The sequence below is a fragment of the Cutibacterium nasicola genome (assembly GCF_051303185.1).
Taxonomy (GTDB): domain Bacteria; phylum Actinomycetota; class Actinomycetes; order Propionibacteriales; family Propionibacteriaceae; genus Cutibacterium.
Genome location: NZ_JBPPGE010000006.1, coordinates 115,344 through 173,014, shown reverse-complemented (window position 1 = coordinate 173,014; position 57,671 = coordinate 115,344). Strand labels below are relative to the sequence as shown.

Genomic DNA, 57,671 nt, shown 5'->3' with positions numbered 1-57,671 from the left:
GGCCCCGGTGGCGCTTCCGAAGAAGCCTTCGGGGATGGCGCTCGCCACGCGGAACACGGTCGCCACAGGGGCGTCGTCAGACCTTCTGGGTACACTCGCATGGTGGTGGCCCGTGTGAAACGGGCCACCCAGCCCGACATGTGAACCGGAAGGAGGAGCCGGGTGGGTTTCCTGGACAAGGTCGAGAAGTCGATCGAAGGCGCCGTCAGCGGTGTCTTCGCGCGCGCCTTCCGTGGTGAGGTCGAGCCGGTGGAGATCGCCGGTCGCTTGCAGCGCGAACTCGACTCCGAGGCTCAGATCCTGTCCCGTGACAAGTCGCTGGTTCCCAACGACTTCGTCGTCCAGCTGTCGAGCCGAGATTATGAACGTCTTGTTCCCTACACCAAGACCCTGAACGCCGAGATCATCCCGACCCTGCGCGATCACGCCAGTGAGCGTCACTACGTCTTCAACGGGCCCATCCACATCCGGTACGACCTGAACGACTCCCTGCCGGTCGGCAAGTTCACCGTCCTGACCGGGGAGAACCATGCCGAGGCCACGGCCGGCGGTAGCGCACCGCTGGTTCTGGAGGTCAATGGAGTGCGTCATCCCCTCACTCCTCCGGGGCTGACGATCGGTCGTGGTTCCGACGCTGACATCCGGATCAACGACCCGGGGATCTCTCGCCTCCATGCCCGAATCAATGTCTGGCCCCAGGGCGACGGAATTGGCCTATCCATCGAAGACCTCAACTCCACCAATGGCGTGACGGTCAACGGCGTCAAGGTCTCCAGCACGGAGATCAGCGACGGGTCACGCATCGAGATCGGCTCCACGCGGATGCTGGTTCACTCTCCGACGGGGATGTGATCGTGAGCGAATTCCTGGTCGCACTGTTGCGCATCGCATATCTGGCGGTGTTGTGGATCTTCATCCTGCTGGTCACCAACGTCATTCGTACCGACATCTATGGCCATCGAGTTCCTCGTAATGCCGAGGCAGCTGCCGTGGGTTCGGGACGACGCGGCAAGGCCCGCAAGGCTCGTCGGCGCGAGGTCTCCCCGGTACCGACGGGTCTGCAGGTCATCTCGGGAAGTCGGGCCGGCACTCATGTCCCGTTGGCCAACGCCGTCACCGTGGGACGCGGAAACGACTGCACCCTGCCCATTGACGACGACTACGCCTCCACTCGTCACGCCGAGTTCAGCCCCGGACTCGACGGTGCGTGGTTCGTCGAGGATCTGGCCTCGACAAATGGCACCCATGTCAACGGTGAGCGCATCGAGGATCCGACGCGCCTGTCGGTGGGGGACGAGGTGCGAATTGGCAGGACCGTCATGACCGTCACCGGCGGGTGGTGAGCCATGGCCTTCTCCCTCGATGTTCGATGCCACTCCGAAATTGGCCTGGTACGACGCAACAACCAGGACTCGGGGTACGTCTCCCCGAGAATGCTCGTCGTCGCCGACGGCATGGGTGGTGCCGCCGCAGGTGACCTCGCCTCCACCGTCGCCGTGCGTCACGTCGCTCGAGCTGACGAAAGGTTCTCCGGGAAGGACTCCCCGGGCCGCCCGCAGGGCGAGGAAATGCTCACCATTCTGGCTGGTGCAGTGGCTGACGCCAATGACGAACTGGCCGACCTCGTGGCGTGGGATTCCTCTCTGGAGGGCATGGGGACGACCTTCTGCGGAGCGATGTTCTCAGGCACCCAGCTCGGTGTGGTCCACATCGGTGACTCCCGCGGCTACCTACTGCGTCAGGGCCGCATGAAGCGGATGACACACGACCACTCGTGGGTGCAGTCCCTCATCGATGATGGTCGGATCACCCCCGAGGAGGCTGCGGTCCACCCGCATCGGTCCCTCCTTCTCAAGGTGCTCAATGGCCAGCCCCAGCACGTCCCGGACACCCAGATCGTGGATCTTCGGCTGGGAGACCGCATCCTCTTCTGCTCTGACGGACTGTGCGGTCTCGTTGACGACGAGAAAATCGCCGAGCACCTCGGCACCACCAGTCTCGACGATGTCGTCGACCTGCTGACGACGGATGCCCATGCCGCTGGCGGCACCGACAACATCACCGTCGTCGTTGCCGAGGTCGTTGAGGCTGATCCCACCCTGGACGCCTCCGAACCCCACATCATCGGGGCAGCGACAACCCGCAAGGTTCCCGAGCACGAGGTCACCGCTCCGCTCTCCGTCGAGAAACCGTCCTCCGCGACGAAGGACGACGGCGCGTCAACCGTGCTCTTCGACTCCGAGGCCGAGGAGTCCATGCGATATGCCCCCGTGGACTCCCGGACTCGCCACCATCGCTACTGGCTGTGGCCGGTTGTCATGCTCGCTCTCGCCGCTGTCGTGACCGGCGGGATCTTCGGCACTCGCGCCTACCTGAACACCCAGTACTACGTGGGCACCGACGGCAACGCGGTGGCGATCTACCAGGGATCGCCGGACTCCCTGGCGTGGATCCAGCTCTCCCACGTCGCCGAGACGACGGACATCAAGACCACTGATCTTCCCCGCTACTACCGCGATCGTGTCTCGGGCAACATCCGTGTCTCCTCAATGGAGTCCGCCCACGCCACGGTTGCCGAACTGCGTACCGGAGCTGAGCAATGCAGGGCTGTGCGTGACATGGCCGCGACCCCGCCCGCTGCCCCGACCAAACCCTCGACAGCACCGTCAACGAGCCCACGGCCTGCCAGTGGTTCTGGTACTCCTCGCCCGTCCACAGTGCCGACCCCTGCCGCCCCGTCGCCGACCTCCGAGATGCCCTCACCGAACGCCTCGGGGCATGAGGTGGACCTCCCCGCCGTCAGCTCGGGGGATTGCTGATGAGCATCGGACAGGAATTCGGTGACGGAACCGTCGTCGTCCAGAGCAAGAGGCGCTGGACGGAGCTGTTCATGCTCCTCATGGCCTGGGCCATCGGCTTCGCCGGCTGGGTGCTCACCGAGCTCAACATCAACCATGAGCTGCCCAAGACGTGGATGATGGTCGGCGGGTTCTGGCTGGGAATGGCTGTCATCACGCACGTCTTCGTGAGGATCGTCACTCCTTACGCCGACCCGGTGGTTCTGCCCATCGTCGTCACCCTCAATGGGCTCGGGCTCGCGATGATTCACCGCATCGACCTCATCCCCGACCCGCACTATCACCGGATGGAGACCCAGGCCCTGTGGACGGCCCTGGGCATCGTCCTCTTCGTGGCGACCCTGCTCATCCTGCGCGACCACCGCAAGTTGCAGAAGTACCCCTACGTGCTGTTCATCGTCGGACTGGGTTTTCTCATGCTGCCTCTGGTTCCCGGCCTGGGGATGGCCGTGCTGGGATCGCGGGTGTGGATCCACCTCGGCCCCTACAGCTTCCAGCCCGCCGAGGTCTCCAAGGTGGTGCTGGCCATCGCCTTCGCGGCCTACCTCATCGACAACCGCGACGTGCTCTCCCGTGCCGGCCACACGTTCCTGGGCATCACACTGCCCCGCGCCCGTGACCTCGGCCCGATCGCGGTGATGTGGGTGGCGACGATGCTCGTCATCGTCTACCAGAACGACCTGGGCACCGGAATGCTCTTCTACGGCATGTTCGTCGTGATGCTGTATATCACGACCGAGCGGGTCGGATGGGCGATCCTGGGAGCGATCAGCCTGGTCGGCGGCGCTGCACTGGCGTACGCCTTCTTCGGTCACGTGCGCATCCGCTTCGACTCCTGGCTGCACCCCTTCACTGACTACAGCCAGAATTACCAGATCATCCAGGCCCAATTCGGGTTGGCGTGGGGTGGTCTTGCCGGGCGTGGCTGGGGGCTTGGACGTCCCGGCATGGTGCCGCTGTCATGGAGCGACTTCATAGCCTCCTCGATCGGCGAGGAGCTCGGCGTCACCGGCCTCATGGCCGTCATCGTGATGTTCTTCATCCTCACTGCTCGCGGTATGCGCACGGCCCTCGGCTGCCGAGACGAGTTCGGCAAACTCATGGTCGCTGGACTGTCCTTCACCCTTGCCCTCCAGGTCTTCGCCATCATCGGTGGCGTCACCCGACTATTGCCACTTACTGGCCTGACGACGCCATTCATGAGCCAAGGCGGGTCGTCCCTGGTGGCCAACTGGGTCATCGTCGCACTCATCATGATCGTGTCGCACCGCAACCGAAGGCCGGCCGACGACTTCGTCGCCACCGTTCCCGTTGACCCTCAAGCCCAGACAGCCACCGCCGTCGTCTCGAATGGAGACACGCGATGAACAAGCAGATTCGCGGGGTCTCCCTGCTCGCCGGGCTGATGTTCCTCGCCCTCATGGTCAATCTCACCGGATCGGCCATCTTCCGGCAGGCCGGCCTCAACAATGATCCCCGCAACGTTCGCGTGCGAGACGCCGAGTTCTCCCAGAACCGTGGCGACATCCTCGTCGGTTCGATGCCCATCGCGACCACCACGTCCAGCGACGGCAAGTTCGCCTACCAGCGCGTCTATCCCTCCGGCCCGGAGTACGCCCCCATCACCGGGTACTACTCCTATTACTACGGACGTTCCATGCTGGAGCAGACCCAGAACGCCCAGCTGACCGGAACCTCTGATGCCCAGTGGCTTTCCCGAATCACAGGAACGTTGTCCGGTCACAAGCCTGAAGGCGGATCGATCACCACGACGATCGACGCCAAGGCCCAGGACGCCGCATGGAAGGGGCTCAAGGGCAAGAAGGGCGCCGTCGTTGCGCTCGACTACACCACCGGCGCGGTGCTGGCCATGGCGTCCTCCCCCTCCTATGACCCCAACGATCTGGCCTCCCATCGCCTCGACGACACCAGCCAGGCGTGGAAGGACCTCGTTGCCGACAAGTCGTCTCCGTTGTCCAACCGCGCCACCCGAGAGATCTACGCACCCGGGTCGATCTTCAAGCTCGTCACCGCCGCTGCCGCCTTGCAGAATGGTTACAGCGACACGTCGAAGATCGATGCCCCCGAGAAGTGGATCCTGCCCGGTTCCCGCACACCGTTGACGAATGACGAGTACTGCGGCGGCAAACAGATCACCATGACTCAGGCGTTGACGGTTTCCTGCAACACCGCCTTCGGAAAACTCGGCGTCACGCTGGGGCAGGACAAGATCCGTGACCAGGCCAAGGAGTTCGGATTCGGCGACACCGTCGACTCCGACATCTCGATGGTGGCCTCGAAGTTCCCCCAAGAGCTCAACGACGCCCAGCTCGCACAGAGCTCCATCGGGCAGTTCGACGTCGCCGCCTCCCCGTTGCAGATGGCCATGGTCACCGCCGGCATTGCCAACAGCGGAAAGCTCATGGCCCCCTATCTCACCGCGCAGGTTCGGGCATCGAATCTTCAGGTGGTTTCCGAACATCAACCTCGGCAGATGTCCCAACCGATGACGAAGGACTCGGCTGAACAGCTGAAGTCGATGATGGTCTCGGTGGTCAACAACGGCACCGGTAAGAGGGCACGCATCGACGGAGTCACCGTCGGCGGCAAGACCGGTACTGCGCAGACGATGAGGGGCAAGGCCCCCTACGCGTGGTTCGTGGGGTGGTCGGACAAGCCACACGTCGCAGTGGCGGTCTTCATCCAATCCTCGGACACCGCCATCGACGAGGTCTACGGAGGCCGACTCGCGGCGCCCATCGCCAGAGATGTCATCGAGGCGATGAGATGACAATCAGACAATCAACCAACACATTCCACCACGTCTCACCACGAAGGAGATCCCTCAATGGGCACTGAGAGTTGGCTCTCCGGGCGTTACGAACTGCAGAACCTCATCGGCCGTGGCGGCATGGCCGATGTCTGGAAGGCCCGCGACCACCGTCTCGGCCGCGACGTCGCCGTCAAGAGACTGCGCGCTGACCTCGCCAGCGACGACACCTTCCAGGCGAGGTTCCAGCGTGAGGCGCAGTCAGCAGCGCGCCTCAACCATCCGAACATCGTCGCCGTGTATGACACCGGTGAGACGAAGGATCCGACGACTGGCCTGCAGGTGCCCTACATCGTCATGGAGCTCATTGACGGTCACACCCTGCGCGACGTGCTGCGTGACGGCCGCAAGATCCTTCCCCGCCGTGCCCTGGAGTTCACCCAAGGTGTGCTCGATGCGCTGAGCTACTCCCACGCCGCCGGTATCGTCCACCGTGACATCAAGCCGGCCAACGTCATGCTCACCCGTGAGGGATACGTCAAGGTGATGGACTTCGGCATCGCCCGCGCAGTCGCCGACACCTCCGCCACCATGACCCAGACGGCCGCCGTCATCGGCACCGCCCAATACCTTTCCCCGGAGCAGGCTCGCGGCGAGACCGTGGACAACCGAGCCGACATCTATGCCACCGGCTGCCTGCTGTACGAGCTGTTGGTCGGACGCCCGCCGTTCATCGGCGACTCCCCCGTCTCGGTGGCCTACCAGCACGTTCGCGAGATCCCGGCCCCGCCGTCCTCGCTGGACTCCGAGATCACCTGTGAGATGGACGCCATCACCCTCAAGGCCTTGGCGAAGGACCCGACCGATCGCTACCAGACCGCCAAACAGATGCATGACGACATTGATCGTTTGCTGTCGGGACGCGAACCACTGGCAATGCAGACTCACGCGGATCCCGAGGCCGACACGCAGGAGCAGACCCACCTCATCCCGGCTGCCGCGGCGACTGCCGCCGCAACTCGTCCCGCTCCGGCTGCCGCTGCACAGCGAAATGGTGTCACTCCAGCTCGAGACGACGACCCCGAGGAGCCTGAAGAGCCCCAGCGCAAACGTTGGCGAATCGTCCTCGTGACGATCCTGGTCTTGGTGTTGGTCGCTCTGATCGGATTCGGGCTGTACAAAACGCTTGGCCCCTCCTCGGACCCCTCGCCGTCCCCGACGCCGTCGAGCACCGTCACGATGGTGGATGTCCCGGCGGTCACTGGTCTGAGCCAGCAGGGAGCTACCTCGACCCTGGAGAACGCCAGCCTCAAGGTCAAGGTCGAACACGTCCAGAAGGATGAGTCCACGGCCAACCAGGTCGTCTCCCAGAATCCTGCTGCCAACCAGAAGGTTCCCGAGGGCAGCGAGGTGACGATCACCGTCAATGACGGACCGAAGCAGCTGACCATCCCGCAGAACATCGTCGGAATGTCCAAGTCGGATGCCGTCAAAGCCCTCAAGGAGGCCGGATTCTCGGACAACCAGATCAAGGTCAACAACGATGACCCCAAAACTGAGCCGAATACCGCCAAGGCAGGCACGGTTGATTCCGTCAGCCCGAGTGCTGGAACGTCGCTGACCCCTGAACAGCAGGTGACCCTGACGATCGCGACCGGTAAGTCGATCGTCCCGAACCTCAAGGGTATGAGCGTCGAAGAGGCCAACGCCGCCGCCAGCTCGAGCGGATTCTCCATCTCCGTGGAGCGTCAGACGACGTCCTCGGCTGCTCCGAGAACGGTGTTCAGCCAGGACCCGGATTACGGGGCCGCTGCCAAGAGGTCGACTGCCATCAAGGTGCTCGTCGCCGTCGCACCGGAACCGACTCGCGAGGCCCCCACGAGCTCTGCCCCGAGCGAGGACCCGTCAACCTCGTCGATCGCTCCGGCACCGACATCGACGCCCAGCCCGTCATCTCACGGCTGAATCAGTGGTTCGTCGCACTCATCAGCGGGCTCATCTGGCTGGCGCGCGCGGGAGCTTCCGGATCCCCGCACTCCGCCAACCAGGTGGCGAGCATCTGGTGACCGTGCTGGGAGAGTACTGACTCGGGGTGGAACTGCACCCCTTCCACCGGCAGGCTGCGGTGACGCAGACCCATGACGACGCCGGTGTCCGTGCGTGCTGTCACCTCCAGCTCGGCCGGGATCTCGTCCACGGCCAGGGAGTGGTAACGGGTGACGACGAGCGGATCTGGCAGGCCAGCGAAAACCCCCTTGCCCTCGTGGTGTATCAGCGAGGTCTTGCCGTGCAGTTGCTCCTCGGCACGCCCGACGTGGCCTCCCCACGCAATGGCCATGGCCTGCATACCCAGACAGACCCCGAAGATCGGTCGATGGGCACCACGCAGGACGTCAACGCACACTCCGGCGTCCTCCGGATGCCCGGGGCCGGGTGAGAGCAGGATGCCGTCGAAGGGATCCCACCACTGCGCATCCTCGAAGAGAGGGTCATCGTTGCGAACCACGGTGGTTTCCGCCCCGATCTGTCCCAGGTAGGACACGAGATTCCACACGAAGGAGTCGTAGTTGTCGACGACGAGAACCCTGGCTGTCATGGGGTCATTGTGTCGCAGGCCGGAGTCGAGATGCCATCGTGTTCAGGTTGTGTCAGGCGGGTAGTCTCAACGCGGGGTGGCGTGGCCCATGGCGACGGTGCCAGCGTAGGCCGGCATCGTGACCGAACCGAGCCGCTCCACCGACCATCCGAGCTGGTAGGCGTTCACATATTCCTTGTAGATCCGCACCGCCTCGGATGTGTCAAGGGCTTGCTCCATGGCGCCGCGGTCCCCAATCGCCTCGATGACATAGGGCGGGGCGTAGGCAACCCCGTGCAGCACGACCGTGTTGCCGACGCATTTCACGGCAGTGGTCGAGATGACCCGCTGCCCCTGGATGGTCATGGCCTCGGTTCCACCGGCCCAGAGGGTGTTGACGACCATCTGGATGTCCTGCTGGTGGACAACGAGCATGTTGGCGTCGACCCCATCGGGATTCTCACTGAGGGGAGCGTCATCAAGGGTGACCCGCAGAGCTCTGCCGCTGACGGCTCCCAGACCTACCGACGGTGCCAACGCTGACGTCGAGGAGACAGCCGAAGAGGTGATGCCCGGGGCCTGGTCGGCCTTGGAGAGCTCGTCAACCTGAGCTCGCAAGCTGGCTGCCTCTTCCTGCAGGGCGGCATTGTGACTGGCCTGGTTACGGACGAGGGTGGCCATGTCGGTATCGCGTTCGGGGCGCAGGTCACGGCCACGCGAATTGACCGCGGCCGTCGTCATCATGAAACCCGCCACCGCCATGACGAGCACCGTGGCGAATCTGGCCAGGCGAGGATGGCGGGAATCCGATCGGATGTCCTGGATGAGGGGTCCGCCGACGGCGTCCTCCGCCATCTTCTCGGGCTCGGCGGCAGGAGCAGGGTCGGGATGCCCGGCGTCGTTGTCGTCGCTCATCGTCCCCTCCTCGCAGACCGACCTGTGTCGCCGGAATTGGCGATCGTCCTCTAGGCTAGTCACGTAAGACTTGTCCCATCACGCTCGGTGGGCGTGTCCTCGAAATTCAGGAGTTGTCACCGTGCCCGAATCCAAGGTCAGACCGCAAGCCAAGAAGAAGGCCCAGGCCAAGAACCGGGCCGAGGTCGAGGAGCGTCGGGCCGAGAAGAAGGCCGCGCCGGTTGACCGCTCCTGGGTGCCGAAGGTGTTCGTCCCCCTTTTCCTGCTCGGTGTGCTGTGGTTGATCGTCTACTACATCGCCGGCAACCAGATCCCCGGCATGAAGGATCTCGGCGACTGGAGCGTCCTCATCGGCATGTGCCTCATGGCTGCCGCTTTTGGCGTCGCCACCTTGTGGAAATGAGCTGACGCTAAACGGCGCAGGTGCTGGGCATCTGTGCCGTTTAGCATGTCCTGGAACACTTGCCCTTCTGATGCCACGAAGGCACGCGGGACCATTCCCGGCGGGCCTCACACCGTCAGTGCTCGGGCTTGAGCAGCGGGAAGAGGATCGTCTCGCGGATACCGGCATTGGTGAACAACATCACCAGACGGTCGACGCCGAGCCCAAGACCACCCATGGGCGGGCAGCCGAACTCCAGGGCCTCGAGGAAGTCCTCGTCAAGCTGCATGGCCTCCGGGTCGCCAGCAGCAGCTGCCAATGACTGCTTGGTGAGCACCTCACGCTGAATGACAGGGTCCACGAGTTCGGAGAATCCGGTGCCGCGCTCCATGCCGCCGATGATGAGGTCCCAGGCCTCGACCATGCGCGGGTCGTCACGGTGCGGGCGGGCCAGCGGCTGGGCGATGGCCGGGTAGTCGCAGACGAAGGTGGGGTTGATGAGCTCTGGCTCGACGAGTTCGCCGAAGAGCTCCATGACGACCTTTCCGGCCTCCCATGACGGATCGAGTTCGATCTCGTGCTCGACGGCGATGGCGTGTAATTCCTCCAACGGCGTGTCGAGGGTGACCTCGCGCCCCAGCTTCTCCGACAGCCCCGGGTAGACGCTCACCCAGCGCCATTCGCCGTCAAGGTCGACGGTCCCCTTGAGGGTCTCGATCTGGTGGATGTCGAGGGCGTCGGCCACCTCCATGATAATGTCCTTGATGACCTCGGCAATCGTGAACTGGTTGCCCCAACTCATGTAGGCCTCAAGCATGGAGAACTCGGCCGAGTGACTGGAGTCGATGCCCTCGTTGCGAAAGACGCGTCCTATCTCGTAGACGCGGTCGGTGCCGCCCACCATCGCGCGTTTGAGGTAGAGCTCAAGAGCGATGCGCAGGCTCATGTCGGTGTCAAAGGCATTGAGGTGGGTGTTGAACGGACGAGCCGTCGCACCACCGTGGACCAGCTGCAGGATCGGTGTCTCGATCTCCAGGAAGCCACGCTCGTCGAGGGCGTGGCGCACCGCGCGAGTAATAATGGCGCGGGTGCGCACCATCCGACGGGACTCGTCGCGCACGACCAGGTCCGCGTAACGACGACGTACCCGGGTCTCCTCCGAGAGTTCCTTGTGGAGGGTCGGCAGGGGACGCAGGGCCTTCGACGCCATCCGCCACTGCGAGGCCATGATGGACAGTTCGCCACGACGGGAGACGACGACGCGTCCACGCACCCAGACATGGTCGCCCAGGTCGACGTCGGACTTCCAGGCCGCCAGGGCTTCGTCGCCCACCTCAGCCTTGGAGAGCATCACCTGCAGACGCTCGCCGTTGGAGGTTTCGGTGAACCCGTCCTGCAGGCTGGCGAAGCAGAGCTTGCCGGTGTTGCGGACGAAGACGACGCGCCCGCCGATGGTGACCTCATCCGCCGTCTCCTCGCCCACAGCCAGGATCAACTCGCCCTTGTCATCGGTGTACTTCTGACGGATCTGGGCCAGGGTGTGGTCGCGCAGCAGATCGACCGGGTAGGCCTGACCTCCGTCGGCGATGATCCGGGCCCGCTTGTCAAGACGGACCTGCATCTGCTCGGAGACGTCAGGGGACTGGCTGGAAACGGTGTCAGAACTCACCGGGTAATCCTATCGAAAAGGAGGGGTAGGGACGATTCTGTCTATGCTGTCCACAGCACCCGCCTACTCCCGGGAAGGCCTGATGTTCTGTGTCCTCTACCGCAGCGACGGCGTCACACAATCGGACAACCATCGCAGTATCGCCCCGCCCACGACGATCCCACACAGGAACCCTCACGACCTGGCATTCTGGCGTGAGCCATGTCACCTACATCCCGGCGATACCATCGAGACATCTCAATTTTGAATGCATGAGCAACGGGCCTTTGACGTTGCCACCGCGATAGAATCGCGATTCAGACCTTGTCGTCGCCCCGAGACCAGACTCTTGATATTGCACAACTCAACCAACCTACCGAGGTTTAAACCCCATGCAACGAGCACATCAGACATCCACACATCCGAGGAACTGGTTTTCTGAAACAAACACGGCTCTCAGGAACAACCCTAGGATGAAAATTTCCGCTGCGTTATCAATATTGACAGTCATGTATATCGCAGCGCTTTCACCAAGCGGAAACCCCAAGATACCCGATGGACCAGGTGGGGCATGGAAACTCTTTCGTGTCTTCAATGGACACACAGGGATAGAACTCGCACACACATGTACCCTTTTTACGATAATTTGGTACATCACATGGATCCTGCTGAGACACACCAGCAAGTCAAGCCACCGGTGGTTGGTTGCCACATGGATTCTACTGCTCACCGTCTTTCCACCGATATGGGATGACACTTACAACTATGTCGAGCAGGGATGGGTAGTCCTTCATGGCGGAAATCCAACCACATTGCCAGCTGGCTCAATGCAAGGACCGTACACGGAATGGACCAATACATGGAAGGGAACCACTGTCGGATACCCTCCCTTGGCGCTGTACACCCAGGCGCTGGCCGTCGCCCTCTCCTTCAACCAGCCATGGCTGGCTCTGACGAACATGCGGATACTCGGGATTGTAGGATGGCTGTTCTTGGCATGGGCCACCCCACGCATTGCAGCGCGAACCAAGGCGTCACCTGAAGCCGCATTCTGGTTTGTCTGCGCCAATCCTTTTCTACTTGTATACGGAATCAATCATGGTCACAATGATTTATTGGCTCTAGGAATCTCGGCCGTCGGAATAGAATTGATCTATCAATACCGCGCTTCAAAACTCAAGGCCATCGCAGGATTCTTTGTTGTCATGTGTGGCGCGCTGATCAAACCTACAGCACTGATCGTGCTCGTCCTACCGGTCGCATCGTCGATTTATCGCAACCATGATCCGCGCGAGTTGGTCACTCAATTCCGTGCACTCATTTTTTCAGGAATTGCCTGCGCCGGTTCTGCCCTCTTGTGCATCGGGCTGTCTGCGATCTCCCCGCTAGGAGCGTATTGGATCAGACCCACGGGTGATCCCGCGCCGTATTCGTCGTCCCTCTATGCCATGACCGGAGCACTACTTCACGCATACGCCCCGACCACCGACTCCGCATGGAATATGGCAGGAAAGCCCCTGTGCGTTCTGGCACTGATAGCAATCATGATCACAGCTGTCTTCAAACGCATCCTGGACAGGCCAGAAGTCATTGTGATCATTACTCTCACAACCTTGGTCCTCGTCGGCCCGCCTGGGCGCCCCTGGTATCTGTTGCCGGTCATCATGGGCCTTGGCCTCATCGACTGGCCAACAAGGAAGAAGATTGCATTCCAATCAGTTTTTGTAATACCATTCACATTGTACTCTCCTATCCATTACAGCTATTTCGTCCTTAATTTCTACTCATGGATCACATCGGCCGCATGTATTTTTGTGACTATTGTCGCAGGTTGGTGGCGCAACACACCCGATAACAGTTACGGCTATCATCCGCGCCGCCCCGCGACCTCCTCCGAGTAATGGCAGTGAAGGTCAGCACGTGGCTTCATGCCCGATGTCGATGCGAATATCTCTCCTGAGCCATGTTAGGTTGACTTTGGCCAATACCCGCGTTCTCGCGCAGACAACTGTCACTCGCCTCATCCACATGCTTCGCGTGCATAATATGCGCACGGCAGATTCACCATCCACCAGTGATCGGAGGAGCAAAATGAAACTCAGAATTTATTATTACTGATGTCGAGTAATCCGTTGTGTCGATTCATATGTATCCCGGAGTCCACCCATATAAACTGGGCGAGCTGAAGTCAGAAATTACTCATCTGCCACGGCTCAGATATCAGGACCAGACCATGGTCAGCGAGGACATCAAGCCCACCCTCAAAACCTACCGCTGACCAACCCAACTCTCGGTCTCCTGGATGTCATCGTGCGGCTGCGTCACGGAATGCTGCTCTCGCGAGGGTTACCCCTCAGCCACCTTCAACCCGCCAGCGGCCAGGGCACTCCTTGCCGTCGAAGCCAACACAGGAAGCTTCCCGCTGACCTTCGTCCTCGTCCCCCACAACTTCGCATTGGGACGCCAGGCCACCGCGACCTCGTCCCACACCGGAGAGGTCGAGGAGTCATCGTCGATCCTGCGGCCCAGATCAGCGAGGTCACCGACGACGTCCTCGTTGCCCACCAAGGTCTCGAGGGACGCCGGCGTCGTCATCCCCTCGGCCTTGCCAGCCGGGACGAGACCGCGTCCCGTCAGCAATTCGGGCTGGTTGTCGAGGGCATCAGCGAAACTCAGTGCCTGCCGCGCAGTCCTGCATCCCTTGAGCACCACCCACGACGAGCCCTGATACGACGACACCCGGGAATCATGACCCTCGAGCGGAGGAATGGAGGCAACCTTCCAATGATGCTGCCCAGCCCCAACGGCGGTCTTGAGATGAGGAAGATCAGCGGGAGCACCAATGTGTCCCACGATCTTCCCGGATGAGAAATCACTGTGCACCGACTCCCACCCATGGGAGATGACGAGCTGCTGTGCGGCAACCATCCGCTGCAGCTCGTCGGTGAGCTTGCGCGCCCCGTCTGAATCGATGTCAACCCTCCACGTCGTGTCATTCACCGGGACGAACCATGGCGATCCCGCTGTGTCGGACATCGCAGCCAGCCACTCGGTCTCCTCAACTGGCAAATCCGACACCGCCTTTCCCGTGGACGCCAGAGTCGTGGCTGCGACGTGGAGCTCCTCCCAGGTCTTGGGCGGAGCCACATGGGCCTCCGACCAAGCGTCGGAATCGTAGAAGAGGACCAGCGGCGAGGTGTCCAGCGGCAGCCCGTACGTCCTCCCCTGGTAGGTGACCCGCGACATCGGGCCGCGTTCGTACTTGTCGCGATACTGCTCGGCGTACTGAGTGACATCTTCCAGCACCCCGTCATGGGCCAGTCTCGCCACCGACCTGCTCGGCACCTGGGCCATACAAGGCGCTTTGTCCTCCTCGACCGACGTCTCCAGAGCGGTGAGGTACTTGTCGGTCGTCGAGAAGATCGCATGCAGGTTGAGTGTCACACCGGGATGGCGACGCTGATACTCGTCACCAGCGCTCTCCAGGCTCGGCAGGTCAGGCGCCATGGACATCCGGTGCCACACCTCGACCGAATCGTCAGGACTGGGCTTGGCCAATGGAGTCAACGTCTGTGCGCACCCAACTGTGCCGACGAGAAGCAACCCTGCCACCAGGAGGGCCAGCGTGCGTCTCATCATCACCCCTCACATCACAGCAGATTCGGTGGCTCACAGCCTACCGACCGGTCGACTCGTCCGACGGGACAACACTGCCCATCTCCTCTAGGGTGTCGATCGTGCCGCTCGGCAGATCCTCTCACGCCGGTTGCACATGTCACTATCCGAGGAGCACTCGTGCTGACACAACTTGTGGCCCGGCATCTACGGCCCTATCGCCTGCAGGTGACCGTCATCGTCGTGGCGCAAGTCTGCGCCCAGATCGCCGCGCTGACCCTCCCGACGATCAACGCTGACATCATTAACAAGGGCGTCGTCCGCGTCGACACCGGCTACGTCACCTCGCATTCCCTCCTCATGCTGGCCGTCGCCCTGGGACAGACGATCTGCCAGGTCATCGCAGTCTTCCTGGCCGCCCAGGTCGCCATGGGAATGGGACGCGACATCCGCGACGCCGTCTTCACCCGCACCCTCGACTTTTCCGCCCGCGAGGTCAACCAGTTCGGGGCGCCGTCCCTCATCACCCGCACCACGAACGACGTCCAGCAGGTGCAGATGCTGGTCTTCATGACCCTGGCCATCCTCATCGGGGCGCCGATCATGATGGTCGTCGGTGTCGTCATGGCGATCCGGGCCGAGGTCCACCTGTCGTGGATCATCGCCGTAGCCGTCGTGCTGCTGGGCATCGGCGCGGGGCTCATCGTCTCCCGCATGGGTCCGCTGTTCAAGCGCCAGCAGAAACGCATCGACGACCTCAACCGCGTCGTCCGCGAGCAGATCACCGGCATCCGCGTGGTGCGAGCCTTCGCCCGGGAGCGCCATGAGGCGGTCCGCTTCGAGGCCACCAACTCCTCCCTGCGCGACATCCAGGTCAGCGTCGGACGAACCATGGCCGCGATGTTCCCGCTCGTCATGCTCATCATGAACCTGTCCCAGATTGCGGTGTTCTGGTTTGCAGCAGCACGGATTGACAGCGGGCAGACCGAAGTCGGCGTCCTGGCCTCATTCACCACATACCTCATGCAGATTCTCATCAGCGTCATGATGGCGGTCATGCTCGTCGTCATGTGGCCACGCGCCTCGGTGTGCGCCACCCGCATCGAGGAAGTACTGCACACCTCGTCGTCGCTCACCATCGACCCCGAACCCGTGACGACCCTGCCTGATGATCCAACCCTGTTGGAGCTGCGGGACGTCACATTCAGCTACCCCGGCGCCAGCGAGCCGGTTCTCCACGACATTTCCTTCACCGTGGACAGGGGCACGACCACGGCCATCATCGGATCGACCGGGTCGGGGAAGTCGACCCTGGTCAACCTCATCCCCAGACTCGTCGACGTGACGAGTGGCCACGTATGCATCAACGGGACCGACGTCCGCCGTTATGACCTTGAAACCTTGTGGGGTTGCATCGCAATGGTGCCGCAGCGTCCCTACCTCTTCAGCGGCACGGTGGCGTCAAACCTGCGTGACGGCCGCTCCGACGCCACCGACGAGGATCTCTGGAACGCGTTGCGCATCGCCCAGTCCGACGACTTCGTCTCCCGGATGGACGGAGAGTTGGACGCCACCATCTCCCAGGGCGGCACCAACGTTTCCGGCGGACAGCGACAGCGACTGTCCATCGCCCGAGCTCTGGTCAAAGCCCCCGAGATCTACGTGTTCGACGACTCCTTCAGCGCCCTCGACGTCGCCACCGATACCCGACTACGGGCCTCCCTGGAGGCCCATCAGGGCGATGCCGCAATGCTCATCGTCGCCCAGCGGGTCTCAACAATCCGCAATGCCGACCAGATCCTCGTCCTCGATGCCGGACGCATCGTCGGCAAGGGAACCCATGACGAGCTCATCGAGTCCTGCCCGACCTACGTCGAGATCGTCGACTCCCAGCTCTCCATCGAGGAGGCGGCATGAGCGGCAGGGTCGAGAAGGCTCCCACCCGCAATGACCATGCCGAGATCGCGCGAGCCTCGTCACGACGCGGCCCAGGCGGGGGCCGGGTCGCCGAGAAACCCATCTCCTTCGGCCCGTCCCTCAAGCGACTGCTCGGCCAGCTCAAGCCTCATCGCCTCGTCCTGACGATCGTCGTCATCATGGCTACGGTCTCGGTGACGTTCAACGTCATGGGTCCCAAGATCCTGGGGCGCGCCACCGACGTCATCTTCGGCGGGATCGTCGGAAAACAGCTGGGCGCACACGTCCCGCAAGCGCGCGGCATGCCGGCTGGTGAGTTCATCGACACACTCGGCAAGACCGGCCAGGGTGGGGATCGTGGAAAGATCATCACCCTGCTGCAGCAGTATCCCGACGTCGTCATCGGTTCCGGCATCGACTTCCACCGACTCGGCGTCATCATGGCCTGGGCGCTCGGCCTGTATGCCTGCGCCGCCCTGCTGATGTTCCTGCAGGGATTCCTGCTCAACACCGCCATCCAGCGTTCCATGCACGACCTGCGCCGTCAGGTCAGTTCCAAGTTGGAGAGGCTGCCGCTGTCCTACTTCGACGGTCAGCCCCACGGCGAGCTCATGAGCCGGATGACCAACGACATCGACAACGTCTCGCAGACCTTGCTGCAGACCCTCCAGCAGCTCCTCAACGCCCTGCTGACCGTCATCGGGGTGTTGATCATGATGTTCTGGATCTCCCCGTTGCTGGCAGTCGTCTCCCTGGTCATCATCCCGATTGCCGGAGTCATCGCGGGAGCCATTGGCAAGGAGGCCCAGGAACAGTTCGCCCAGATGTGGAAGGCCACCGGAGAGCTCAACTCCCACGTGGAAGAGGCGTATTCAGGCCACGCCCTGGTCAAGACCTTTGGCCGTACCCAAGCCGTCGCCCACGAATTCCACGAGCGCAACGAGGAGCTGCGTCAAGCCACCGCCAAGGCCCACTTCATCTCCGGGTTCATCCAGCCGGTGATGTTCCTGCTCGGCAACGCCAACTACGCCGTCATCGTGCTCATCGGCTGTCTGCGCGTGGCCAAGGGCCAGATGCCGCTGGGCAATGTTCAGGCCTTCGTCCAATACTCCCGAATGTTCACCCAGCCGATCACCCAAATTGCGTCCATGGCAAATCTGTTGCAATCCGGGGTCGCCTCCGCGGAGCGGGTGTTCCAGGTCCTCGATGCTGACGAATTGTCCACAGAGGCCGACGGTGGCCTTCCCGCCACCGAGGGACGAGTCGTCTTCGACCACGTGCGCTTCTCCTACAGCCCTGACAAACCCCTCATCACCGACCTCTCGCTGGTCGCCGAGCCGGGCCAGACGGTGGCGATCGTCGGTCCCACCGGTGCCGGCAAGACGACACTGGTCAACCTGCTCATGCGGTTCTACGAGATCGACGACGGGGCCATCACCCTCGACGGCGTCGACATCTCCACGGTCCCCCGCGGCGAACTGCGCTCCCGGATCGGCATGGTGCTGCAGGAGGCCTGGCTGTTCAGCGGGACGATCCACGACAACATCGCCTATGGTCGCCCGGAGGCATCCGAGGGAGAGGTCCTTGATGCCGCGCAAGCTGCGCACGTCGACCACTTCGTCCACACCCTTCCCGACGGCTATGACACCGTCATTGATGAAGACGGATCCAATGTGTCGGAGGGGCAAAAGCAGCTCATCACCATTGCGAGGGCGTTCCTTGCCGCCCCGGACTTGCTCATCCTTGACGAAGCGACGAGTTCGGTGGACACCCGAACCGAGATGCTCGTCCAAGAAGCCATGGGGCACCTGCGCAACGGGCGTACCAGCTTCGTCATCGCCCACCGCCTCTCCACGATCCGGGACGCCGACCTCATCCTCGTCATGGAGCACGGCGACATCGTCGAACAGGGAACCCACACTGAGTTGCTGGAGCGCAAAGGCCACTATCACGACCTCTACCAGGCGCAGTTCGACGCAGCCGCTGCCGAATGAGATGCCAACCCCGATCCCAGGAACGGGTCCTGCGGTGGATCAGGTGTCCACAGGGGGCACAGCGTCCGGCCGGCCCCAGCCGACCGTGGGTGGGCGGCTCGATGGCCTTCCCCCACGATCACCTTCCTGTGCCTGTTCTTCATCACCGCAGTCATCCATGCGGCCTCACACATGGCAAGCGGGGCGGGAAACGGTACATGCCTCCGGCCTCGCCACGCCGCTGTCGGCAGACGTTGGTGCACGATTTTTCATCCGTTTTGACGCAACACGACCCAGAATGCCCAAACCGGTACTGACGACTAGTAGGGTGCGCGCCATGGATGCCCAACTGATCGCCCGATGGCAATTCGGGATCACGACGGTCTACCACTTCTTCTTCGTCCCGATCACGATCGCGCTATCGATGCTCGTGGCCGTGATGCAGACGGTGTGGCTTAAGACCCGCAACGACCGTTACCTTCGTCTCACCAAGTTCTACGGCAAGCTCTTCCTCATCAACTTCGCCCTTGGCGTCGTCACCGGAATCGTGCAGGAGTTCCAGTTCGGCATGAACTGGTCGGAGTACTCGCGATTCGTCGGTGACATCTTCGGCGCTCCGCTGGCCCTCGAAGCCTTGGTGGCCTTCTTCATGGAGTCGACCTTCATCGGCTTGTGGATTTTCGGCTGGGAAAAGCTCCCCAAGGGAGTCCACCTGGCCTGCATCTACCTGACCGCCATCGGCACCATGATCTCTGCGGTGTTCATCCTGGCGGCCAACTCGTGGATGCAGAACCCCGTCGGGGCCAGCTACAACCCCACAACCCACCGGGCCGAGTTGACCGATTTCGGTGCTGTCCTCGCCAATCCGGTTTTCAAGTCGACCTTCCTTCATCAGATGTCAGCCTCCTACCTGGTCGCTGGAGCTCTCATCGCTGGAATCGCCTTCTGGCATCTGTCCAAGGTGGCCCGTGGACGTGCCACCTCCCAGATCTCTGACAGCGAAGAAGTCGAGACCGTACGTACCTGGCGTTGGGCCTCAAAGTTCGGCGCCTGGGTGCTCATCGTCGCCTGCGTCGGCATCGTGCTCAGCGGCGACTACCAGGGCAAGGTCATGACCGACACTCAGCCGATGAAGATGGCCGCCGCCGAAGGTGCCTTCGAAAACACCTCGGACTTCTCCGTCCTCACCATCGGCAACCGGGACGGCTCCGAAGAGGTGTGGGCCATCAAGATCCCCGGTATGCTCGGATTCCTCAGCACCGGCACGTGGGGCGAGGACATCAAGGGTGTCAACGAGCTCAAGAACTACCAGGTTCACGAGTACACCTACCACCGCAGGGACAATTCGCAGACCTCTCTGCAGGCCTCCTACCAGGACGTGCTGCGCCAGAAGATCGACGCCAATGGCATCAAGCTCGATCCGAACGTCCCGGTCTCCTACTGGACCTTCCGCATCATGATCACCCTTGGCATGATCGGTGGCCTCGTCGGCCTCATCATGCTCATCGCGATGCGCGGTGACCGCAACCCGAAGCCCCACGGCTGGCTGACCTTCGTCATGATCTGCCTGCCGCTGCTACCGCTGTTCGGTAACTCCTTCGGCTGGATCTTCTCCGAGATGGGACGGCAACCCTGGCTCGTCGCCGGCGTACTACCCACCACGGCGGGAGTCTCACCAGGTGTCAGCGCCAGTAGCGTGCTCTTCTCGACCATCGCCTACACCGTGGTGTACGGCATCCTGGCTGTCGTCGAGGTGAGCCTGTTCTGGAAGACCCTCAAGAAGGGTCTGCCCGAACTGCCAAGTCGTCAGCCTGCTGTCGAGGACGAGGACACCGCGGTGTCCTTCGCATACTGAGGAGGTCACCGATATGCTTCCTGTGCTTGAAACTGCTGCTCACTCGCCCCTGACGATCGTCTGGTTCATCCTCATCACCGTCCTGTGGGTTGGGTTCTTCTTCCTCGAAGGCTTCGACTTCGGTGTCGCCATGCTGCTTCCCTTCCTGGGACGCGATGACAAGGACCGTCGCCTCATGGTCAACACCATCGGCCCGACCTGGGACGGCAACGAGGTGTGGCTGCTCACCGCTGGTGGCGCCACCTTCGCGGCCTTCCCCGGCTGGTACGCCACGATGTTCTCCGGCCTCTACCTGCCGCTGCTGCTGGTGCTACTCGGCCTCATCATCCGTGGTGTTTCCTTCGAGTACCGCTCGAAGCACCCGTCCTCGAGGTGGCGCAACACCTTCGACTGGATGGCCACCATCGGATCCTTCCTGCCCACCTTGGTGCTCGGCGTCGGCTTCGCGAACTTCGTACGTGGCCTGGCCGTCGGCCCGCACCAGACTCCTGACGGTGGCGTCGCCCCGCTGGTGACGACCTCGTTCTGGGGCCTGTTCACCCCGTTCGCCCTCATCGGCGGCATCCTGTTCGTGGTGCTCTTCTGCGCCCACGGCGCCAACTTCATCGCCCTGAAGACGCTGGGTGACATGCATGACCGGGCTCGTAAGACCTCGGCCAAGCTGGGGTGGATCGCCACCGCCGTCGCCCTGGTATGGGCCCTGATGTTCAACATCATGTACGTCACCACGGATGGTCGCCAGGTACTCACCTGGATCCTCTGCCTGCTCGTCGTCGCGCTGCTGGCCGCTGGTTCTGCAGTCGTCGCGAAGGGGCGCGAGGGCCTGGCCTTCCTGTGCACCGGGCTGGGCATCGCCCTCATGATCGTTGCCTGCATGATCGCCATGTACGGCAACCTTGGGTACCGCCCGTCGGGGATCCCCTTCGACATGTGGATCGCCTCATCGACCCCCTACACCCTGAAGATCATGACGATCAGCGCCTGCGTCTTCGTGCCGATCGTGCTGGCCTACCAGATCTGGAGCTACTGGGTGTTCCGCAAGCGCCTCACCCGAGACGCCATCCCGGACGCCGCGGTGGCTGTCTGATCCGTGGCAGCTCCGCTGGACCCGCGCCTGGTTCGCCGGGCGCGGGCCACTCTCCCCTTCCTTGCGGGTCTGTGCGTGGTCGGTGTGGCTACGGCCCTGCTCATCCTCACGCAGGCCTGGTTGTTGTCCCGCGGCATCTCGTCGGTCTTCGCCACCCATCGCCTCGACGGCGTGGCAATCTGGTGCGGACTGCTTGCGGCGGTGTTCTGTGGTCGAGCTTGCCTCGCCTGGCTGCAAGAATCCCTGGCTCATCGAGCTTCAGCGTCAGTCAAGTCGCAATTGCGGCGCGACATCCTGCAAGCCAGGTTGTCGCGTCCCACCGACGCGACGATGCCATCGGGAACCCTCATCAGCCTGGTGACAACAGGTCTGGACGCCCTCGACGGCTACTACTCGAAGTACCTTCCGCAGCTTGTACTGGCCGTCATCGTTCCGGTGGTGTTGGCCACCGCCATCGGCTTCCAAGACATCACGAGCCTCATCATCGTCGTCGTGACGATCCCGCTCATCCCCGTTTTCATGGCCCTCATTGGCTGGCGCACTGAGGCGGCCGTAGCGAAACGGTTCAAGGTAGCCACCCGACTCGCCAACCACTTCGCTGATCTGGTCGCTGGGCTGCCGACTCTGCAGGTCTTCGGACGAGCCCACGCCCAGCTCGAGGGTCTGCGCCGCACCGAGGCGGCCAACCGCGGCGAGACGATGCGCACCCTGCGCATCAGTTTCCTGTCCTCCTTCGTCCTCGAGTTGCTGGCAACCCTGTCGGTGGCCTTGGTGGCCGTCACCGTCGGTTTCCGGGTGGCCGCCGGTGGCATGGACCTGCGCACGTCCCTCTTCATCCTCATCCTCGCCCCCGAGGTCTTTCTCCCAGTGCGGCAGGTGGGCGCCCTCTTCCACGACGCCGCCGACGGCATGGCCGCTGCCGAGGTGTCCTTCGGTCTCATCGAGTCGGGACGACCGATGGATTTTGGCAGCGACGTCGACATGCCCTCACCGAGGGATGTTCCGGTGGTCGTCAGTGGGTTGACTCACACCTACGAGGGCGCCGATCGCCCGGCGCCGGATGGGTTGTCCCTGCGGATTGATCCAGGGAACCTCGTCGCCCTGGCCGGACACTCCGGTGGTGGCAAGACGACCGCCCTGTCATGCCTGTTGGGATTCATCGACCCCGATTCCGGGTCGATCCTCGTCGGTGACCACGAGCTCGTCGGGGCCGACGAGTCCGTCTGGCAGGCGTGGCGTCGTCAGTTGGCCTATGTGCCCCAGGCTCCCGCGATGATGGCCGGGACGGTGGCGCAGAATGTGCAGCTGGGATACCCAGGGGCCCCCGACGCTGTGCTTCGCGATGCCCTGAATCGTTGTGGTGCCGTGTCCATCCCGCTGGACAAGCGGGTTGACGACGACGCCGAGGGTTTGTCGGCCGGCGAGCGACGTCGCGTCGCCCTGGCACGTGCCTTGGTCAGAGTCGAACAGGCCAGGGCCGGTTTGCTGGTCCTCGACGAGCCAACCGCAGGTCTCGATGCCACCACCGAGGCCACGGTCCTTGACGCGGTGCGAGCCTCGGGAGCGTCAGTGCTCGTCGTGACCCATCGTCGCAACATCATCGCGGCAGCTGACGTGGTCGTCGACCTGGAGGTGCTGGCATGAACGCGCGAACCACTCAGTTGCTCAAGACTCTGTTGCAGGATGTCCCGCGAGGTCGCTGGCTACTCGTCCTATCGACCCTGCTCGCCGCATGTGCATCCGGGGCGTCGGTGGCCCTCATGGGTGTGTCAGCGTGGTTGCTGTCTCGAGCCGCAGAGATGCCACCAGTGCTATACCTGGAGGCCGCAGCCGTCGGGGTGCGATTCTTCGGCATCTCCCGCGGTGTCTTCCGCTACGCCGAACGTCTGGTAGGCCACGACCTGGCTCTGCGGATGCAGGGGGCATTGCGGATGCGGGTCTACGACCGGCTTTCACGTACCACCCTGCTGGGACGTCGCCGGGGTGACCTGCTAGTGCGGGTTACTGCCGACGTCGACGCGGTGTTGGACATGGTCGTGCGGGTGATCGTTCCGGCGTGCGCGTCAAGTCTCGTCATCATTGGCACGACGGTCCTGCTGGCCCGGTTCTCATTGGCTTCGGCTGCGGTCCTACTGCTGTCGGCCCTACTGGCGGCCGTCGTCATGCCGGCGATCACCCAACGCCTGTCCCGGGCTGCCGACTCCTCCTTGGTGCCGCTGCGTGGTCAGTTGGCCGACCGCACTCGCGAGTTGGCCCATTGCGCCCCTGATCTGGTGGCTTACGGAGCTCAGGACGCGATCCTGGCCGATGTATTGGAGGTCGATTCCCGGTTGCGCACCGCCGAGCAACGAGCGGCATGGGGACGAGGTCTCGGCACCGCAGGTCAGATCCTGGCAGCCGGATTAGCAGTCGTCTCGGCCCTATGGATCGGTGGCAATGCGGTTGCCGACGGGCGTATCGGTGGGCGAATCCTGGCTGTGCTGGTGCTGACCCCACTGGCCCTCCACGAGGTGTTCGGAGCGTTCACGGGGGCCGCCCAGACTCATACCCGTGCCAAGGCAGCACTACTGCGGGTCGTCGAGGTGTTGGACGCCCCGCAAGTCGGGACAGGAGACTCCCCCACCGCCGGGGCATCTGAGGAGGAGCCCTCCCTCGTCATCGACGGATTGACGGTCGGGTGGCCGGGTGGCCACCCCGTGCTGTCCGATGTGAATCTGACGGTTGCTACCGGGGAATCGGTGGCCGTCGTCGGGCGGTCGGGTATCGGCAAGACGACCCTCGCCGCAACCATCATGGGACTCATCCCGCCGCTGGCCGGTTCCGTGACGACGACCGGACGGGTGCGATACCTGGCCCAGAACGCTCATGTCTTCGCGACCTCGATCAGCGAGAACGTGCGCATCGGGTGCAGGGACGCCACCGAGTCGGAGGTCGTCACGGCCTTGGGCCGAGCCGGATTGACCATCCCGCCGGAAAGGGTCGTGGCCGAAGACGGCGGAACCTTGTCCGGTGGCGAGGCACAAAGGCTCGCCTTGGCTAGGGTGCTCGTCAACCACGACACATCCGAAGACCCTTCGGCCCATGATGTCCTCATCCTCGACGAACCGAGTGAGCACCTCGACGTCGAGACGGCCACCGTCATCATGGATGACCTGTGGGCGTCCACCCCCAAAGCCGCCAAACTTGTCATCACCCACGATCCCGCTGTCATGGCCCGGTGTGACCGAGTGTGGCACATCAGGTGACGGCGCTGGTCCAGCCGTCCGCATCCTCGTCACAGGCCACGCCACCCCGCCAGCCAACCGTGCCCACCGAGGCGCCGCGTTATCCCCGACCCCTGCCGTGGAAATCCGGTGCACAAAACCCAGCATTACCACCTTAACTGGCATGAGACCCAATTCCCTACCGATTTACCACACACGTCGGTTGCCAAGTCCAAATGCCAGTGGCACGAGCGTCGCAGCAGCCGATGACTAGTCAGCAACGACAGATCAGCATCGGTTTTCTGCGACACGATCCGCCGTCAAGAAAACAACTCACAGGGTGACCCGACCCCACGGCTGCTCAATCGGCATCCGCGCCGAAATGTTGCCGAACTCTCCGAGTCGGAATCACGAGGGCAAGCACCCCGAGGACAACCGAGGAAATAATCCATCCCTGGCTCACGCATCCCGATGGACTAGACACTGACCAGTTCCACCAGGTTTCGCCGTCGTAGCTGCGACCCACTAGGAGGCCAACGAAGAAATACGCGATGGAAGGCAGTGAGGCCAGACTGCGCGGCATCCAGCGGGCCGCGACCATCGTGATGCCAAGGAGTATCGGAACATCGCGAACAACACTGGCATTTCCTGGCCCGCCGAGGAGCCCCAGCAGCATGATCGCTGACATCGCTACCCCCAAGCTGGCGTCAAGAATCCCCGTGCCACGCAAGGATCTGTCCTCGACAGTCAGATCAGCCCGAGCAAGACCGACAGCGTAGATAATCGCAAGTACCAGGCCGAACACGTTGTTCAACACCATCACCGCACTGATACTGCCGAAAATGGGAGGCACGGCCACCTCCCCCGGGTCAGTGAGAGTACACACCGTCGCGAGGACACCGGTCACGGCAAGCTGGAATCCCGCCATCCGATTGCGGAACCAGTACCTCACCGAGGACACCCACGCAGGTATTCCTGCATCTTCCGTATTGCACTGGCTTGAACCGCGGCGTCCTTGGTCCGCATTTGTGTGGCCCAAGCAGAATCATCTGCCGCTACCCCCGCCTGCGTAACCTCAACGCCAGCCGCATGCGCCACTTGCCGCAGCCACGCGTCAATACGACCGCTGTACTGGATGATCTCGATGGGCCGAGTCCCCTCGTCATCTGGGGTCGAGCAGAACGGGCTTCCCGTAGCTGCCGCGAGGCGGGTAACGACTTCCGACTCTCCCGTCATCCCTGAGGCAACACTGAGGTCGACGACGTTCGTGCGTCCTGGAAGGGCCTGCTCGGAATACACATCCGGGAGAGTTATTCCGGCACGCCTCCAGATTGGAAATACACGCTTGGCGCTTGCCTCGATCGTCGTCCGCTCAGATTCGTGCTCCGGGAGTAGACACAGGTCGATGCCCACGTCGTCTACCGCGTGGCACTTCACGGCAGTTTCACGCGCAAGGGTCGGAAAGGCGTTGAGACCTCTGACCTGGACGGCGCCGGCGACGAACCCCATGACGAGGGCCAACACTCCCAGGCACAGAACCAGCCAGCGTCCACGCCGTGCCACCCGGGCCGATGCAGCGATGACACCTCCGACCAGAAGACCAAGCTGAACAGCCAGGGTTCCTGTCACGACGACCGGATTCAGTGTCTGCGTGATGGTGCAGCAGCTCATCCACGTGCCAGTGAGGTGACGGAGCCAGTAAATCGACATCCCAGGCGGAAAGATCATCCACGCGACGGGTATCGCCAGAGCCAATGGCGCGGCCACGGCAACGGGCAGCCAGATCCCCAACGCGACCCCGACAATCGTCCAGGACCACACCGACAACAGGGTCACGCCGAGGATGGCCCACCCCAAAGGATGGGAGGCAAATCCATGCTTGACCATGAAGATCACCGTCAGCACGGTAGTTACTGCCGCCGAAGCTACTATGGGCCCCGCCAACACACGCCACCACGGCCTCACTCGGTTACCCGTAAGGGCAACAGCTTTAAGTCGTCTACCCTCCAAAGCACCCGCAAAAGCACATAGCCCATTGGCGACCATGACCCTGGCCGTGTCCTGAACCATCTGGGCAAGCCAGTACGGCTCGCTAGAAGCATTCTGGTCGACCATGATGAACACGAGCGCGACGAGAGGTGCCAGCCAGATCCCAGGCGCAGTTCGCAGTCGTGTCGTAAACCTCATTCGCCGGTCACCAGTCCCAGATAAGCCGCCTCAGCACGATGCTGCGAATCCTCCGGTGCGAGATCGAGGAACTCGTGAGGAGTCCCATCAAAGACAACGCGCCCCGAGAACAGGACAATCACCCTGTCGTACCCGTCAGCGAGATCATCAACCTGATGAGTTGAGACGACGGTGACCCGGTCATCTGGAATTCGCTCAAGAACCTCACGAAAACGCATTCGCTGAGCCGGGTCGAGCCCAGCAGTCGGCTCATCGAGCAGCAATACTTCTGGCTGTCCAACGAGGACCTGAGCCAAGCCCACCCGGCGCAACTGGCCACCCGAGATCTGGGAGGAGCGCTCGTCGGCCTTCTCCATCAGATCGACGTCTTCAATCACCCGCTCAGCCTTGACGGAAGCCTCACGAACGCTCAATCCCCTGAGCCACCCGCAGTACGTCACCTGCTCGCGCACTGTCAGTCCCGGCATGGGCCGGACGGCCTGGCCCATGAATCCCACGCGCCGACGCAACGTCCGAGACGAAGCCTCACCGGTTCCCAACGTGATCTTCCCTGACTGAGGCACCGTGACTCCCGAACACAGCGCAAACAGGGTGGACTTACCCGCCCCATTAGGACCAAGCAATGCCGTCCTACCCGGCGTGAACTCGGTATTCACACCATGCAAGACTTCATGATTTCTCCGGTAGGAGAAAGAGACGTCACCGATGATCATGGCCACTAATTGTCAGTACTTAATGCGGAAGTCGTTGACCGAGACCGAAGCTTTCCCCCCGATACCGCGGATGACCACATGGTAGTCACCCTTGACTTGACGTCCCCAGTACAGCGATCCCGTCTTTGAGCATGGCAGCGTCTTAGTACCCAACTTAGCATCAGGACGCCACGAATACTCATGCATGAGCTCATAGCTCACTGATTTGGCGTTGCACTTGGAATAGTGTGAAACGCTAGTTGAGACTCCATCAGAATCGCCGTCCCACCAGCTTCGAGTCTCAAATCCCACTCTCCCATTCGATATGTGGCTGTTGATACTGCCTTCGGCGAATGCCGGAACTGCCACAGATGCAGCTACAACGAGACCCGCAGCAACTGCCGCTACTCTGGAAGTTTGCTTCGAAAGAAGCATCATAATCTCCTTTGAGTACTTGGGTTTCACCGGTGTGAAACAACCCTAGCCAAACCTTACCACTCGTCCCCTACTCCTGTCACGGAGCGCCATGAGATTCGAAGAATCGACTGAGCTATGTTTTGGCTCTCTGCTCAATCCAGTGGAAGTAATTGACGGCTACACCATTACTGATCGTCCACGACGATGACGTAGAGCTGACGGGGCCCATGGACACCATCGACACGTGCCAACTCGATGTCGGAGGTTGCCGAGCCACCGGAGATGAAGGTCAACGGATGGCCCTCGTGGACCGCCGGCTTGACGATCTGGATGGCCTCGGGAACATCAGAAACCACCTGACTGGCCTTGATGACACACACGTGGCGGTCCGGGACGAGGGTGATGGCTCGACGCCCCTGGTCCTCGACATGAGTCAGGACGATCGAACCAGTGTCGGCGATGCCGGCTGCCGAGGCAGTGACGACGGCGTCGGTGCCGTTGAGCTCCTGCTTGGACAGCTGAGGATCGTCAACGCGAACGTCAAGACCGGCACCCTCGATCGCCTCGACCCAAGACTTGTCCAGCCCGACCGACACGACTGCGCTGTGCTCGGCCCCGGTGGCCTTGAGCCCCTCAACAACGGCCTTGGGAACATCAGCCCCCTTGACTCGCACCACGGTGGCCTTGTAGTCGATGACCTTCTCGACGAAGGTACCGACGACGTCATCCATCTCGATACCGGTGCCGTACTCCCAGTCGATCGGCACATCGGCGACCGGATCGGACGTGGTGATGTCCGAGCTGGCGCGACGAATCCGGGCAAGGATCTCGGTACGCGCCACCGGATCAGTGCTGATGGTGGTCATCGCTTTTCCTCCCTGTTCTTCTTCCACCAGGTGCGGAACGTGTCGGTCGGTGGCGCGTCGACGTCGCGGTACTTCAGCCACCGCTCAGCCACCGGCACCGGAACCGGTCCCATCTTCTTGCCACGCAGGACACGTCCCACACCGCGCGAGCCAACCTGGATCGCCTCGAAGTGCTTGTAGTCACTGAACGCCCACGACGCGGTCTTCATAAGACCCATCTCACCGGCGACCTCGTAGTCCTGCGGGATCCTGTCGGCCTTCTCGGACTCGACGGCCTTGTTGCGCAGCTCAAGGAGGATGTCGGTGAAGGGGATCTTCACCGGGCAGACCTCGTTGCAGGCGCCACACAGGGAACAGGCGTACGGCAGGCCCCGGTCAACCGGGTGCTCGACGCCACGCAGCTGCGGGTTGAGCACAGTACCAATCGGTCCGGGGTACACCGAGCCGTAGGCGTGACCGCCGGCACGCTCGTAGACCGGGCAGATGTTGATGCAGGAGGCACACCGGATGCACCGCAGCACCTCACGACCAAGCGTGTCGGCCAGGACGTCGGTACGACCGTTGTCGAGGAAGATGACGTGCTGCTCCTGCGGGCCATCACCCTCGGTCACGCCGCTCCACACCGAGTTGTACGGGTTCATCCGCTCACCGGTGGCCGAGCGCGGCAGCAGCTTGAGAAAGACTTCAAGATCGTCAAAGCTCGGCAGCACCTTCTCGATGCCGACGATGGACACCAAGGTGTCGGGCAGGGTCAGGCACATCCGGCCATTGCCCTCAGATTCGACGATCACCAGCGAACCGGTATCGGCGAGCACGAAGTTGCCACCCGAAACCGCCATTTCGGCGCGCAGGAACTTCTCGCGCAGATGCAGACGAGCAGCATTGGCCAACTCCGGCGGGTTCTCCGAGATGTCCTCGGGGGCGGGACGACCGTAGTTCTTCATCTCATGAAGGAAGATCTCGCGGACTTCGGCACGGTTGCGGTGGATGGCCGGCACCACGATGTGGGAGGGACGGTCGTGTCCGAGCTGCACGATGAGCTCGGCCAGGTCGGTCTCCCAAGCCGCGATGCCCTGCTCCTCGAGGTACTCGTTGAGGTCAGTCTCCTGGCTGGTGATCGACTTGATCTTGACGACCTCGTCAACCCCCTTGTCCTTGGCGATCTGCGCAACGATGCGGTTCGCCTCCTCACCATCGCGGGCCCAGTGAACGTGGACGCCGTTGGCAGTGAGGTTCTTCTCCGCCTCGACCAGATAGTGATCCAGGTGCCGGCCGACACGATTCTTGATGGCCTCGGCGGCATTACGCAGATCCTCCCAGTCCGGGGACTCGGAGACACGCATGGCACGCTTGTTGCGAATCGTCGTAGTGGCATTACGCATGTTCTTGCGCTGCACCGACAGGTTCAGCTCATTCTTGACGGCCTTCGAGAACTTCGGCATACCCATGTACGAACCAGGCTTGTCGGGGGCCGGAGTGAGCCGGGCGACGCCGTGGTTTCCATAGGTGACGCGACGCAATTCGGTACTCATGAGTCAGTCCTCCTCAGTATTGGCGAGGATTTCAGCGATGTGAATCGGTTTGACGCCCGAGTTCTGACGCGACAGCACACCACCAATATTCATGAGGCAGGAGTTGTCGCCGGCGACGACGTACTCAGCCCCCGTCTCACGAACGTGACGGGCCTTGTCGTTGGCCATTGCCGCGCTCATGTCGGGGTTCTTGATGCAGAACGTTCCGCCGAATCCGCAGCACTGCTCGGCCATCGGTAGGTCGACCAGGGTCATGCCGCGGACGTTCTTGAGCAACTCGTAGGGACGATCCCCCAGCTTGAGCAGACGCTTGCCGTGGCAGGACGGGTGGTACGTCACTCGGTGTGGGAAGTACGCCCCGACGTCGGTGACGCCGAGGATGTCGACGAGGAACTCCGGCAGGTCATAGGTGATCTGGCTGGTGTGCTCGACCTCCTTGAGCAGTCCGGAATCACCAGCGTACTCGGCGAGCATCGGGTGCTGATCACGGACGGCGGCGACACAGGATCCGGACGGAGCAACCACGTAGTCGTAGCCCCCGAAGGCCCGCACGTACTGTCGGACGGTGGGAACACCCTCGTCGAAGTATCCGGTGTTGGTCGTCATCTGGCCGCAGCACGTCTGCTCACGCGGGAACTCGACCTTGCAGCCCAGACGCTCCAGCAGAGTGGTGACGGCCACGCCGGTCTGGGGGAACATCACGTCATTGATGCACGTGATGAACAGCCCGACGGTCATGCCCGCCCCCGGCAAGCCGGGCGAGGCGGCCCTGGTACCAGGGCTCGTAGTGGTTGTCATGGTGACCTCCATTGATGAGGAACGGATGCCAGGCGGTGTCAACCGTCAGCAGAATCAGGGAACCATCCATCCGAGCACCGGGGTCGACATGAGGCCGACGAGGATGCACATCAGGATGAGCAGGATGATCGAGAACTTGAAGACCTTGCGGAGGATGATCGACTCGCCGCCAGCCAGGCCAATCGCGGTGGCCGCGATGGTCAGCGACTGCGGGGAGATCATCTTACCGACGACACCACCGGAGGCACCGGCGCCGACCAGCAGGTGCCGCATACCCTCGACACCGAGGTGAGATCCGGCACCGACCTGCTGACCGACGCTGCTCTGCAGGCCGGAGAACAGGATGTTGGCGGAGGTGTCAGATCCGGTGACGTAGGTACCGATCCAGCCAAGGATCGGGGCGAGGAACGGGTAGACCGCACCAGCGCCAGCAATGAACATACCAAGGGCCAGCGTCTGGCCGGAGTCACCCATGACATAGGCGAGGGCGACTACCAGACCGATGGTCAGCATCGAGAACTTCATCTTCTTGGCGTTGACCCACAGCTCCGTGAAGACGTCGGGGAGGGACACCTTGTAGATGAGGCCGACGAGAATGGCAACGATGGCCAGCAGGAAACCCGGCTGGGACAGCCACTGCCAGGTGTAGGACTGGTGGGCCGCGGCCTTGCCACCGGTGGTCATGAGGCCGGCCAGGCCAGGCCAGGCCATCTTGGTGTCGGCGGCCTTCAGGCCCTCCTTGACGGCCGGGATGGCAGCGATACCGAAGACCACGATGACGAGGATGTAGGGCACCAGGGCCATGAAGATACGGTTGCCGGTGAGGTCGGAGGTGTCGACCTCCTGAGCCTGCACGAGCTCGGTCTCAATGGCCGGGTCCATCGGGATGCCGATGCGCTCGGCGGCTTCACGGCCACCCTTCGGCTTCCAGACCTTGAGGAAGAGCAGGGAGAGGGCGACGGTGACGACGGCGGCGAAGATCTCGGTCAGGTTGTAGACCGGGGTACCACCGACGATGATCTTGGTGACGCCGAAGACGATGCCGACGAACAGACCGAACGGCCAGCACTCACGCACACCCTTGCGACCGTCCATGATGGCCAGCATGAGGAAGGGGACTACGAGGCAGAGGACGGCACAAATCCGAGCGGTCACCGGGGCGACCATCGAGACGTCCAGACCACCGGTCTTGGCAGCCATGAGCACCGGCAGACCGACAGCGCCGAAGGCCACCGGGACAGTGTTGGCGACCAAGGCGGTGACGGCACCGCGGAGCTTGCCGAAGCCAATGGCGATCAACATGGCAGCCGCGATGGCGACCGGGGCGCCAAATCCAGCGAGAGCCTCGAGCAGACCGCCGAAGCAGAAGGCGATGAGGATGCCGAGGACGCGCGGGTCGTCACTGATGAGGAAGAAAGTGCGACGCAGGTCGTCGAAACGCCCGGAGATGACCGTCACCTGGTACATCCAGATGGCGCCCAGCAGAATCCACGAGATCGGGAACAGACCGTAGAGGAATCCCTGGATGCTCGAGGAGAATGCCATGCCGATCGGCATGTGGAATGCGGTGACTGCCACGATGAGGGCGATGCCCCACGAGAAGAGGCCAGCCAGATGCGCTTTCCAGCGCAGCGCGCCAAGGGTGATGAGCATGGCCAGCACTGGCAGCACGGCGAGGAGGGCCGAGAGCCACTGTGCCCCCAGCGGGTTGGCCGATGGGGTGAAGGTCTGGAGAAGAACCATCGAAGAACTCCGTTGTTCAACCATTGCCTCCGGTCGGCGAACCGTTGGCAATATCGGGCCAATTTGGTCCGACCAATAGTACGGTAGGACCATTACTTACAAACGTCAAGAACTTCCTTTCATTTGATGAACGGACGGTCAGCCATCTGTGCAAAAAATAAGGTTTGCCTAAATTCAAGACCCATTCCAAGGTCCTCTTTGAGCACCCACTCCTCCTCACGACGTTGCTGGCCATACGATGCATGTTCGGTGACGATGAAGCGACTCACTGACGAGGATCCCAGCCATGACACAGACCCGCGACACGCAAGCCAACCAGCCAGGCGCACATCCCGGACACTGGGCGTCAGGATCGAACCCCGGCTCAGGCGCTGACACTGATACCAAGTCGGGCGGATTCTCCGTCGTCATGCATCACATCGATGACGAGATCCTCACCGGGACCTGGGTCAATGGTTCGCGCCTGCCCCCGGAGCGAGAACTCGCCGCCACCCTGGGCGTCAGTCGGGGAGCCGTCCGGGAGGCCATCCGCGCCTTGGAGGCCCAAGGAATCCTCACCTCGGGCACTGGCCGAGGCAACGGCACTCGCGTCGACGCGCATCCTTCCGACGCCATGGGCCGCATCCTGCGCCTGCAACTGGCCCTCGACGTCGTCTCATTCGCCGACCTCACCGAAACCCGAGTGGCCCTGGAGAAGGCAGCCTGCGCGGCTGCGGCGAAGGTCCGCGCCCCTGGACCGCTGGCACGAGCGACCAACCTCCTCGGTCAGATGCACGGGGCCCTGAAGCCGAACTCCTTCAATGCCCTCGACACCGCTTTTCACGTCGCCCTCGCCGAGGCCGGGGACAACCGCCTCATGAGCGATTTGACGGTGGCCATCCGCAAGGCCGTCCACCGCCCCATCTTGGAGGCCGAGCACTCCCTCGTCGGCTGGGAGACATGGCGTGACGGCCTGGTCTGCGACCACGAGGAGATGCTCACCGCGATCGAGAACGGCGACCCGGTTCGGGCGGCTGAAGCCACCGAGGCCCACATTCGCAACGCCTACGAAACCCTCCTGGGGGCCGACTGACTGAGCCGGAGCGCAACGACTTCGTCTGGAAGCGTGACTCAGCGCTGAGCCCCTCGTCGCACCACTGCAAGGCCGCAGGACGGCAACGACCCGGCTTCGACCACAGGTCAAGATGAACTCAATTTGGACTCTGCCCTCCCCCTGGCGCCCCACGAGGCAGGCTAGACACATGATCGTTGCATTCAGTCTTGTTCCCAGTGGTGGTCGCGCCTCCCGCGAGGACGGCGGCGTCGCCGACGCCGTGGCGGCTGCCGTGCGCATCGTCAGGGAGTCCGGCCTGCCGAACCGCACCAGCTCCATGTTCACCGAGATCGAGGGTTCCTGGGAGGAGGTGATGGACGTGGTGAAGCGTGCCACCGAGGCGGTCGGCCAGTACGGGACCCGAGTGTCACTGGTGCTCAAGGCCGACATCAGGCCAGGAAGAAGCGGCGAGATGACAGCCAAACTGGAGCGACTGGAGGCCGAGCTGGACAGGTCAGATTGCCCGCCCAGGTGACAGCACGGCGCCGCTGGGACGCGGCCGATCCTGCGGCATCCCGTCGCATGGCCGGTAGACGCCTCACCAAGGGTGGTCTGCGCTGATACTGCCGCCGCCTCGGGGCACGCCTGGCCTCGGGCCCAGAACGGGGGGGATTATCGCAAGCCTCCCTGCACACAATTGCATTGTGCTCCCCTGATCGTGCACACCCTCCCACCGAGGGTCTACTATCGACCGTAGTGGACCGAGCCAGGTGTCATTGACACCGCTTGATCCACTCACCGACGCGGCCGAGTTTGGGCCCCCACGACCACCGGTGGCCACCGCCCTGCTTGGCCCGGCCACCCCGTCACCACAAGGGAGAAGTCAGGCAATGAGCACGGACACCCCGGTCAATCCGCCGGACACGCAGGAAGGCCCCGAGGCCGCCATCGACCCCCACGGCTATGTCGTGAGGGACAAACAGGACCTCACCGAACGCCCTGACCTGGCACGCACCGCCGGTCGCGTCGCCCCGGTTCGTGCCCGCCGCCCCCTTTACCTCGACATGCTCCCCCCCTGCAACGCCGGGTGTCCCGCCGGAGAGAACATCCAGGAATGGCTGCGCCTCATCAAGGCCCACGAGGAGGAGAAGGCGTGGCGCCAGCTCACCGCCGACAATCCCTTCCCCGCCATTCACGGTCGTGTCTGCTACCACCCCTGCGAGGTGGCCTGCAACCGTGCCGACCTCGACGGCGCCGTCTCGATCCACTCCGTGGAGCGCTACCTGGGTGACCTCGCCATCGAGAAGGGCTGGAGCTTCAACCCGCCTCCGGAGAAGTCGGGCCACCGAGTGATGATCATCGGCGCCGGCCCCGCCGGCCTGTCGGCGGCCTACCACCTGGCCATGCTGGGCCACGAGGTCGAGATCCACGACGCCGGCGACAAGGTCGGCGGCATGATGCGTTACGGCATCCCCGAGTACCGGCTGCCGCGCGAGGTCCTCGATGCCGAGGTCAAGCGACTCACCGACCTAGGGGTGCGAATCGTCCTCAACCACCCGGTCAACGACCTCATGGAGGAGAAGGCCAAGGGCCGCTTCGACGCCATCTTCGTGGCCATCGGTGCCCACCTGTCCAAACGCGTCGACATCCCCACCGTCGACGCCTCCCGGATGGTCGACGCCGTCAGCTTCCTCCACAACGTCTCCTCCGGCGAGAAGCCCCTCATCGGGCGCCGCGTCGCCGTCTATGGCGGTGGCAACACCGCGATGGATGCAGCCCGCGTCGCCAAGCGACTCGGGGCCGAGGAGTCGATCGTGGTCTACCGGCGCACCGCCGAGCAGATGCCAGCCCACGACGAGGAGCGCGCCGAGGCCGAACGCGAGGGCGTGCAGATGAGCTGGCTGCGCACCATCACCGAGGTCGGCGACGACCTCACCGTCGAGATCATGGAACTCGACGAGGACGGCAAGCCCCACGGTACTGGCCGCTTCGAGAAGTTGGAGGCCGACACCGTCATCCTCGCCGTCGGCCAGGAGGCCGACACCGGCTTCCTCCACAAGCTGCCCGGACTGCGCTTCAAGAACGACGTCGTCGACGTCAATCCCTCCACCCTCATGACCGACGTGCCCGGCATCTTCGCAGGCGGCGACACCGTCCCCAGCGAGCGCACCGTCACCATCGGCGTGGGCCACGGCAAGCGCGCCGCCCGCCAGATCGACCTGTGGCTGCGCCGGGAGGAGGCCTACCCGGCGCCCAAGAACACCACGGTGGGCTTCAACGACCTCAATCTGTGGTACTTCGGCGACCATCTGCGTCGTAACCAGCCCGAACTCGACCCGACCCAGCGCGTCGGGTTCGACGAGGTCGTCGGTGGACTCACCGAGGAGCAGGCCCACTTCGAGGCCGGACGATGCCTGTCCTGCGGCAACTGTTTCGAGTGTGACGGCTGCTACGGTTCCTGCCCCGAGGACGCCATCATCAAGCTCGGCAAGGGCCACCGCTACGAGTTCGACTACGACAAGTGCACTGGATGCGCCACCTGCTTCGACCAGTGCCCGGTCCATGCCATCGAGATGATCCCCGAGCGCACCGATCCGGCCACCGTGCAGGGATCCGGCAACCCCACCCCTGGCTGGGCGGTGCGTCATGAACCCAATCCACAACGGTCAGCTTCGATGAAGTTCACCGTCAACTCCGAGAACTGAGAAGGAGGACTGACCATGGCAACGAACTCCGACTCCCGCGTCCGCACCATTGCGGACGGCAACACCGCCGCCGCCTCGGTCGCCTATCGCTGCAACGAGCTGTGCTCGATATACCCCATCACCCCGTCCTCCCCAATGGCCGAGACCGCCGACGAGTGGTCCGCCGCCGGACGAAAGAACATCTGGGGAGACACCCCCACCGTCATGGAGATGCAGTCCGAGGGTGGAGCCGCCGGCGCCATGCACGGCGCTCTGCAGGGTGGCGCCCTGAGTACCACCTTCACCGCCTCCCAAGGCCTGCTCCTCATGATCCCGAACATGTACAAGATCGCCGGTGAGCTCACCAGCACAGTCTTCCACGTGGCCGCCCGCTCACTGGCTGCCCAGGGCCTGTCGATCTTCGGCGATCACCAGGACGTCATGGCCTGCCGCCAGACCGGATTCGCCATGCTGTGCTCCTCGACAGTGCAGGAATGCCACGACCTGGCCCTCATCGCCCAGGCCGCGACGATGCACTCCCGGGTGCCCTTCATGCACTTCTTCGAGGGTTTCCGCACCTCCCACGAGCTCAACGTCCTCGAGATGCTGTCGGACGACGACATCCGTCACTTCATCACTGATGATCTCGTCCACGCTCATCGGGAGCGCGCCCTGTCCCCGGCACACCCGTTCATCCGCGGCACCGCGCAGAACCCCGACATCCACTTCCAGGCTCGTGAGGCCGCGAACAAGTACTACGAAAAGGTGCCGGGCATCGTCCAGTCCCTCATGGACGAGTTCGCCCACGTCGTCGGTCGGCAGTACCACCTTGTCGAGTACCTCGGTGACCCCGAGGCCACCGAGGTCATGGTCTGCATGGGTTCCGGTGCCCGCACCATCGAACACACCATCAACCACCTCAACGCCCAGGGACACAAGCTCGGCCTCGTCGAGCTGCACCTGTTCCGTCCCTTCCCGGCCGCCGAGATCGTCAAGGCCATCCCGGAGACGGCCCGCACCGTCGCCGTCCTGGACCGCACCAAGGAGCCCGGCTCCAATGGCGAGCCCCTCTTCCTCGACGTGCTGGCCGCCCTGTCCGAGGCCCACTCCCGTGGCACCCGCAACACCATGCCGATCGTTTCTGGTGGTCGCTACGGCATCTCCTCCAAGGAGTTCACCCCCGGCATGGTCGCTGGTATCGCCGCTGAACTCGAACTGGAACGTCCGCGTCCCCGCTTCACCATCGGCATTGAGGACGACGTCACCGGAACGTCCTTGCCGTGGGAACCACTCGATATTGAAGATCCCAAGACGATTCGCGCGGTGTTTTACGGCATGGGTTCTGACGGCACCGTCGGCGCCAACAAGAACACCATCAAGATCCTCGGCTCGGACCCCAACACCTACGCCCAGGGCTACTTCGTCTACGACTCCAAGAAGTCCGGATCGCGGACGACTTCCCACCTGCGCTTCGGACCCAAGCCGATCGAGGCCCCCTATCTGGTCAGCCAGGCAGGATTCATTGGCATCCATGCCTGGGGAATCCTAGAATCCATCGACGTTTTGACGATGGCTCGCGAGGGCACCACGGTACTGCTGAACTCCCCCTACGACGCCGACGAGGTGTGGGACAAGCTCCCCGACACCATGCAGCGTCACATCCTCGACAAGCACCTCGACGTGTGGACCATTGATGCCCTGTCCGTCGCCCGCAAGGTGGGTCTGCGCAACCGCACCAACACCATCCTGCAAACCTGTTTCTTCGCGATTTCGGGTGTGCTCCCCAAGGACGAGGCGATCACGAAGATCAAGGATTCCATCCAGAAGACCTACGGCAAGAAGTCCCAGAAGATCGTCGACATGAACCACGCCGCCGTCGACGCATCACTGGAGCATCTGCACCAGGTGAAGGTTCCCGACCAGTTCACCGCCAACCACAGCCTCATCCCGGCCGTGCGCGAGGACTCCCCCGAGTTCGTCAAGAATGTCACTGCCCGAATGATCGAGGGATTCGGTGACCTGTTGCCCGTGTCCGCCCTGCCTGACGACGGCACCTACCCCGCCGGCACCATCAAGTACGAACAGCGCACCTTGTCAGACGTCATCGCTACCTGGGAGCCCAACGCCTGCATCCAGTGCGGCAACTGCGCTTTCGTGTGCCCGCACGGTGTGATCCGCGCCAAGTACTACCCGCAGTCCCAGCTCGAGGGAGCCCCGGAGTCCTTCCAGTCCGCCGAGCTCAACGCCGCCGGCCTGCCGGAGTCCTGCTACACCCTGCAGATCGTCCCCGACCAGTGCACCGGCTGCAGCTTGTGCGTCGAGGCCTGCCCGGCCCACCCCGTGGGCGAGCCCGACCGCAAGGCCATCAACCTTGAGGAGCACCTCGACAAGACGGTCCAGCGCGAGAACGTGAAGTTCTTCGAGACCATCCCGGTCAACGACCGCTCCCGTGTCGACTTCGCCACGGTGCGAGGCACCCAGTTCCTGGAGCCACTCTTCGAGTTCTCCGGAGCCTGCTCGGGTTGTGGCGAGACCCCGTACGTCAAGCTCATCACCCAGCTGTTCGGTGACCGTGCCGAGGTCGCCAACGCCACTGGCTGCTCCTCCATCTACGGCGGTAACCTGCCGACAACCCCGTGGGGCGAGAACGCCCAGGGCCGTGGTCCGGCGTGGTCGAACTCCCTGTTCGAGGACAATGCCGAGTTCGGCCTGGGCATGCGGATGGCCGCCAACGTCCAGACCGACCTGGCCAAGCGTCGACTCCAGGAGGTCTCCGACCAGCTCGACCCGGAGTTCGTCGACGACCTGTTGCACGCCCCGCAGCTCACCGAGCATGACCTGCAGAGTCAGCAGGGTCGTGTGAAGCAGCTGCAGGCCAAGCTCGCCGTCATGGAGCAGACCCCGGCGGTGCGCGACCTCATGAGCGTCGCCGACCACCTGCTGCGTCGCTCGGTGTGGATCATCGGTGGTGACGGTTGGGCCTACGACATCGGTTCGGGCGGCGTCGACCACGTGCTCGCCTCCGGACGCGACGTCAACGTCCTGGTCCTCGACACTGAGGTGTACTCCAACACCGGTGGCCAGGCGTCGAAGTCGACCCCACTCGGTGCCGTCGCGAAGTTCGCTTCCGCCGGTAAGCCGACCGCCAAGAAGGACATGGCCATGCAGGCCATCGCCTACGGATCGGTGTACGTGGCTCGCGTGGCCCTGGGAGCCGACCCGCAGCAAACCCTGCGGGCCTTCCGCGAGGCCGAGGCCTACCCGGGCCCGAGCCTCATCATCGCCTACAGCCACTGCATTGCCCACGGCTACGACCTGCGCAACGGCCTCGACCAGCAGTACAAGGCCGTCCACTGTGGGCACTGGCCGCTGATGAGGTACAACCCGGTGTTGGCCGACGAGGGACGCAACCCGTTCCTGCTCGACTCCCCCAAGCCCGACAAGACGTGGCGGGAGTACACCAAGCTGGAGTTGCGTTACCGGATGCTCCAAAAGGCTCATCCGAAGGAGGCCGAACGTATGCTGGACCTGGGTCAGCGTCAGGTGGAGCGTCGCTACGCCGAGTACGCCGAGATGGCTTCCCGCAGCGCCGAGGACTTCGCCGTCGATGCCCGCATGTCCGAATTCGCCGCCTCATCCAAACGCGCCTGACAGCCACGAAGGAATGACGTGTCATGAGTGATCTACGCACCAGATACATGGGACTACCCTTGAGGTCGCCGCTGGTTGCCTCCGCCGGCCCCATCCAACAGAAGGTTGACGGGGTCAAGGCTCTCGCCGACGCCGGGGTCGGGGCCATCGTCATGTACTCCCTGTTCGAGGAACAGGTGAGGCACGAGGAGGCTCGACAGACTGAGATCGAACTCGAGTACGTCAACTCGTTCGCCGAGTCGCTGAGCTTCTTCCCGACCGTAGCCAGCAACGAGGGCGGCATCACCGAGCGCTACCTCGCCCACCTGGAGGCCAGCGTCAACGCCGTCGACATCCCTGTCATCGCCTCGCTGAACGGCGCGACGAACGGTGGCTGGGTCGACACCGCGAAGCGGATGGAGGATGCCGGCGCCGCGGGTATCGAGTGCAACATCTACATGGTGCCCGGTGACCTTGAGCAGTCGGCTGAGGAGGTCGAGGACCGTCACGTCGAGATCGTCCAGGCCGTCAAGGATGCTGTGACCGTCCCGGTCGCCGTCAAGCTCTCGCCGTTCTTCTCGGCCCTGGGTAACATGGCCACCCGTCTGGATGCCGCAGGGGCCGACGCCCTGGTGATGTTCAACCGCTTCCTACAACCTGACATCAACATCGAGAAGATGCAGGTCGAGCCTGGTGTGTGGCTTTCCTCGCCAGCGGATGCCCGTCTGCCGCTGACGTGGATCGCCGCCCTGTCGGGTCGTGTCAATGCCTCGCTGGCTGCGTCCTCGGGTGTCGAGACCGCCGACGATGTCGTCAAGTACCTGCTTGCCGGCGCTGACGTCGTCATGACCACCTCGGCCCTGGTGCGCCATGGTGCCGGATATACAGCCGAGCTGCAGAAGGGGCTGGAGTCTTACCTGCAGCGTAAGGAACTCGACCTCAACACGCTGCGCGGCACGCTCGCCATCCCAGACGATGCCTCAACCGCCGAGTACGAGCGCAACGGTTACGTCGCGGCCCTTGAGAAGGCCAAGACAACCTACGGATCCTGATCCTCGGATGTGCTGAGGGCCGGTGGCAACTGCCACCGGCCCTCGCTTCATGTCATCCCCACATCGATCGTCGGGGCACTCACCCACGCTGTGGTAATTCGGGTACCAACAGTGCGCGCTGCCAGTTCACGTGGCTGATCCAGCCATCGCCACCCGATTGCCACAGCGACATCGGTGGCTCCGGCGGAGGAACGCAAGAACAGACCAATGCCGGGGCCGGAGTGATCCCGATCCGCCGCAACCTCGCAGACCCCGCCCGCGCACCATGGTCGGATGCACCGGTGCCGGAATCGGTGACACGACGAGTCGGCCGGTCCTGACGACCAGCTGTGGTAATTGGGGTTCGCAAGGGCCACCGTGCGACATACGATGGCCCCTCGGCCACGAAGAACCACGATTTCCACGCGTTACCATCGGTGGGGTACCGCTTCCACTTGTCAGGAGGATGCCATGTCACGCTCGTCGCACTTCACCGATCCCTCGCCTTCAAAGCGCCACCCGCTGCGCACACTGAACCGCCTCGGCGTGGGCGGTCTTCTGGCCTACTCCGGTGTCGGTCACCTCACCTTCGTCCGCGAGGAATTCCAGGCTCAGGTACCCGAATGGGTACCCCTAGACGACGACGCGGTGGTCCTGCTGTCAGGTGCCGCCGAAATTGTCCTCGGAGCCGCCTTGCTCTCGGGGCGTCACAAGAAGTTCTGGGGACGCAGTGCTGCCGCCTTCTTCACCGCGATCTTCCCAGGCAACGTCGCCCAGTTCGTCGAGCACAAGGACGGATTCGGGCTCAACGACGACCGCAAACGCGCGATTCGTTTGCTCTTCCAGCCCATCCTGGTGGGCCTGGCCTTGGAAGGCACCCGGCAGGACTGATCGGCCACTACTACGGGCGCGGCGCTTCCCACGAGCAGCCGCCGCGCCCGGTAGGGTTAGTGTGCGCCCCAACCCAGGAGGAACGATGCCGCAACGCAAGGTCAGCGTGATCAACCACTACGCCTTCCCGCCGGGATCGGGCGGCATCACCCGTAACTTCGACATGTTTTCTCGGTTGCGCGGATGGCAACCTCATTTCTACGCCGCCAGCATCAACCACACCTCCGGCGAACACATGACGGTCGATGACCCGCGCTACACCCTCGTCCCGATCCCGGAGTACAAGGGCAACGGCGCCAAGCGTGTCCTCGGCTGGATCTCCTTCGCCGCCGGTGCCGGCGCCCGCGCCTTGGTGCGCCCGGCCGACGTCATCTTCGCCTCCTCCCCGCAGATCCTGGCACCGGCCGCTGGAATGGTCGTCGCCGCCCTGCGCCGCAAGCCCTTCGTCGTCGAGGTGCGCGACCTGTGGCCGGAGTCACTGGTCTCCGGCGGCGCGCTGAAGGAGGGATCAGCCCTTCACAAGGTGCTTCAGGGGCTGGAGAAGACCATCTACGCCCACGCCCGCCAGATCGTCGTCGTCACAAAGGGCTGGGAGGACCACTTCCGCGACCTTGGTATCAACCTTGACAAGGTCACCGTCGTCCCCAATGGCGCTGACCTGGCCGAGTACGAGGTCGAGGAGTCCCGCGAAGAGCTACGCAAGGAGTACGGCATCTCGGGATTCACCGCGGTGTTTTCGGGAACTCACGCCAACTACGTTGGACTGGACCTCATCGTTGATGCCGCACGCCGTCTACCCGACGTCAACTTCCTGCTCGTCGGTGCCGGAGCTCGTAAGCAGTGGGCCATCGACGAGGTCAAGAAGCTGGGCTTGACGAACGTCAAGTTCCATGACCAGGTGCCCAAGTCCGAACTGGTGCGCATCCTCTCGGCCTGTGACGTCGGTTTGCACACCGTCTCGCCGCAGTCGGTCTTCGACAAGGGCATGAGCCCCAACAAGCTGTACGACTACATGGCCGCCGGGCTGGCCGTCGTGTCGAACGCCAAGGTGCCGATCCGCGACGTCATCAGTGATGACGAGGTTGGCGCCTGCGTCGACCCGACCGAGCTCGTCTCCGGCATCGAGCGAGTGCGTGACGCCGACGAGGCCACCATGAAACGTTGGCACGAGCGGGCTCGCGAGCTCATGACGAACAAGTACTCCTTACAAGCATCGGTCGACAGGCTCGAAACGGTGCTGGGGAAGGCGCTGTACCGCTGAGGTTGAACGAGCGGCTGGGGTGGACAACCCCGGCCGCTCTTGGACGTTGTCGGAGACCGTCAGCCCAGCAGCGCCGCTGCAATGGCCGGGACGGCGACGATGAGGACAGCCAACGCGACACCCCAGAGGTCTCGCACCCGCCAGCGCGACTCGACGGCGTAGGTACGACGAGTCGCCGTCGCGAAGCCGCGAGAGTCCATCGCTCGACTGAGCACCTCCGACGACCTCATGGCGTACAGCACCATCGCGAACGTCATTGACGACAAGTACTTGACCCGGGAGGACAAGGAGCGCTTTGGCCCCATCCCGCGAAGGCGACGCACATCGGACTGGATGCGCCACTGGTCGCCCAGGTGCCCCATCCGGACCACACCTGCCACCGACGCCACCACCGGGCGCTGTGGAAGGTGGGTTTGCTGAGCCAGGGCGTCGCCGAAGCGAGTGGGATCGGCCGCGGCCGAGGCCAGCGCGCCAGGCAGGACGAAGACGAGGATCCTCAACCCCTGCCGAGTCGCCTCGCTCCAGACAGCTGAGGTGGTGAACCCGTTGTGGAGCAGCAGGGTCGTCCACACCAGCATCACCGCGGCGATGAGGACCGGAACCGTCCGTACCACCAAGGGTTTGACGCGATGCGAGCACATCGGAGCCATGACCACGGCCGGGATGAGGCTGATGACGCCGATGAGCGGGGACCTCACGAAGAGGGACCCGACGATGCCCGCAACAGCGATGAGGAGGACGACGAGCGGGTTGATCGTCGCCAGGAAGGCCGAGCTGTCCTGGGGCATCTCGTCAGGGGCTGGATCCGGAACGCGACACGAAGCGACGTCAACGACCTCGTCAGCCATCTCGATGACCTGAGGATCATGGGAGGAGACGACGACGGCAACCCCGGACTCTGCTGCAGCACGGATGGCCATCAACACGCTGGCACCGCTGTCGTCGTCGAGGCCGACTGTCGGCTCGTCGAGGAGGAGCAGATCGGGTTTCTGAGCGAGGGCCGCAGCAATGGCAAGGCGTCTCTTCTCGCCACCCGAGCACGTCATGGGGTGGGAGTCGAGGATCGGCGTGAGGCCGAAGGTCCTGACGAGGTCGCGCAGATCAGCATCCTCGGGGACCACCGGGGATGCGAAGAGCTCGTCGGCTGCCGTGCGGGCGACGAGGTAGTTCTCCGGGTTCTGCGGTACCCAGGCGGTGTGCCCGGGCTCGGGAAGGGTGAGCTCACCGGCGGCGGGGGCGTCGAGTCCGGCAAGCAGTCTCAGCAGGGTGGACTTGCCAACCCCACTGGGTCCTGACAAGACCGTGACGTGACCGCGCCGGGCCGAGATGTCGACCCCACGCAGCAGCACGTCGTCGGACTGGGGACGGTAAGCGTCGAGGGCGACGGCACGGGCCACCGTCTCACCGGGAGTGGCGGCATGCCACGGCAGGTCGGTGGGCTCACGCGAGTCGAGGTAGTCTTCGAAATCCCAGATCCGACTGAGGGTGCCGTGATCGGTCAACTCGACAACCTGGTCAAGGATCTCGCCCCACTGATCCGGGTGGTGGTCGACGATGAAAACCGTCCGGTCGTGGGCCATCCTGGCAACTTCGTCACGGATTGCCGCGGCGGACTCCTCGTCCAACATGGAGACGGGCTCGTCAAGCAGCAGCAGGCCAGGGTTGGTGGCAAGAATCCCCGCGATGGCTAGGCGCTGCATCTGACCGCCGGACATTTTCGTCGTCGAGTGGTCCGCGGGCATCGTGAACCGGGCTCGCCGTTGAGAATCCTTGACGATGGGCCAGATGTCCTGGCGTGGGACTCGGTGGTTCTCCGGCCCGAAGGCGGTATCTCGTCCGCACGTGGCAGCGACAACGGAATGAATCGGTTCCTGCTGCAGCAGACCAACGCTCACACCACCGGACCAAGTACTCACCCGACCCGTCAGGTCGTAGCTCTCCTCCTCCAGCAAACCGCCGACGGCGTGCAACAGAGTGGTTTTGCCAGCACCCGACGGTCCGGCAATGAGGACCCGCGACCCGGCTGCCAGATGAAGGTCGATGGGGCCCAGAATCGGATCGTCGCGGTCAGGGACGCCGATCGTCAACCCCTCGACATCCACCGGAACCGCGCGACGACCGGAAACCTTGCCGACCTGGTCGTCCCGGGTCAACACATCAGTCATGACAGTTTCCGGGTCGCCTTCGCACCCTTGGCGGTCTTGGGGCCACGCAAGTCGCGGGAGACCGCGAAAGGGTTGAGGGCACCGGCAGCCGCCAGGCCGCGGACGGTTCCCCACGCCAGCAGCCCGCCAAGCAGCGCTCCGGAAACGATCATCAACATGAAGTAGACGATGGTGTCGCCAACGCGGAACATCGGATAGTAGGCGATGCGTTCGTAGATGCCCTCAGCGAAACCGGTGAGAGCTCCGGCCACTATGGCGAGCCTCGGGCCAACCTTGCGATAGGCGACGACAAGCAGGCACAGTTCCATCGGCAGAGCCTGGATGACTCCGGAGATGATGGTGCCTGGACCCCATGGGCCTCCCAGAGCCGCCTCGATACATGCAGCAAGAATCTCTGCGAGAAGGGCAGCGCCCGGTTTGCGGACGACGAGGCCGGCGATGAGGGCGGGTAGGAACCAGATGCCGGTGAGAATGCCCTCGGCTGGCACATACACCGAGGACACCGGCTTGAGGAGGCTGTAGAGAGCGCCGTAACCGAGGAAGATGACGCCGAAGGCCACCGCGATCATCACTGGGGTGACGATGTCAATGGTGCGATACCGCATGGCAGGTTTGTCGCTGGTCATGGAAGTCCTTCCGTTCATTCGGAAGGGGGCGCACATGCGCGAAGAGCCCGACTCCCTACGCCGGTCCTAACCGGTTCAGGTTCGAGGGTCTGGGCGGTGCCCACTCTCAGCATCCGATGATGCTCCCCTGTCGTCGCCCCCGATCATAGCCACGGGGACGACAAGACCACCACTGCCTGCGATACATGGGGGGTGGACCATCGTGGCCACCGGTCGCACTCCCCCTCAGGAGTCTTCGCTGCCTCACCGCCCTCAGACGATTGTGGCAATCGTGATGCAGATACTCCCCCACGCCATTCCAGGCGGCTCTCCACGACATCGCAAACCACTTCACCACACGCGCCGCGCTCCGGGGCGACCAGGTCAGTCTGCCTACCGAGAACGGTTGGTGTGCTTGGTGGGGACGGCCGTCATGGGATCCTCCGGCCACGGATGTTTGGAGTAGCGTACGCGGTTCTCAGCCCTCACCCCGGGATACACGTTCGCCCAGAAACTCGCCAGGTCGTCGGTAACTGCCAATGGTCGCCGGGCCGGCGACAACAGGTGAAGGACCACCCTCACCTTCCCGTCACAGATCGTCGGGTCATCAGTCCACCCGAAACACTCCTGGAGCTTGACCGCGAGCACCGGGGCGGCGTCACTGTCGGGTTCCGGATAATCGACGCGGATTCGCGACCCGCTGGGGACCGTGATGGTCTCGGGGACAAGCTCGTCGAGACGAGCGGACTCCTGCCACCCCAACAGCCCACGAAGGCCAGAGGTGGCGTCACTCCCGCGCCCGGCCGCCAGGCCATCCAGGTCGAGCCACTCCTCGGCGCGGGACAGCAGGGCCGCGTCGCTGACATCCGGCCAAGGGCCACCGAGAACCCGATGGGCCAGGGCAAGCCGACGCCTCAGGGACTCACCGTTCTTCGTCAGATCCACTGTCCCGAGCCCGCGAGACCTCACTGCTTCCAGCACGGCGCGACGAGCCTCATCACTCCCTGGTTGGACCGGGGTGGATGACAACTCAATGGCACCAAGCCGCGAAACGCGTCGACCGCGAGCCTTGCAACCATCCCAGGTAACCGTCGTCTCGGTCGCAAGCATTGCTGCGCCGGCGTCCAAGGCAGCCGATTCCGTCAGCGGAACCGCAGCCCGGATGAGGGCGCCGCTCGTAGTGCGGGAGGTTCGGGCGACGGCCAACCAGGACTGTCCGAGCAACCCAGGTGAGCAGTTGTGAGGCAGTTCAACTCCGGTGCCACACGCCAGCAGATAGGACGACGACCCCTCTCCCCGACTCCGAGCGATCCACCCCGGGCGAGCCAGCGAGACGACCGTGGCGACGGCGTGATCGTCGGTGATGTGGCTGGCGGGGACGTCGTCGACGAGGCGAGCGAGTCGGTCGGCCTCCCGGCGCCAGACCTTCGCGCCCGGGTGCCGCCCGGTCCGCAGCTGACGCAACTGGGCGACCAGATCGACATCTCTGCCGTCAAGACCGAGCATGGCGACGACCTCAGCGCAGCGACGGGACCCGACGATCGGTGCGCCATCAGTCAGAGCCCTTGCCAGACGCGGGTCGACCGGAACCGTCGCGAGCCGACGGCCTCGCTCGGTGGCCCTTCCCTCAGAGTCAACGGCGCCCAGATCACGAAGCTCCTCCTCGGCCTCGACCACCCGGTCCTGTGGCAATGGGGTTGGTAGAGCCATACCCTCGCCACGAGGGGAGCCCCAGACCGCCAGTGACAACAGAGGTGCCACAAGGTCGGCGTGGTCGATCTCGGGGGCAGGGTCGGCGTCCATACCCGACCAGTCCTGGGAACACAGGCACCGCACCGCGACTCCAGGACCAAGACGAGCAGCACGTCCGGCACGTTGGGTCGCCGATGCTCGGGACTCCCGAACCGTCACGAGCCCCGTCATGCCTCGTCCGCGATCGAGGCGCGGCTCCCGGGACAGACCCGAATCGACGACGAGTCTCACCCCCGGCACCGTCAGGGAAGACTCCGCAACGGCTGTCGAGACGATGACCCGGCGGACATCACCTGGCTCTGACAAGGCATGATCCTGCTCACGCGGCGACATCGACCCTGATAGCCCAACAACCTCGACGTCATCGAGGCGGGAGCGCAGATCCGCGACGACGTGATCGACCTCGCGGGCACCAGGGACAAACACGAGCGCCGAGCCTTCCGTGTGGCGATGAAGTGAGTCGGCGGTCACGGCGCCAAGATGGTCGAGGAATTCGCGACGTACTCCCCGAGATTCCACAGCAGTGCCAGGGGCTGGCGCCCATTCCACCTTGAGTTCGTGCAACGCAGATGCCACTTCGACAACTGGGGCCGGCTCGGCACCGCCGAGAAGGGTCGACCACCCGGAGCTGTCAACGGTCGCCGACATTGCGACGACGGTCAGGTCTTCGCGCAATTGCGCCACCTCATCCACCATCGCGACGACGAGGTCAGCGTCGAGGTGACGCTCGTGAACCTCGTCAAGAATGACGGCGTCGACCCCTGTGAGGTCAGGGTCGCGCATCAGGCGACGCAGCAACACCCCGGTCGTCACGAACTCGACCCTGGTGTCGCGAGTTGTCGTCGACTCCCCGCGAACGGTGTGGGAGGCGAACTCGCCGGGGCGGGTTCGGGTGAGTGTGGACAGTCGGCGTCCGGCGGCTCTGGCTGCCACCCGTCGTGGCTGGGTGACGATGACCCGACCAGATTTCCACGAGGCCACCAGAGGTGGGATGAATGTTGTCTTACCGGTTCCCGGCGGGGCGACGATGACGGCCCTGCCAGTAGCCAGGGCTGTGGTGATCTGGTCGCGCTGGTCCGCAACCGGGAGCCCGGCTCCTATTGCGTCAAGGTCCGGACCCCGCGTCACCGGGTCGTCCCCCACCCCTTGGTCTCCCTCTCGTCCAGGGGATCAGGGGCGGTGGCTTCGGCGATCGTACGGTTCGTCATCGGTTCCTCCGGGGCGTCCTCCAGTGACCAATCCGTCGCCGGAACAGGAATCCAGGAATCGGCCACCCTCTCGACAATCATCGTCATGATCATGACGGCATCGGGCTCGGCGCTCGGGAGCGCGGCAAACTCGTCAGGGCTAACCCACTGAAGCTCCAGAGACTCGCCAGGACGCGGTTTCTCCGCCGGATCACCATCGGCAACCATCGCCATGACGATGTCGGAGTGGAAGTGCCCTGGGAAAGGGCTGTGGGTGTTGAGAAGCACCGGCGTCGGGTGAATGAGGTCATGGACCCCGTCAGGAAGCCGATTCCAGGGCTGCAGGACGCTCAACTGGTCGATGTGGTAGCCAGCTTCCTCATGGAGCTCGTGAACAAGGGCCTGCCAAGGGTTCTCGGTGTGCTCAACGTGTCCGCCCGGCTGAATCCACAAATTCATCTTGCGGTGTTTGTGCACAAGGGCTTTCCACCGCCAGCCACGTGGGCTGTCGAACGGAAACCTCCTCAAGATCCACGCACTGATCGTGACGTCATGTCCATGTGGCTGGGTATGGAGATGTGGCATGGTCCAAGCCTGTCACGCTGCATGCTGAGGCGCCCGGCCCCGCCCTACCCATGAGACTCACGTTTTTGCGAAATACAGCACATTTTTGGGACAATCCGCGTGTACCACCACCATTCGGAGGATCAGATGGACATTAATACCCTGTTCTCGGACACTGGCCTGCCGGGCCTGGGTCGCAAACCGGTCCTGACGGGCTCCAAGCCTCGAGTCGTGATCGTTGGTGCTGGTTTCGGTGGCATGGCGGCCGCCGAGAAGACTGCCGAGGCAGGGTGCGACGTCACGCTCATCGACCGCAATCCCTACACCACCTTCCAGCCCCTGCTGTACCAGGTCGCCACCGGTGGCCTGAACCCAGGTGACGTCACCTACCGCCTACGTTCCTTCGCCGCCCAGAACGGTCCTCGCACCCACTTCCGTCGTGCCTCTGTGACCGACGTTGACACCGAGAACCGCGTCGTCAACGTCGACAACGGCGACCCGATCTCGTACGACTACCTCATCTTGTCCCAGGGCGTCGGAGCCAACTTCTTCAGTACCCCTGGTGCCGCAGAGCACTCGTACACCATCTACACCCGCGCATCTTCGCTGCGCGCACGCGACGCCATCTTCACCTACCTCGAGGACCTCGACACCCAACGTGACAAGACCTTTGACGTTGTCATCGTTGGTGGTGGCCCAACCGGTGTCGAGATGGCCGGCACCCTGGCCGAGATGAAGTCGATCGGCATCCCTGCAATCTTCCCCGACGTGTCCACCGACCGCGTCCACGTCACCCTCGTCGAGATGGCTGACCACCTCCTCATGCCCTTCGACCCGACTCTGCGCCACTACACCCGCCGCCAGCTGCAGAAGCGCGGCGTGGACGTGCGCACCAAGACCGCCATCGCCGAGGTGCGCAAGGATTCGGTGCTCCTCAAGGACGGCCAGACGCTTCCTGCGGACATGGTCATCTGGGCAGCGGGTGTCGGCGCCCACACGTCCGTTGCCGACTGGGGGTTCGAGCAGGGTCGCGGCGGCCGTATCGCCACCGATGGAACCCTCCGCGTCAACGGTCACGATCGCATCTTCGCTGTCGGCGACGGTGCCATCAACACCGAGGACCCCAAGCCTCAGCTGGCTCAGCCCGCCATCCAGGGCGGCGAGTGCGTCGCCCGTCAGATCGTCCACCTCGAGCTCGGTGAGCCGCTGGAGAAGTTTGAGTACCAGGACAAGGGCACCATGGCAACGATCGGTCGTAACTCGGCCGTCGTCCAGCTGTCCGAGAAGCTGAAGTTCACCGGAATTGGCGCATGGCTGGCCTGGGTGACGGTACACATTTACACCCTGTTGGGCGGTCGTAACCGTCTGCAGGCCATGATCAACCTCGGCGCTCGGTACATCGCGTTTCATCGCGAAGCCGGAGCCATCGTCGGCGATGTCCTCACCGAGGAAGGTGAGGAAGACACGAAGGGCGCCAATTCCATCGACAAGGAGAAGTGATGCACATGAGCACGACCGAGATCAACCCTGCCGAGATCGACAAGGGGACCTTGCTTGCCGTCACGGTGGCTGCGGTCGCCGTCGTCGGGATCGCGCTGGTGGCAGCGCGCAAGGCGCCCAAGGACAAGAAGGCGGGATCCCACGACCCGTCCTTGTCCGAGCGCCTGTCCGAGGGCAAGCCAGCCGACGGACGGAGGGCTCGCCGTCGTCATGACGGCCATGCCACCCCGATGGATGGCGCCGGGCGTGTTCCGACAGCCCCGGCTTTCTACACCTACAAGTGACGATTCGCTGACGGTCAGGGTGACGCGAAAGCGTGCCCGACCGTTTTCGTGAGCCCGGCAAGTCTGAGTCCCCCATCCCGTGCCTCGGGCCACGGGATGACCGCTGCCCTCCTATGGCAATGAGGTTTCTGACGGTCGGTGGTGCAGCGTCACGTTGCAGATGAGTTCAGCGACACCCCGTTTTCCACAGCAGAACAATGCGAAGGTCAGGCTGGGCTGGGGCGCATGGGGTCGGTGAATGGGCCAAATCACGACCCGCCAGGGGATGGTTGCCCTGCGTCGTCGCCACGAGGTTCGATCCACGAGCCTCAGGCTGGCGCGACACCGCCCATGATCTGGCGCAGGACGGATTCGCTGAACATGGTTCTTGGCCGATGCCGGCGATGCAGGTGAAAGGCGAGCCAGTCCAGGACGAATCTCGGGTTCTTGCGGAACATCGTCGGGGTGACGTGGAGCACCTTCCAGCCATGACGGTCCAGATGAGCCGACCTCATCATCGTCTCCTCATAGCTCTCGGCGGTGCCGTGAACAGATCGGCCATCAATCTCCAGGGCGACCTTCTCAGCCTCGAAGGCTTGGTCCAGGTAGTAATGGCGATCTCCCACCCGAACCTTGTGGTTAGGCTTGTGGCCGGTGATCCCGGTGGCGCGAAGCACCCTGCTCATCTCCAGTTCCGGGATCGACCACGCGGCCAGGAGGATGTCAGCCACCGCGGAATCAACGTCGGCCTTTGGGTACCGCCCGGTCAGGCTCTTGCGTGCCTGACGGCAGGATTCAGGAGTAACGAGGCGTTGCCGCAGCGCCTCGCAGACCCACTCCCACTCCCCTTGAATGGCGAGGACAAGGACCGATACCTCGGCGGCGGCAATCCGAACCTGCTCCCGCTCAGTCACGAACTGGTGCGGAACGTGCCAACGACGCACCCGAATGCCCGGGCGGACCAACCGCCGTGTCGAGGAAAAGGCCTCGACCTCATTGATGGTTCGCAAATCCATGGGCCTGTTGGCGCCAGGAGCCGTCATCCCGAGCAGCAGGAGGGCGGCCTTCCCGACGATCACGACGTCGCGGTGCCACAACAGCAGCGCGCGAAGGATGGTCCTGGGGTCTCTGGCAAGCGCTGTCGCGGCAATCACTCCTGGCAGGATGCGGACCGCGTCTCCTCGTGCCACCGCCCGGTCGGCCTGCCCACGGATGTAGCTGTGACGGTGGATGCGGGCAACGCCGCGGCGGTCGAGTCGTTCTTGTAGGTTCCTCACATCCCAATTTGTCGGCGAGACCCGCCATTTCCGCCAGGCAATGTCGATTCTGTGGACAACTGTGGTTGAGGTAGCCGAAGCTCCTGTGGAAAACCGTCTTCTTAACCCGATCCTCGCTACGAGGGATGGCTCACCGCATGTTCATCACCCCAATTACCACAGCAGCTGTGAGTGCGGGCGCGCTGGAGCAGAGTGGGTGGGGAAAGATGAGGGTGGGGAAGGGTTGGGGTGGCCTGGATCAGCGCCGGGCAACCTTGACCCTGGCCGGAATGAGTCGATACTGCGGTGAACGGGAACAAGTGCTGAACCGAGGCAGAAAGGACGACGGGTACCGTGCCCTGGCTCCGAAGGATCACCCCTTGAGCAGGCGAGAAACCAGCCCCGTCAGCGCCTCGGCCTGAGACTCGAAGTTCAGTCCCGCCTCAACAGCCCGGCGACCGGCCCGACCCATCTCGCGACAACGCTGCGGATCTGCGAGCAGCACGCAGACGGCATCAGCGGTCGCAGCGGCATCGTCGGTGTCGACGAAAATGCCGGCACCATAGCCGTCGAACATCTCCCGCCATGCCGGGAAATCGGATGCCACGAACGGTATTTGGGAGGCCATGTACTCGAACAGCTTCGTTGGCAGGGATGCGACGTAGTTCGGCAACGGTTTGAGGAACACCAACCCCACCTGTCCGCTGGCCAACACCTTCGGCACCTCGGTTGGGCCAATCAACCCCAGATGCTCGACGAAGCCCTCGGCGACGGCGTCATCGACAACCTTCTGACAGCGCGGCAGGACCCGCCCCGCCAGCATGAGATGGGCCTCCGGTACCTTCTGACGGACCCTGCGCGTCACCTCGATCATGAAGGAGAGCTTGCGCTCCTCCGACAGATCTCCGACGTACACCATGCGTCCCGGCACTGGGGCAGGCATCACGTCGTAATTGCGCAGCCACGGGTAGTTCCGCACCACTGTCACCGGGGAGTGGTGAAATCTCTCCCCCACCGTCGGGGTCGCGGCAACGACGGCATCAGCCCCACGGTCGGCCAGCCCCACGAGACCACGAGCAGCCAACCGAGCCAGTGGCCGCGTCACCTTGCCCAGATAAGGCTTCGTGTCGACCTGGCCGATGAGGTCCTCGTGGGCGTCGTGAATGACCTTGCAGCGGTGACGGCGCCCCCACAGCAGTGCCAACGGGATGAGCTCGGGATCGTGAATGTGCAGCACCTCGGGCTGAAGGGTCTGCAGGTGACGCCACGCCTCCCGCTGGCTGACGACCAGCCGACGGACTCGCCCTTCCTCGCGGTGCAAAGCGACGACTGGAATACCCTGGTCGACCCCGTCGTGCTCGGCGGAGATGACAAGGTGATAGTCGTGGCCGGCCCCGACCATGGCTCGCGCCTCCTTGTTGAAGACCCGGTTGTCGTGGCCGTGGTGCACCGTCGACAGGGACACCACCCTGCCGATGTGAGGGGAATCGGTCATCAGTTCCTCTTGCCGGCCGTGAGCAGCACCGTGGCGACGTTGACGGCAGCCTTACCGTCGCCGAACGGGTGCCCCGGATCGCCCGCGGGATGCTGACGGACGGCGTGCTCGGCGAGATGCTCGGCGTCGGGATCAAGCACGTTCCAGCCGTTCTCGACGGTCTCCACCCACTCGGTCTCGGTACGCACCGTCGTGCAGATGGTGCCGAGCAGGAAGGCCTCCTTCTGTAGACCGCCGGAATCGGTGATGACGCCGGCGGCATTGGTGACGGCGTTGACCATGTCGGGATAGGCCAACGGGTCGATGGTGGTGAGGTTGCCGCGAGCGATGGTGACGCCGTCGGCCTCGGCGCGGGCACGCAGACGCGGATGCACCGGCAGGATGACCTTACGATCCACGTTGCCGAGAGCGTCGAGGATGTGGGTCAGGCGCTGCGGATCATCGGTGTTGTCGGCACGATGGATTGTCGCCATGACGTACTCCTCGCCATCCTTCACACCGGGCACCGGGCGCGGGTTCGCGAGGACGGAGTCGCGCACCTGCAGGCAGACATCGGTCATGACGTCACCGACGAGCACGGAGCGGGCAGCCAGTCCCTCGTCGGCCAGATGCCCCATGGCAACCTCGGTCGGTGCCAGGCAGAGGTCAGCGGCGTGGTCGGTGAGAACGCGGTTGTGCTCCTCAGGCATGCGGCGGTTGAAGGAACGCAGGCCAGCCTCGAGGTGGGCCACCGGCAGGTGCATCTTGACCGCCGATAGGGTGCCGGCAATGGTCGAGTTGGTGTCACCGTAGACGAGCACCCAGTCCGGGTTCATGTCCTCCAGCACCGGGTCGAGCTGCTCGAGCATGCGGCCGGTCATGACGCCGTGGGAGCCGCCGCCGACGCCCAGATGCAAGTCAGGGTTCGGGATGCCGAGCTCGACGAAGAAGGAGTCGGACATGTTGACGTCGTAGTGCTGACCGGTGTGGATGATCTTGTGATCGATCCCCTCAGTCGCGAAGGCTTTGGCCACCGGAGCCAACTTCACGAACTGGGGACGAGCCCCGACGATGCTTACGACGCGCATTGATGCACCTTCCTGCCCACGTACCGTACGTCAGCCCACCCTATCGTCCAGCGCCGCCAACTCACGCCTCCTCGCGGGCAGCACGTCTCGGCACCACCGCGTCCCGGGATCCGATCATGGTGTCGAGCAGGACGAGTACGGCCATCCACAGGGCAACAACGTTCGGCCCGACGAAAACGCTGTTGGCCATCATGAGCGCGGGGACCGCGAACATCATCGCGATGTACAGCCTGGCGATCTGGCGGATTCGTCCCGAATGATGCGCACATCGCTGGAACGCCCCGACGATCCCCCACACCCATGCCACGACGAGTACAGCAGCGACGAGAACACCGTAGTCGGAGGCCACATGGATGAGTCCGTTGTGGGGATTGGTCTTGTGGTGCAGGGAATACACCGCAAAGTGACGCGACAGATGGGCGAACCCACCGGGTCCGACCCCGACCAACGGGTGCGTCGCGATGAGGTGCAGACCGAAGCCGAGCAGGGACAGTCTGACCGGCCAGGAGCGTGAGCCGAGATTGGCATGGTGCACCAGCACGGCGACGACATCATTCCACGTCGAGACCAGCGTCGCCCGTCCTGGCCCAAAGGCAACAACGACGACTGCCACCGCTGCCGCACCAACGGCAAACCGACCGAATCTCCACGTCAGAGCTGCTCCGACGGCCATCAGCACCGCACCCATGAGACACAGCTTCGACCCCGTCAGCCATAGCAGGTAGAAGCCTGCCACGGCCACAACGGCGTGGCACCAACGCCGCCAACCGCCCTTGACGACGGCGTGCCAGACGATGAGTCCCAGCCCCAGCACGAGGAACAGGGCGTAGTAGTTCGGGTTCGGAAAGAAAGTTCCCGGCAACGGGTACACGAGAGGACGACCCCGCCACAGACCGTTGATGAACTGCGGCAGGTGGCGCGTCGTGCGGTGTTCCCACAGCGCGATCGGCAGGCTGATGAGGATGGCGACTTCCCACCCCAGAGCCAGGTCGTCCAGGGCTTCGTCACTCCTCACCCTGGACAGGGCCCACACCAGCACCAGCCCGATGACGAGGTTGGCGAGGTCACCCCAGGCCGGTGTCCAGGACACCATGAGTCCGGACACCACGGCGATGACCACCCAGGCGGCCCCGAAGATGACCAACGGCCATTGCCGCGACCACGACGTCCCCTCGATCAACGCCACCACGGCCAGGACGGCCACGACTGCCCGGAAGGACGTCAAGGACCCCACCGCCGCGTAGGCGCCGAAAAGCACCGTCAACGGCAGCAGGGCCACCAGGACACGGGTGAGGGTCCGGGTCATGCCTCAACGATCTGGGAGTCCTGACGCTTGAGGGCGCGCTCCTCGACCGCGACGAGGGCGTTGACGTCAGCCTCGAAGTTGAACTCCTCGGCAATGGCGCGCCGACCGTTCTCACCGAGACGCTTGCAGCGCTCAGGATCGGCCAGCAGCTCCTTGGCAGCCTCGGCCGCGGCCTTGGCGTCCTTCGAGGTGTCGACGAAGACTCCGCAGTCCCACTTCTCGAGCATGTTCACCAGGAACGGCAGGTCGGTCGAGATGAACGGGATTCCAGCCGCCATGTACTCGAAGAGCTTGGTGGGCAGCGAGTTGACGTAATTGGGCAGCGGCTCGAGGAAAACCAGGCCGACGACCGAGGACCCGAGCAGACCGGGCACCTCATCAACCGGGATGGATCCGCGGTAGTCAACGCGCGGATGCCTGTCAAGCTGGTCGAACAGATGAGCGACCTCGGGGTCCTGCTTGCCGGCGATGACGAGACGGGCGTCACCGTCCATCAGGTCCATCATGTCGAACATCTTGTCGGTCTGACGTCCCTTGGACAGCATGCCGACGTAGACGATTTGGCCTGGGGTCTTCTCCCCCTCCACCGTGGTGTCGAAGCTCGACAGCAGCGGATAGTTGTGGACCAGCTTCTGGTTGCGGTGACCGAAGTCCTCGGCGACCCCATCGGTCACCGCGACCACACCGTCGAACCACTTGTCAGCCGTGGTGACGAGGGTCTTGGCGACCGCTCGGGCAACCGGCTTGACCTTCGGCGACATGTACTCCTTGCCGTCGATCTGGGCGACGAGATCCTCGTGGGCGTCGAAGACTGCTGCCCGCCCGCGCAGCTTCTTCCACGCCAGTACCAGCGGGATGAGCTCGGGGTCGTGGATGTGGACGAGATCAGGGTTCACCCGGTCGAGGGCCTTCCACACCTTGGCCTGACGGCGGGTCAGACGGTCGATG

The 57,671-nt window shown here is 63.6% G+C and carries 45 protein-coding genes and 1 riboswitch (2 of these 46 cut by a window edge); of the genes, 24 read left to right on the top strand and 21 right to left on the bottom strand.

Annotation, left to right across the window (positions count from 1 at the left end; all coding sequences use genetic code 11):
- The 7 genes in view from ACSJJT_RS10845 to pknB are tightly spaced (at most 57 nt apart) and all read left to right on the top strand, a layout consistent with a single transcriptional unit that may run on beyond the window.
- On the top strand, positions 1 to 118 hold the 3' portion of the coding sequence (locus tag ACSJJT_RS10845) for a hypothetical protein (RefSeq protein WP_435918282.1). The gene continues 101 nt to the left of window position 1, outside the view; 118 of the gene's 219 nt are visible here — the last part of the coding sequence; its start codon lies beyond the left edge, outside the window; it ends in the stop codon at positions 116 to 118.
- Positions 119 to 162: 44 nt separating this feature from the next.
- Entirely contained in the window at positions 163 to 852 is a 690-nt protein-coding gene (locus tag ACSJJT_RS10840) for an FHA domain-containing protein (RefSeq protein ID WP_435918281.1), read from the top strand.
- Positions 853 to 854: 2 nt separating this feature from the next.
- Positions 855 to 1,343, top strand: coding sequence for an FHA domain-containing protein FhaB/FipA (locus ACSJJT_RS10835; protein ID WP_435918280.1), 489 nt, complete (start codon positions 855 to 857; stop codon positions 1,341 to 1,343).
- A 3-nt stretch (positions 1,344 to 1,346) separates the two neighbouring features.
- Positions 1,347 to 2,819 (top strand): protein phosphatase 2C domain-containing protein, encoded by a 1,473-nt coding sequence (locus ACSJJT_RS10830; protein WP_435918279.1) that lies wholly within the window; start codon positions 1,347 to 1,349, stop codon positions 2,817 to 2,819.
- A complete protein-coding gene (locus tag ACSJJT_RS10825) occupies positions 2,819 to 4,225 on the top strand; it encodes an FtsW/RodA/SpoVE family cell cycle protein (protein WP_435918278.1) in 1,407 nt (468 codons plus the stop codon). Before ACSJJT_RS10830 ends, ACSJJT_RS10825 begins: the two co-directional genes overlap by 1 nt.
- Complete coding sequence (locus ACSJJT_RS10820) at positions 4,222 to 5,649, top strand: peptidoglycan D,D-transpeptidase FtsI family protein (protein WP_435918277.1); 1,428 nt, start codon at positions 4,222 to 4,224, stop codon at positions 5,647 to 5,649. Before ACSJJT_RS10825 ends, ACSJJT_RS10820 begins: the two co-directional genes overlap by 4 nt.
- Positions 5,650 to 5,706: 57 nt before the next feature.
- Positions 5,707 to 7,593, top strand: coding sequence for a Stk1 family PASTA domain-containing Ser/Thr kinase (pknB, locus tag ACSJJT_RS10815; protein ID WP_435918276.1), 1,887 nt, complete (start codon positions 5,707 to 5,709; stop codon positions 7,591 to 7,593).
- 1 nt (position 7,594) lies between these two features.
- Here pknB and ACSJJT_RS10810 read toward each other — a convergent pair whose 3' ends face one another.
- The gene (locus tag ACSJJT_RS10810; protein ID WP_435918275.1) at positions 7,595 to 8,224 is read right to left on the bottom strand and encodes an anthranilate synthase component II; all 630 of its coding nucleotides are present in this window, start codon (positions 8,222 to 8,224) and stop codon (positions 7,595 to 7,597) included.
- Positions 8,225 to 8,290: 66 nt separating this feature from the next.
- Complete coding sequence (locus ACSJJT_RS10805) at positions 8,291 to 9,058, bottom strand: DUF881 domain-containing protein (protein ID WP_435918318.1); 768 nt, start codon at positions 9,056 to 9,058, stop codon at positions 8,291 to 8,293.
- Between the two features lie 181 nt (positions 9,059 to 9,239).
- Here ACSJJT_RS10805 and ACSJJT_RS10800 point away from each other — a divergent pair, with 181 nt between their 5' ends.
- Entirely contained in the window at positions 9,240 to 9,521 is a 282-nt protein-coding gene (locus tag ACSJJT_RS10800; protein WP_435918274.1) for a cell division protein CrgA, read from the top strand.
- A 115-nt stretch (positions 9,522 to 9,636) separates the two neighbouring features.
- On the opposite strand, the gene lysS is transcribed toward ACSJJT_RS10800, so the two are convergent.
- Positions 9,637 to 11,169, bottom strand: a complete 1,533-nt coding sequence (lysS, locus tag ACSJJT_RS10795) for a lysine--tRNA ligase (protein WP_435918273.1) — start codon at positions 11,167 to 11,169, stop codon at positions 9,637 to 9,639.
- A 371-nt stretch (positions 11,170 to 11,540) separates the two neighbouring features.
- Between lysS and mptB the strand changes: the two genes are divergently transcribed.
- Positions 11,541 to 13,049 (top strand): polyprenol phosphomannose-dependent alpha 1,6 mannosyltransferase MptB, encoded by a 1,509-nt coding sequence (mptB, locus tag ACSJJT_RS10790; RefSeq protein WP_435918272.1) that lies wholly within the window; start codon positions 11,541 to 11,543, stop codon positions 13,047 to 13,049.
- Positions 13,050 to 13,494: 445 nt separating this feature from the next.
- Here mptB and ACSJJT_RS10785 read toward each other — a convergent pair whose 3' ends face one another.
- Positions 13,495 to 14,787, bottom strand: coding sequence for an ABC transporter substrate-binding protein (locus ACSJJT_RS10785; protein WP_435918271.1), 1,293 nt, complete (start codon positions 14,785 to 14,787; stop codon positions 13,495 to 13,497).
- Between the two features lie 156 nt (positions 14,788 to 14,943).
- Between ACSJJT_RS10785 and ACSJJT_RS10780 the strand changes: the two genes are divergently transcribed.
- The 6 genes from ACSJJT_RS10780 to cydC all read left to right on the top strand — a co-directional run bounded on the left by ACSJJT_RS10780 (position 14,944) and on the right by cydC (position 24,840).
- Positions 14,944 to 16,680 carry an ABC transporter ATP-binding protein gene (locus ACSJJT_RS10780; RefSeq protein WP_435918270.1) on the top strand — a complete coding sequence of 579 codons (1,737 nt, stop codon included), beginning with the start codon at positions 14,944 to 14,946 and terminating at the stop codon, positions 16,678 to 16,680.
- Complete coding sequence (locus tag ACSJJT_RS10775) at positions 16,677 to 18,674, top strand: ABC transporter ATP-binding protein (protein WP_435918269.1); 1,998 nt, start codon at positions 16,677 to 16,679, stop codon at positions 18,672 to 18,674. Before ACSJJT_RS10780 ends, ACSJJT_RS10775 begins: the two co-directional genes overlap by 4 nt.
- Before the next feature lie 316 nt (positions 18,675 to 18,990).
- Entirely contained in the window at positions 18,991 to 20,508 is a 1,518-nt protein-coding gene (locus ACSJJT_RS10770; protein WP_435918268.1) for a cytochrome ubiquinol oxidase subunit I, read from the top strand.
- A gap of 13 nt (positions 20,509 to 20,521) precedes the next feature.
- Complete coding sequence (cydB, locus tag ACSJJT_RS10765; protein WP_435918267.1) at positions 20,522 to 21,595, top strand: cytochrome d ubiquinol oxidase subunit II; 1,074 nt, start codon at positions 20,522 to 20,524, stop codon at positions 21,593 to 21,595.
- Between the two features lie 75 nt (positions 21,596 to 21,670).
- Positions 21,671 to 23,239 carry a thiol reductant ABC exporter subunit CydD gene (gene cydD / locus ACSJJT_RS10760; RefSeq protein ID WP_435918317.1) on the top strand — a complete coding sequence of 523 codons (1,569 nt, stop codon included), beginning with the start codon at positions 21,671 to 21,673 and terminating at the stop codon, positions 23,237 to 23,239.
- Positions 23,236 to 24,840, top strand: a complete 1,605-nt coding sequence (gene cydC, locus ACSJJT_RS10755) for a thiol reductant ABC exporter subunit CydC (protein ID WP_435918266.1) — start codon at positions 23,236 to 23,238, stop codon at positions 24,838 to 24,840. The genes cydD and cydC overlap by 4 nt, the downstream gene beginning before the upstream one ends.
- A gap of 319 nt (positions 24,841 to 25,159) precedes the next feature.
- On the opposite strand, the gene ACSJJT_RS10750 is transcribed toward cydC, so the two are convergent.
- From ACSJJT_RS10750 to ACSJJT_RS10715, 8 genes are all read right to left on the bottom strand, one after another.
- Positions 25,160 to 25,750 carry a hypothetical protein gene (locus tag ACSJJT_RS10750; RefSeq protein ID WP_202726555.1) on the bottom strand — a complete coding sequence of 197 codons (591 nt, stop codon included), beginning with the start codon at positions 25,748 to 25,750 and terminating at the stop codon, positions 25,160 to 25,162.
- Positions 25,747 to 26,985: a DUF7224 domain-containing protein gene (locus ACSJJT_RS10745; protein ID WP_435918265.1), complete on the bottom strand. Its 1,239-nt coding sequence runs from the start codon at positions 26,983 to 26,985 to the stop codon at positions 25,747 to 25,749. Before ACSJJT_RS10745 ends, ACSJJT_RS10750 begins: the two co-directional genes overlap by 4 nt.
- The gene (locus ACSJJT_RS10740; protein ID WP_353663606.1) at positions 26,982 to 27,698 is read right to left on the bottom strand and encodes an ATP-binding cassette domain-containing protein; all 717 of its coding nucleotides are present in this window, start codon (positions 27,696 to 27,698) and stop codon (positions 26,982 to 26,984) included. Before ACSJJT_RS10740 ends, ACSJJT_RS10745 begins: the two co-directional genes overlap by 4 nt.
- A gap of 581 nt (positions 27,699 to 28,279) precedes the next feature.
- Complete coding sequence (locus ACSJJT_RS10735; protein ID WP_353663361.1) at positions 28,280 to 28,960, bottom strand: LutC/YkgG family protein; 681 nt, start codon at positions 28,958 to 28,960, stop codon at positions 28,280 to 28,282.
- On the bottom strand, positions 28,957 to 30,492 hold the full coding sequence (locus tag ACSJJT_RS10730) for a LutB/LldF family L-lactate oxidation iron-sulfur protein (protein ID WP_435918264.1): 1,536 nt from the start codon (positions 30,490 to 30,492) through the stop codon (positions 28,957 to 28,959). Before ACSJJT_RS10730 ends, ACSJJT_RS10735 begins: the two co-directional genes overlap by 4 nt.
- Positions 30,493 to 30,495: 3 nt before the next feature.
- Positions 30,496 to 31,302, bottom strand: coding sequence for a (Fe-S)-binding protein (locus tag ACSJJT_RS10725; protein ID WP_435918263.1), 807 nt, complete (start codon positions 31,300 to 31,302; stop codon positions 30,496 to 30,498).
- 42 nt (positions 31,303 to 31,344) lie between these two features.
- Positions 31,345 to 33,033: an L-lactate permease gene (locus ACSJJT_RS10720; RefSeq protein ID WP_435918262.1), complete on the bottom strand. Its 1,689-nt coding sequence runs from the start codon at positions 33,031 to 33,033 to the stop codon at positions 31,345 to 31,347.
- A 119-nt stretch (positions 33,034 to 33,152) separates the two neighbouring features.
- Positions 33,153 to 33,302, bottom strand: a complete 150-nt coding sequence (locus tag ACSJJT_RS10715; RefSeq protein WP_435918261.1) for a hypothetical protein — start codon at positions 33,300 to 33,302, stop codon at positions 33,153 to 33,155.
- 140 nt (positions 33,303 to 33,442) lie between these two features.
- On the opposite strand from ACSJJT_RS10715, the gene ACSJJT_RS10710 reads away from it, so the two are divergent.
- The 7 genes from ACSJJT_RS10710 to ACSJJT_RS10680 all read left to right on the top strand — a co-directional run bounded on the left by ACSJJT_RS10710 (position 33,443) and on the right by ACSJJT_RS10680 (position 43,563).
- Positions 33,443 to 34,105, top strand: coding sequence for a FadR/GntR family transcriptional regulator (locus ACSJJT_RS10710; RefSeq protein WP_435918316.1), 663 nt, complete (start codon positions 33,443 to 33,445; stop codon positions 34,103 to 34,105).
- 169 nt (positions 34,106 to 34,274) lie between these two features.
- The gene (locus ACSJJT_RS10705; protein WP_435918260.1) at positions 34,275 to 34,601 is read left to right on the top strand and encodes a thiamine-binding protein; all 327 of its coding nucleotides are present in this window, start codon (positions 34,275 to 34,277) and stop codon (positions 34,599 to 34,601) included.
- 355 nt (positions 34,602 to 34,956) lie between these two features.
- Complete coding sequence (locus ACSJJT_RS10700) at positions 34,957 to 36,771, top strand: NAD(P)-binding protein (RefSeq protein WP_435918259.1); 1,815 nt, start codon at positions 34,957 to 34,959, stop codon at positions 36,769 to 36,771.
- Positions 36,772 to 36,786: 15 nt separating this feature from the next.
- On the top strand, positions 36,787 to 40,401 hold the full coding sequence (gene nifJ / locus ACSJJT_RS10695; protein ID WP_435918258.1) for a pyruvate:ferredoxin (flavodoxin) oxidoreductase: 3,615 nt from the start codon (positions 36,787 to 36,789) through the stop codon (positions 40,399 to 40,401).
- 23 nt (positions 40,402 to 40,424) lie between these two features.
- The gene (locus tag ACSJJT_RS10690; RefSeq protein WP_435918257.1) at positions 40,425 to 41,432 is read left to right on the top strand and encodes a dihydroorotate dehydrogenase-like protein; all 1,008 of its coding nucleotides are present in this window, start codon (positions 40,425 to 40,427) and stop codon (positions 41,430 to 41,432) included.
- A 450-nt stretch (positions 41,433 to 41,882) separates the two neighbouring features.
- Positions 41,883 to 42,302, top strand: a complete 420-nt coding sequence (locus tag ACSJJT_RS10685; RefSeq protein WP_435918256.1) for a DoxX family protein — start codon at positions 41,883 to 41,885, stop codon at positions 42,300 to 42,302.
- Between the two features lie 85 nt (positions 42,303 to 42,387).
- Positions 42,388 to 43,563, top strand: coding sequence for a glycosyltransferase family 4 protein (locus tag ACSJJT_RS10680; protein WP_435918255.1), 1,176 nt, complete (start codon positions 42,388 to 42,390; stop codon positions 43,561 to 43,563).
- Positions 43,564 to 43,622: 59 nt separating this feature from the next.
- Here the strand turns inward: ACSJJT_RS10680 and ACSJJT_RS10675 are convergent, their stop codons facing one another.
- From ACSJJT_RS10675 to ACSJJT_RS10660, 4 genes are all read right to left on the bottom strand, one after another.
- Positions 43,623 to 45,728, bottom strand: a complete 2,106-nt coding sequence (locus ACSJJT_RS10675; RefSeq protein ID WP_435918254.1) for an ATP-binding cassette domain-containing protein — start codon at positions 45,726 to 45,728, stop codon at positions 43,623 to 43,625.
- Positions 45,725 to 46,354 (bottom strand): ECF transporter S component, encoded by a 630-nt coding sequence (locus tag ACSJJT_RS10670; RefSeq protein ID WP_435918253.1) that lies wholly within the window; start codon positions 46,352 to 46,354, stop codon positions 45,725 to 45,727. The genes ACSJJT_RS10675 and ACSJJT_RS10670 overlap by 4 nt, the downstream gene beginning before the upstream one ends.
- 35 nt (positions 46,355 to 46,389) lie before the next feature.
- Positions 46,390 to 46,493, bottom strand: a riboswitch (TPP riboswitch).
- Between the two features lie 233 nt (positions 46,494 to 46,726).
- Positions 46,727 to 49,228, bottom strand: a complete 2,502-nt coding sequence (hrpB, locus tag ACSJJT_RS10665; RefSeq protein WP_435918252.1) for an ATP-dependent helicase HrpB — start codon at positions 49,226 to 49,228, stop codon at positions 46,727 to 46,729.
- Positions 49,210 to 49,857, bottom strand: coding sequence for an NUDIX hydrolase (locus ACSJJT_RS10660; RefSeq protein WP_435918251.1), 648 nt, complete (start codon positions 49,855 to 49,857; stop codon positions 49,210 to 49,212). Before ACSJJT_RS10660 ends, hrpB begins: the two co-directional genes overlap by 19 nt.
- 126 nt (positions 49,858 to 49,983) lie before the next feature.
- Between ACSJJT_RS10660 and ACSJJT_RS10655 the strand changes: the two genes are divergently transcribed.
- Together ACSJJT_RS10655 and ACSJJT_RS10650 are read left to right on the top strand one after the other, a co-directional pair.
- Complete coding sequence (locus tag ACSJJT_RS10655) at positions 49,984 to 51,336, top strand: NAD(P)/FAD-dependent oxidoreductase (RefSeq protein ID WP_435918250.1); 1,353 nt, start codon at positions 49,984 to 49,986, stop codon at positions 51,334 to 51,336.
- Positions 51,333 to 51,620: a hypothetical protein gene (locus ACSJJT_RS10650; RefSeq protein WP_435918249.1), complete on the top strand. Its 288-nt coding sequence runs from the start codon at positions 51,333 to 51,335 to the stop codon at positions 51,618 to 51,620. Before ACSJJT_RS10655 ends, ACSJJT_RS10650 begins: the two co-directional genes overlap by 4 nt.
- Before the next feature lie 308 nt (positions 51,621 to 51,928).
- Here ACSJJT_RS10650 and ACSJJT_RS10645 read toward each other — a convergent pair whose 3' ends face one another.
- The 5 genes from ACSJJT_RS10645 to ACSJJT_RS10625 all read right to left on the bottom strand — a co-directional run.
- Positions 51,929 to 52,876: an endonuclease domain-containing protein gene (locus ACSJJT_RS10645; protein WP_435918248.1), complete on the bottom strand. Its 948-nt coding sequence runs from the start codon at positions 52,874 to 52,876 to the stop codon at positions 51,929 to 51,931.
- 352 nt (positions 52,877 to 53,228) lie between these two features.
- Complete coding sequence (locus ACSJJT_RS10640) at positions 53,229 to 54,350, bottom strand: glycosyltransferase (protein WP_435918247.1); 1,122 nt, start codon at positions 54,348 to 54,350, stop codon at positions 53,229 to 53,231.
- A complete protein-coding gene (gene wecB, locus ACSJJT_RS10635) occupies positions 54,350 to 55,417 on the bottom strand; it encodes a non-hydrolyzing UDP-N-acetylglucosamine 2-epimerase (protein ID WP_435918246.1) in 1,068 nt (355 codons plus the stop codon). The genes ACSJJT_RS10640 and wecB overlap by 1 nt, the downstream gene beginning before the upstream one ends.
- Before the next feature lie 61 nt (positions 55,418 to 55,478).
- Positions 55,479 to 56,723, bottom strand: a complete 1,245-nt coding sequence (locus ACSJJT_RS10630; RefSeq protein ID WP_435918245.1) for an O-antigen ligase family protein — start codon at positions 56,721 to 56,723, stop codon at positions 55,479 to 55,481.
- Positions 56,720 to 57,671 carry the 3' portion of a glycosyltransferase gene (locus ACSJJT_RS10625; protein WP_435918244.1) on the bottom strand. Its footprint extends 182 nt past the window's final position, so 952 of the gene's 1,134 nt are visible here — the last part of the coding sequence; its start codon lies off the right edge, out of view — the gene reads right to left on this strand; it ends in the stop codon at positions 56,720 to 56,722. The genes ACSJJT_RS10630 and ACSJJT_RS10625 overlap by 4 nt, the downstream gene beginning before the upstream one ends.

Excerpts from the sequence above, each read along its gene's own strand:
- ACSJJT_RS10830 (WP_435918279.1), top strand. The coding sequence starts at position 1,347 with ATGGCCTTCTCCCTCGATGTTCGATGCCACTCCGAAATTGGCCTGGTA.
- ACSJJT_RS10825 (WP_435918278.1), top strand. The coding sequence starts at position 2,819 with ATGAGCATCGGACAGGAATTCGGTGACGGAACCGTCGTCGTCCAGAGC.
- ACSJJT_RS10820 (WP_435918277.1), top strand. The coding sequence starts at position 4,222 with ATGAACAAGCAGATTCGCGGGGTCTCCCTGCTCGCCGGGCTGATGTTC.
- pknB (WP_435918276.1), top strand. The coding sequence starts at position 5,707 with ATGGGCACTGAGAGTTGGCTCTCCGGGCGTTACGAACTGCAGAACCTC.
- ACSJJT_RS10810 (WP_435918275.1), bottom strand. The coding sequence starts at position 8,224 with ATGACAGCCAGGGTTCTCGTCGTCGACAACTACGACTCCTTCGTGTGG.
- ACSJJT_RS10805 (WP_435918318.1), bottom strand. The coding sequence starts at position 9,058 with ATGGCGGAGGACGCCGTCGGCGGACCCCTCATCCAGGACATCCGATCG.
- mptB (WP_435918272.1), top strand. The coding sequence starts at position 11,541 with ATGCAACGAGCACATCAGACATCCACACATCCGAGGAACTGGTTTTCT.
- ACSJJT_RS10785 (WP_435918271.1), bottom strand. The coding sequence starts at position 14,787 with ATGATGAGACGCACGCTGGCCCTCCTGGTGGCAGGGTTGCTTCTCGTC.
- ACSJJT_RS10775 (WP_435918269.1), top strand. The coding sequence starts at position 16,677 with ATGAGCGGCAGGGTCGAGAAGGCTCCCACCCGCAATGACCATGCCGAG.
- ACSJJT_RS10770 (WP_435918268.1), top strand. The coding sequence starts at position 18,991 with ATGGATGCCCAACTGATCGCCCGATGGCAATTCGGGATCACGACGGTC.
- cydB (WP_435918267.1), top strand. The coding sequence starts at position 20,522 with ATGCTTCCTGTGCTTGAAACTGCTGCTCACTCGCCCCTGACGATCGTC.
- cydC (WP_435918266.1), top strand. The coding sequence starts at position 23,236 with ATGAACGCGCGAACCACTCAGTTGCTCAAGACTCTGTTGCAGGATGTC.
- ACSJJT_RS10745 (WP_435918265.1), bottom strand. The coding sequence starts at position 26,985 with ATGAGGTTTACGACACGACTGCGAACTGCGCCTGGGATCTGGCTGGCA.
- ACSJJT_RS10740 (WP_353663606.1), bottom strand. The coding sequence starts at position 27,698 with ATGATCATCGGTGACGTCTCTTTCTCCTACCGGAGAAATCATGAAGTC.
- ACSJJT_RS10735 (WP_353663361.1), bottom strand. The coding sequence starts at position 28,960 with ATGACCACCATCAGCACTGATCCGGTGGCGCGTACCGAGATCCTTGCC.
- ACSJJT_RS10730 (WP_435918264.1), bottom strand. The coding sequence starts at position 30,492 with ATGAGTACCGAATTGCGTCGCGTCACCTATGGAAACCACGGCGTCGCC.
- ACSJJT_RS10725 (WP_435918263.1), bottom strand. The coding sequence starts at position 31,302 with ATGGAGGTCACCATGACAACCACTACGAGCCCTGGTACCAGGGCCGCC.
- ACSJJT_RS10720 (WP_435918262.1), bottom strand. The coding sequence starts at position 33,033 with ATGGTTCTTCTCCAGACCTTCACCCCATCGGCCAACCCGCTGGGGGCA.
- ACSJJT_RS10710 (WP_435918316.1), top strand. The coding sequence starts at position 33,443 with ATGCATCACATCGATGACGAGATCCTCACCGGGACCTGGGTCAATGGT.
- ACSJJT_RS10705 (WP_435918260.1), top strand. The coding sequence starts at position 34,275 with ATGATCGTTGCATTCAGTCTTGTTCCCAGTGGTGGTCGCGCCTCCCGC.
- ACSJJT_RS10700 (WP_435918259.1), top strand. The coding sequence starts at position 34,957 with ATGAGCACGGACACCCCGGTCAATCCGCCGGACACGCAGGAAGGCCCC.
- nifJ (WP_435918258.1), top strand. The coding sequence starts at position 36,787 with ATGGCAACGAACTCCGACTCCCGCGTCCGCACCATTGCGGACGGCAAC.
- ACSJJT_RS10690 (WP_435918257.1), top strand. The coding sequence starts at position 40,425 with ATGAGTGATCTACGCACCAGATACATGGGACTACCCTTGAGGTCGCCG.
- ACSJJT_RS10685 (WP_435918256.1), top strand. The coding sequence starts at position 41,883 with ATGTCACGCTCGTCGCACTTCACCGATCCCTCGCCTTCAAAGCGCCAC.
- ACSJJT_RS10680 (WP_435918255.1), top strand. The coding sequence starts at position 42,388 with ATGCCGCAACGCAAGGTCAGCGTGATCAACCACTACGCCTTCCCGCCG.
- ACSJJT_RS10675 (WP_435918254.1), bottom strand. The coding sequence starts at position 45,728 with ATGACTGATGTGTTGACCCGGGACGACCAGGTCGGCAAGGTTTCCGGT.
- ACSJJT_RS10670 (WP_435918253.1), bottom strand. The coding sequence starts at position 46,354 with ATGACCAGCGACAAACCTGCCATGCGGTATCGCACCATTGACATCGTC.
- ACSJJT_RS10660 (WP_435918251.1), bottom strand. The coding sequence starts at position 49,857 with ATGCCACATCTCCATACCCAGCCACATGGACATGACGTCACGATCAGT.
- ACSJJT_RS10655 (WP_435918250.1), top strand. The coding sequence starts at position 49,984 with ATGGACATTAATACCCTGTTCTCGGACACTGGCCTGCCGGGCCTGGGT.
- ACSJJT_RS10640 (WP_435918247.1), bottom strand. The coding sequence starts at position 54,350 with ATGACCGATTCCCCTCACATCGGCAGGGTGGTGTCCCTGTCGACGGTG.
- wecB (WP_435918246.1), bottom strand. The coding sequence starts at position 55,417 with ATGCGCGTCGTAAGCATCGTCGGGGCTCGTCCCCAGTTCGTGAAGTTG.
- ACSJJT_RS10630 (WP_435918245.1), bottom strand. The coding sequence starts at position 56,723 with ATGACCCGGACCCTCACCCGTGTCCTGGTGGCCCTGCTGCCGTTGACG.